The organism is Neotabrizicola sp. VNH66, assembly GCF_049445895.1.
In the GTDB taxonomy this organism is placed as follows: Bacteria; Pseudomonadota; Alphaproteobacteria; order Rhodobacterales; family Rhodobacteraceae; genus Pseudogemmobacter.
The window spans coordinates 1-55786 of the sequence record NZ_JBMSDW010000021.1; the positions used below are offsets into that span (position 1 = coordinate 1).

The following is a 55786-nucleotide window of genomic DNA, read 5'->3' on the forward strand; positions in this document are numbered from 1 at the left end:
GATCCAGATCCGCATCGCCATCATGAACAGATACAACGCCCTCGGCACCGCCGAGATCACAGCCGTTCGCTGAACGCAGAGCGGGAAAGGGTCACCTTGGCCTCCATCCGATTAACGCAACAACGCCCCGAACAGGTTCTCTGCAAGGATGATGTGGTAGAACCGCGCCATATTGGCGTCCGCATTGATGCGTTGCAGATGGGCAATAAGCATGGGGCCTCCGGAACGGAGAATCCCAAGGTTGCGGCGACAGGTCCAATGATGTTTGTGAATCCTTGGCGCCGGAACGATTCAATCCGGTGATGGGCTGATGTGCCCAGTCGCACCGCCAGCCGTGCCCGCAGACAGCGCCCGGCAGATCAGGCGGACGTGTCACGCCGATCATGTGCCGGTCGTTTATATCAATCCTCCGCCTCTGTCGGATCGGTTTCCCGGCCTGCCCGCCTGCCTTTCCCATCCTGCCAGCCGAAAGGAGGCCAGACCGCGGGTCCCGTGCTCACGGCCGTGGCACAGGCGGGCTGGCAGATTGTGTTTCCGGGAACGGGTGGCGGCGGCCATCATCCCCCTCTGCCGGCTCTCCTGAGCAAATCGCGCCCGATTGTCGCTATTTGCGGATTCCTGTCGGCGCCTATCCCAGCGACCAGTCCCACGCCATGCGGCTGGTCAGATCGGCCACCGGCGAGATCATGTCGGGGTCAAACGGCACCGGGATTTCGCCGCGCTGCACTTTTGTCGGCCAATCCGGATCTGCAATCGCGGCTTTGCCCAGCGAGATCAGGTCGGCCTCCCCGTCTGCCAGCAGTTTTTGTGCCAGATCGCCGCTTTCCAGCCGGCCATTTGCAATCACCGGATGGCCAGAATGACGGCGCGCCAGCCCGGCAAGACTAAGCCCGCTGTCAAACACCGGGGCGCAGCCCGTGTGGGAACTGATGTGCAGATACAACCCCGGCACCCGGCCCATGGCGGTGAAGATGCCCTCTGCCTCTGCCGCGCCATCCTGCCACTGTGCGCCCGCGTCATTCGCCCGCGATTGCGACAGTCGCAGCCCCAGAATGCGGCCTTCGGGCACCGCGTCGCGCGCGGCCTGCAGCACGGCCAAGGGAAAGCGCAGCCGGTTCTCCAGCGATCCGCCCCAGCCATCGCTGCGCTGGTTGCTGTCGGGTGTCAGGAACTGGTGGATCAGATAGCCGTTGGCGCCGTGAATCTCGACACCATCAAACCCCGCCTCCATCGCATTGCGCGCGGCCTGCCCGAAGGCCGCGATGATGGCGGCGATCCCGGCCTCGTCCAGCGCGGCGGGAACGGCATAGGGGCCCTTGCCGCGATAGCGCCGCGCGATCTCTCCCGCCGGGCGGATGGCCGAGGGTGCCACCGTCTGCCGCCCACGCGGATTGCCCTGCCCCAACGCGCCCGCATGCGACAGCTGCAGGATGATCCGCCCGCCCGCCGCATGGACCGCATCCGTCGCCTGCCGCCACGCCGCGACCTGCGCGGCGGTCACGATGCCGGGTTGACGGAAATAGCCTTGTGACGCGTGGTCATCGACATAGGTCGCCTCGGTCACGATCAGGCCCCATCCGCCTTCCGCATAGCGGCGGTAATAGGCGGCCATCTCGGGCGTGGCGCAGCCGTCGGGCGTGGCGCTGACCCGGGTCAGCGGCGCCACGACCAGCCGGTTCGGCAGGTCCAGCGGCCCGTGGCGGAAGGGTTCGAACAGCGGTGCGGTCATGGCGGCCTCTCCCTTTCAGTTCAGCCGCGCGTCAAGCGCCGCGGGATCATACCAGTCAAAGGGCGCACCCGAGGTGTTCACCATTACGGCCTTCGCGGTGAAATAGGCGTTGAACGCCTCCTCCCCGAATTCCCGCCCGATGCCCGACAGCTTCACCCCGCCCCAGGGCGAGGCGGCATCGACGCGGTGGTGGTCGTTGATCCAGACGATCCCGGCCTGCACATTGCGGGCAAAGCGGTGGGCGCGGGCCACATCGCCGGTATGGACCGCCGCCGCCAACCCGTAGGGCGAGTCATTGGCGATGCGCAGCGCGTCTTCCTCGGTGTCGAAGGGGATGACCACGGTGAAGGGGCCGAACACCTCTTCGCGGGCGATGGTCATCTCGGGCGTCACATCGGCAAAGACTGTGGGCCGCACGAAGAAACCGCCGGAATTGCCCAGCTCTTCGGGGATACGGCCCCCGGCGGCCAGACGCGCGCCTTCGGCCAGCCCGGTCTCAACAAAGCCCAGCACCCGTTCGCGCTGACGTGCCGAGATGACGGGGCCCATCTGGGTAGACATCTCGAAGGGGTCGCCGACGCGGATCGCTTCGGCCCTTGCGGCCAGTTTGGTGACGAATTCGTCATAGACCGGGCGCTGCACCAGATGGCGCGCGGCGCAGACGCAGGTCTGCCCGGCACCGACAAAGGCGCCGAAGGCGGCATAGCTGACCGCGCGGTCCACGTCGCAATCGGCAAAGACGGCCACCGGGGTCTTGCCGCCCAGTTCCAGTGTCTGGCTGGCAAAGTTGCGTGCGGCGGCCGAACCGGCAGCGCGGCCGGATTCGGTGCCGCCGGTCAGCACCAGCTTGTTGATGCCCGGATGTTCCGACAGCGCCTTTCCGGCCACGGCGCCATATCCGGTCACCACATTCAGCACACCCGCGGGCAGCCCGGCCTCGGCAAAAAGCTCCGCCAGCCGCAGCGTGGTCAGCGGTGTCAGTTCCGACGGCTTCACCACCGTCGTGCAGCCCGAAGCCAGCGTAGGCGCGATATTGCGGCAGGCGATCAGCAGCGGATGGTTGAAGGGGGTGACATTGGCCACCACGCCCACCGGCAGAAGGTTGGTGAAGGCGTGATAGTCGCCCTCGACCGGGATGACCGCATCCCGCCGCGCCATGGCAAGGCTGGCGTTGTAGCGGAACAGGTCCGGCACCCGGGCGATCTGGGCGCGGGTTTCGCGGATCGGGCGGCCGTTGTTCAGCGTCTCCAGCGCGAAAAGTTCCTCCAGATGCGCCTCCATCACATCGGCCAGGCGGTTGACCAGACGGCAGCGGGCGCGAAGCGCCATGCCGCCCCATTCGTCGCTTTCGAAGGCACGGCGGGCGGCGCGACTGGCGGCATCGACATCGGCGGCCTCTGCCTCGACCACTTCGGCGATCACCTCGCCGGTGGCGGGGGCGATGACCGGCATCATCCGGCGCCCCGTCGCGGGTTGCAGCGCGCCGTCGATGAACAGGCCAAAGCTGCGGGGCGCGGCGCGGTCGGCCACGAGATTGGAAAAGGCGGACATGGGGTTCCTCCCGTCTGTCTGAAGGGGATGGGGAACGGTCAGAGACCGAAAAGCGCCTGCGCCGAGCCGCCCAGAAGGGCGCGCTGCGTGGCATCGTCAAAGCCGGATTCCAGCACATGGCCGACGGGGTCGTATTCGGCCATGTCATAGGGGTAATCGGTGCCCATCATCACATGATCGGCGCCCACCAGCGCCACCAGCGCCTGAAGCTGCGGCACGGTGAAGACCACGCTGTCGAAATAGATACGCTTCAGATATTCGGTGGGGGGCAGCGGCGTCGTCTGGCAGTCCGACCGCGCACCCCAGGCGTGATCCATCCGCCCGCTGTAGGCCGCAACATAGCCGCCGCCATGTACCGCCACCAGCTTCAGCGCCGGATAGCGTTCCAGCACGCCGTCAAAGATCAGGTAATGCAGCGCGACCGTGGTGTCGAACGGGTTACCGATGGTGTTGTTGAAGTAGAACCGCGACAGCCGCGTCCCGTCGGAAAAGCCGTTGGGATGCAGCAGGATCACCGCGCCAAGCGCCTCGGCCGCGGCCCAGAACGGTTCGAACTGCGGGTCCGACAGTTCCAGCCCGTTCACGCTGGTCAGGATCTGCGCGCCGCGGAAGCCGTTCTTCATCAGCCATTGCAGTTCCGTCACCGCCGCCGCCGGATCGGCCAGCGGGACCGAGCCGAGCGCGCTGAACCGCCCCGGCGCCGCATCGCGGAACCGGCCCACCCCTTCGTTCACTGCCCGCGTCGCCTCGGCCGCCATGCCCGCATCGGGCAGGCTGTAGAAGCACTGGAACGGCGTGGGCATGATCACCTGATGGTCGATGCCATAGCGCGCCATCTCGGCCAGACGCTGTTCGACATTCACCATCAGATCGCGGCGTTCGGCGTTCTGCTTCTGGTTCAGCGTGCGGGTTTCGGGGGTCGAGAACCGCACCAGCGGCATGGTCATCGGATCGAACGCCCCGGCGACCATGGCCTGCGCCTCGGGCACGTCCACATGGCTGTGCATGTCCACGGTCAGCGCCCCCGCAGGCAGTGGCGCCCGCGGCAGGCCCGTGGGGCGTGCGGCGGTGGCGTCGTAACGGTTGGCACCCGGGGCCAGTGTGGCGGTGTGTGACATGCTGTCCTCCCTCTGCGGGCGCCGGATCACCATGACGGCGCGACTCGCATCCTTCGGAGGAAGATATGCACTGCACTGTGCAGTGAAGTCAATATGCTTTCAGCACTCTCATCCGGGGGACAGGCCCATGCGCCGGTAAACCTCTGGCATCCCGGCCAGATACATCGTCACGGCGGCATCCACCGTCAGGCTCGTGTCCTCGCTGGCCTCGACCTGGTAGATGAAGCGGCGGACCCCGTAGTAGAACAGCCCGCCATGCAGGACCCATGTCGCCTCCCGCTCCTGCGGGGTCAGCGGCAGGGCGTCGAAGCCGGGCAGGTTCAGGCTGTGGCGCAACTCCTCGCAGAAGCGGGCGATCACCCCCTTCTCGACCAAGGGATTATAGCGCTGGTTCAGCTCTAGATTGCGCAGGCCCGAATACAGATAGACCCGCATCCATTCCGAGGAATGCATGATCTGGGCATAATGGTCATAGAAATCCAGCAGCCGGTCGCGCAGCGGGCGGCTCCGGTCGCTGAGGATATGGTCGAATTCCTCGCGCCAGCGGCCGCGGAACAGTTCTTCATAAACCGCGTCGATCAGCTCTTCCTTGTTGGGAAAGTATTGGTAGATCAGCGGTTGCGTGACATTCAGATATTTGGCCAGCTGGTGGGTGGACCCGTCCAGCCCGTGTTCGGCAAAGAACTGGATTGCCCCGTCCAAAATCATCTGGCGCCGTTCGGCCGGAGAGTAGCGGCGGCGTGGCGCGGCGGGGGGTGAAACATCTGGCATCACATTCTCCATGACCGGAAAATATTGACATCCTAAATGATTATCAATCAATAAATTGAAAACAGCCCCCGGGGAGCGCGCGCAGATGACACCGATGAAAGAGCCTGAAGCCCTGGTCTGGGGACACGGCCCCGCATTGTTCGAGATCTTTCTGGAACCGACCTGTCCGTTCTCGGGCCGCGCCTTCGGCAAGCTTCCGGCGCTGATGCAGGCCGCGGGCGAAGACCGGCTGACGCTGCGGCTGTGGCTGCATGCGCAGCCGTGGCACATGTATTCCGGCGTGATCACCCGGGCCATTCTGGCGGCCGCGGCGGGGCCGGGCGGCAAAGAGGATGCCCGGCGTCTGATGGCGGCGGTCTTTGCCCGGCAACCCGAGTTCGAATTCGAGGACCACGCCCGTGGCCCGAACATGGACCGCACGCCGCGGCAGATCCTTCAGGCGCTGGAAGAGATTTCCGGCCTGTCGCTTTCCGCGGCCTTCGATGCGCGCGGGCTGCAGAAGGCGATCAAGGGCCATACCCGTTATGCCCGGCAGAACGGCATTCACGTTTCGCCCACGTTCATGGTCAACGGGCTGGTGCAGGCCGATCTGGGCAGCGGCGATGACATCGGGCGCTGGCTGTCCGCGCTGGATCTGGTCTAGGCGGCCGGGCGCCCGGCCCGGCCTGCCCCGTCTGCCGCATCAGGCGAAGTTCAGCACCGCCGTGTCGCGCATGATGGTCTGCAGGTTGTGATGCGCGGCCCAGTCGGCCTTTCCGGCCGCATCGTGGTATTGCGGCATCAGATATTCCCCCATGTAGCGGCTGCGGGCCCAGGCCTTGCGGTTCGCGGCCAGCCGGGCGCCTTCATAGGCGCGCAGCCCCTCGGCCACCGGCACGCCGCCGGGCAGGCATCGCGCCAGCGCCACGGCATCCTCGCAGGCCTTGGTCACCCCGGCGCCGATATGGGGGCGGGCGAGATACGCAGAATCCCCCGCCAGTGCGACGCAGGGGCCGATCATCGAGGGGCTGGCCAGATCATAGATCGGCGTGAAGAACAGCGCATGCGCCCGGTCCAGCATGACACTCAGGCTGGCCGGCAGCGTGCGGCGGCCATCGGCCTTCAGCCCCTCCAGAACCTCGTGGCGGATCAGCGGCGGCGGGATCGAAAGGTCATGCGTCACCCCCGCCTCATCCGTCAGCATGTCGCGCAGGCGGGCGGGATCCGCCACCCGATACCAGACGAAGTTATAGCGGCGGTGCCCGGGCCGCAGATCATTCTCCGGCCCGGCAATCGGATAGCCGATGACCTCGCCGTCGCCCTCGGGCAGGTGAAAGCCGAAATGGTCGAAGACCTGATCACGCACGGCGGCGGGCAGGTCGGCCTCATGCACCAGCCCGCGCCAGACCACATAGCCGGCATAGGCGGGCTGCACCTCGGGGAACAGGTGCTGGCGGACGGTCGAACGGAAGCCATCGGCCCCGATCAGCACATCGCCTTCGGCCGTATGGCCATTGGCAAAACGGGCCTGCACCCGGCCGTCTTCGGTTGAAAAGGACTGCAGCACATGGCCCAGATGATAGCGCGACGCCGGAACCCGGGCGCGCAGGCGGGATTGCAGACAATCCCATGAGGTCACCAGCTGCGGAAAGGCGAAGCGGGCAATTTCGGTCCCCTGCCCGTCAAATCCCACGCGATATTCGCTGATCACGCCCAGATCGCCGGTGTCCGCCCCGGCCGCCGTCAGCGCCGCCATCAGCGGCGGATGCGTCACGATCCCGGCGCCGCGGCCCGAAAGCTCTACCTCCACCCGTTCGAAGACCTCCACCTCCCATCCGGCGCGGTCCAGAAGGGCGGCTGCAGCCAGCCCCCCGATCGACCCGCCGACAATCAATGCGCGCTGCGCCATGGCATCCTCCTCTGTGCTCTCCTATAATTTATCATTCGATAATTAATGTCGAGTCAAGAGATGGCGCGGCCCCTGCCCCACGGGCAAAGGCGCGCGGGCTTTCCCCGACATAGGCCGCGAAAGAGGTGGAAAAGGACGAGCTGCTGGCAAAGCCCAGTTCCAGCGCGATATCCGTGATCGGCCGTCCGCCCCGGCGCAAGAGGTGCATCGCCCGCCGGATCCGCGCCTCGCGCTGAAAATCGCGCCAGCTTTGGCCCAGTTCCGACTGCATGCGGCGGCGCAGGCTGCGTTCTGACATTCCGGCCAGGGCGGAGGCCTCGGCCAGTGTCAGATCGGTGCCCGCCGCCTCGACCCGCGCCAGCAGACGGCGCAGTCCCGGATGGCGGGCACGGGGCGACCACATCACCCGGGGCGTGCGGAACCAGCCGGGCACCATCTCGCCCAAGGTGGTGAAGAACGCGGCGGCGCGCGGGTCTTCGCTCCGGCCCGGTCCCCATTTCAGCCCATAGGCCAAGAGGCCGCCCATCAGCCCCTCCGACCGGCGGACCCAGCACCCGTCATACGGCCACTCCACCTCACCCTTGGCAAAGCAGACATGCAGCAGATCGCCCGGCGCCAGCAGGCGCAGATGGAAGGCCCGCCCCTGCGGGATCAGCACCATATGACCCGGCGGAATGCTCCAGCTGCCGCTGTCCCCGGCCAGTTCCAGCGCGCCCGAGCGGCACAGCAGCAGGTGGTCCTGCGGCAAAGGCCGAAAGGCGCGCGACAGGTGCTGCAACGACAGCGCCGCGGCAAAGCTGCCGGTCCCGGCGCAGGGCGGACGGATCGGAAAGGTCATGTCGGTGTCCTTGAACCGCAAGCGGCAGGGGTTGGCCGCCCGGATGAAAACATTGACCGCTTGCGAAAAGCGGCCAGCGTGCGGGCATGGCAGGCTGCGCCCCGGACCGGAGCAAAAGGAGCGGACCCGCGATGACCAAGACCTTCTGGCCGGAGGACATCCGGCTTGTGATCTCGATCTCGATGCAGTTCGAGGCAGGCGGGCAGGCGCCCTATGGTGCGGGTGGTCCCTTCTCGGGCTTTATCGAGATGGACCCCGCCTACCCCGACTTTCCGACGCAAAGCTGGTATCGTTACGGCTATGTTGAGGGGCTGCAGCGGATGATGGACCTGTGGGACAAGCATAAGATCCGCGTCACCTCGCATATGGTGGGCAGCGCGGTGGACCGCTCCCCCCAGGTCGCGCGCGAAATTGTGGAGCGCGGCCACGAAGCCGCCGCTCATGGCCGGGACTGGGTGCTGCAGGTGGGTCTTCAGGCGAAGGAAGAGCGGGCCTTTATCGCCGACAATGTCGCCTCGATCCTGAAGGCCACCGGGCAGACGCCGGTAGGCTATAACGGCGCGGCGATGCGGGGCACGATCAACACGCTGAAAATCCTTCAGGATCTGGGATTCACCTATCACATCGACGATGTGAGCCGGGACGAACCTTTTCTCATCCCCGTCCGCGGCCGCGATTTCGCGGTGGTGCCCTATTCGCTGACGCTGAATGACATCGTGCAGTTCGAAGGCTACCGTTTTGACACCACGGCCTATGAACAGCAGCTGAAAGACGAATTCGACCTGCTGTATGAAGAGGCCGCGCTGCGCCGCCGGATGATGTCGATCTCGACCCATGACCGGGTGCAGGGCCGCCCGTTCCGTGTCCGCTCGCTCGACCGGTTCCTGACCTATGCGCTGTCGCATCCGGGCGTGGTCTGCCTGCGCAAGGATGAGATTGCCCGCTTTGCTCTTTCGGCCCCGGATGTGGTCCGCGATCCGAACCCCCACGATGACTGGGCGGTCTGGGAACGGGCGCAGGGACAGCAGCTGATCACTCCCATTGACTGACAAGGAAGTACGCGCGTGACAGATATTGCAGTGATAGGCGGCGGCATTGTCGGGCTGGCCACCGCGCTGAAGCTTCAGGACGAACGGCCCGGGCTGGCCGTCACCCTGCTGGAGAAAGAGGACGCCGTGGCCCGCCACCAGACGGGGCGCAATTCGGGCGTGATCCATGCCGGCATCTATTATGCGCCGGGCAGCCTGAAGGCCGAATTCTGCCGCCGCGGGTTGGAGATGACGGTGGCCTTCTGCCGCGAACACGGCCTGCCGTTCGACCAGCGCGGCAAGCTGATCGTGGCCACCTCGGCGGTGGAGATGGAGCGGATGGCGGCGCTGCACGACCGCGCGGCCCTGAACGGCCTGCCGCTGGAGCGGCTGGACCGTGCCGCGCTGGCCGAGCGGGAGCCGAACATCGCCGGTCTGGGCGCGCTTTTCAGCCCCGCCACCGGGATCGTGGATTATGCCGCGGTCTGCCGGACGATGGCGCAGCTGTTCACAGGTCGCGGTGGCGAAATCCGCTTTGGCGCGCGGGTCGCGGCGATCGAGGAGACGCCCGCCCGCGTGACCCTGCATCTGCAGGGCGGCGGATCGGTGGTCGCGCGCCATCTGGTGGTCTGCGCCGGGCTGGAGGCGGACCGGCTGGCCGCGATGTGCGGGCTGGCCGGTGATTTCCGCATCGTGCCCTTCAAGGGAGAATACTTCCGTCTGGCCGCGCGGCATGACCGGGTGGTGCATCATATGATCTATCCCGTCCCCGATCCGGCCCTGCCGTTTCTGGGGGTTCACCTGACGCCGATGATCGGCGGCTATGTCACCGTCGGGCCGAATGCGGTGCTGTCGCTGGCGCGTGAGGGCTATCGCAAGGCCGCGTTCAATGCCCGCGATATGGCCGATATGCTGGGGTTTGCCGGGTTCTGGCGGACCATGGCGGCGAACCTTCGCCCCGGCCTGCATGAGGCGCGGATGTCGTTGTTCCGCCGCAGCTATCTGAAGGCCTGCCAGCGCTATTGCCCGGGGCTGGAACTGGCGGACCTGACCCCGCATCGCCCCGGAATCCGGGCGCAGGCGGTGATGCGGGATGGGACGCTGGCGCATGATTTTCTGATCCGGCGGACGGCGCGGACGATCCATGTCTGCAACGCGCCGTCACCCGCGGCCACCTCGGCCATGCCGATTGCCGCGCATGTGGTGGCGCAGGCGGTGGAAGGCTTCGGCCTTTGAGGCGCGGCCCGGCGGCGGGTTGTGCCGTCGGGCGCAGGGTCAGGCGCGGCGCACCCCGGCCGGAATGTCCAGCGGCGGGTTGTGACTGTCCAGAAACTCGACCGTGGTGAAGATCAGCTCGGTCTCGCCCACATTCTGCAGATCGTGGATCTTGAACTCGCCGGGTCCGTAATGGTGATGCATGGTCGAACCGGCTTCATAGGCTGCTTCGACCGTGCGGCCGTCATCCATGTGAGAGATCGCCCGCCCGGGGGTCAGCGCCGTCCAGAAGTAATCCAGCACATGCTTGTGAAAGCCGATCCTTTGCCCGGGCGCCAGCCGCAGGGACCAGACACGGACCCGCTCGCTTTCCGACACAAGCGTGCTGCCGACACAGCCGTTCCGGCCGGCGGCCCGGAACTCCTGTTTCAGTGGCTCGGGCCAATCATAGTCTGAGGGATCGGGGGTGCCGTTCAACATGGGAACCTCTGGTGTTCAGGGACAGAAGGGCCGCACCCGGGAAGGCGCGGCCCGGAGGGTCATTCGATGACGTAGTCGACCGGGAAGCTGTATCCGGCCTCTTTCGCGGCATTCAGGTAGCTGCGGAAGATCGCCGCGCCGTCATAGCCTGCCTCGGTGAATTCCTTCGCCTTCGCCGCCGGCAGCCCGATCAGCCGCTCGGCCCACGCCTGCCGCTCTTCCGGGGACAGGACGGTGATCACGGCACCCGCCTCCTTCAGCTTCTCGATCCCGGCGGCCTGATCGCGGTCCAGCGCCTCTGCCGTGACCATCTCGTATTCGGCCGAAACCTCGCGGATGATCTCCACCACCTCGGGCGGCAGCTTGGCCAGCGTATTGTTGTTGATCATCAGCCCGTTCACCATCATCGCGCCCATGTCGATGATCTTGTAGTTCGGGGCCACCTCATACAGCTTCAGCCCGTAATAGCTGGAGGGGAACAGCATGTTCCCTTCGATCACGCCGGTCTGGATGTTGGTGTAGTAATCCGGGATGCCGGTCTGCACGACCGTGGTGCCCGACCCTTCCAGCCAGACCAGATTCGGCCCCGCGCCGCCCAGCTTGTGGCCGGACAGATCGGCGAACTTTTCCCATTCGAACTTGGTCCCGACGTTGTAATTGTCATAGCCCGACAGGGCCAGCAGCGTCTGGTTGTAGTTCTCCGAGAAATGGTCGGACAAAGCCGGGTTCTGGTCATAGACCTTGCGGGTGATCTGCGTCTGCAGAACGGCCGAGGGCGGCGAGAACGGGATGAAATAGTTCAGGTTCTGCGCCAGCGCCTTCGACGGCTCAAAGCAGAAGCAGACATGCCCCATGTCGAGGATGCCCTTTTCCACCGCTTCCAGCGTCTCGTCCAGCTTGGCCAGGGAACCGCCATAGGCCTCGATGAACCGCACCGTGTGGTCGGTCCGTTCGGCCACCCGCTTCTCGATCTCGGGCACCAGAAACTCGTGCGAGGTGTTCACATAGGTCACCGGCCCCTGCGCGTGGCCCGAGCCGATGCGCAGCGTGAAGGAATCCGCCACGGCGGGTCCGGTCAGCGCGATCAGCGCCATAAGCCCGCTCAGCGGGATCATCTTGAAAACTTCCATCGTCTCCTCCCGATGCAAATGGAATTCTGTTGTCGGTTTATTTATTGGATGATAAGTAAGGTCCGGAATTCATCTTTGTCAAGCCGGTTTCGCGGCGGCACCGCGACCCGGAAGGGAGGAAAAATGACAAGCAAGACAGAGGGTGCCGTATCCCTTCTGAATACGATGGCCGCACTCTGGGCCTTTGTGCTGGCCTTCGTGATTCTGGCCGACGTTCTGGGGAGGATGGTCGGCTTCTCGTTTCAGGGGACGGTGGAACTGGTGGCGAATTCCATCGTCGCCATCGTATTCCTGCAATTTCCGCTGACCGTCGTGCGTGGAAGCTTCCTGCGCTCGACCGTGATCTATGACGCGGTGTCGGACAACGGGCGCCGCGTGATCGACCTGCTGTCCTGCCTGATGGGCCTTGGCATTTTCGTGGCCATCGCCTGGGGCGGATGGTCGGACATGATTACCAGCTTCCGCATCGGTGAATTCGAGGGCGAGGGCGCGCTGCGCGTGCCGGTCTATCCCACCCGCGCCATCATCTTCGCGATGAGCGTGCTCAGCGCCCTGTGCTACATCCAGTTGATGATCCGCCTTCTGGGCGGGGCGCGGCTGTCCGATTTCGCCAAACCCCACGAACAGGAGGTCTGAGATGGACCCGACCCTTCTGACCCTTGTCAGCCTTGGCGCGCTGATCGCCATGATCCTCGTCGGCGTGCCGATCGGCGTGTCTCTGGGCGCCGTGTCGCTGGCCGGTCTGTGGCTGCTGTTCGACAGCTGGGACATTGCCCGTGGCACTGCAGGCAGTGTCGCTTTCAGCATGCTGCGCGAATATACCTTCGGCACCATCCCGCTGTTCATCATCATGGGGAACTTCATCGCCGCCTCGGGCGCGGCGCGGGATCTTTACACCATGACCAACCGCGGCCTGCGGCGGATTCCCGCGCGGCTGGCGGTGGCCACGGTGATCGGCAACACGATCTTTGCCGCCATCTCGGGTGTCAGCGTGGCGGCCGCGGCCACCTTCTCGCGCATCGCTTATCCGCAGATGCGGCGCTACAACTATGACCGGCCGATGTCTTTGGGCGTCATCGCGGGCAGCGCCATGCTGGGCATGCTGATCCCTCCCTCGATCCTGCTGATCTTCTGGGGCGTACTGACCGAAATCTCCATCGGCAAGCTGTTCATGGCGGGCATCCTGCCCGGCTTTCTGGTGGCGGGCCTGTTCATCCTTTATCTGGTGATCACCGCGATCAGGCACCCCGAAAAAGCCCCCTATCATGTGGGCGAGGGCGAGCCGAGCATCGCCGCCGAACCTCTGGGCTGGCCGGTCCTGCTGTCCGGCGGTCTGATCCTTGCGTTGGTGTTTCTGGTGATCGGCGGCATCTGGGGCGGGCTTTTCACCCCGACCGAGGCGGCGGGCGTCGGCGCCTTGGGCGCGCTGCTGATTGCGCTGTTGAAAGGCGTCACCTGGCGCGGGATTCTGGATGGCATCATCTCGGCCGGGGTCACCACGGCGCCGATCATGTTCCTGCTTCTGATGGCCGGGCTTTACTCGCGCTTTCTGGTCACCAGCGGATCGCTGGATCTGCTGACCGATTGGATCGTCAACGCGGGTTTCGGGCCGGTCAGCCTGCTGATTGCCATGACGATCGTCTGGCTGGCGATGGGGACGCTTCTGGATTCCTCCTCGATCATCCTGCTGACCGTGCCGATCTTCGCCCCGATCGCGCAAAGCTTCGGCTATGACCCGCTGGTCTTTGCGATCTACGGCATCCTGATCATCGAGGCCGGTTTGCTGACACCGCCCTTCGGCATCCTTGTCTTCGTGGTCAAGGGATCGGTGCCCGAGAACGTGCCCCTGTCCGAGGTGTTCCGTGGCGCCGTGCCCTATTGGCTGCTGATCTGCCTTGCGGGGGTGCTGCTGATCCTGATGCCGGGTCTGGTCACCTATCTGCCCAACAACATGTAAGCACGGAGAGAACCGATGGAAAAATCCATGACGCGCCGTCGCGCGGTGATCGTCGGCGGTTCGATGGGCGGGCTGTTCGCCGGGCTGCATCTGTTGCGCCGGGGGTGGGAGGTGACGATCCACGAACGCGTGCCGGTGCCCCTGTCGGGGCGCGGCGCCGGGATTGTCACCCATGCCGAACTGTTCGAAGCGCTGGCCACTGCCGGGCTTACCGCGGGGGACGACATCGGTGTGCCGACGCCGGGCCGGGTGGTGCTGGCCCGCGACGGTTCGGTCGCCGCCCGCCGCGACCTGCCGCAGATCCTGACCTCCTGGGGCCGGATGTATGAGCTTCTGGGGGAGGCGTTTCCTGACCGGCTGTATCTGCGCGGCCAGAACTTCCTGCGGTATGACGAGGATGCCGCGGGTGTCACCGCCCATTTCGAAACCGGCGCGCCGGTCCGCTGTGACCTGCTGATCGGGGCCGACGGGTTCCGGTCGGCCGTGCGGGCGCAGTTCGACCCGGCCGCGCAGCCGCTTTATGCAGGCTATATCGCCTGGCGCGGCATGGTCGAAGAGGCGGCGCTGTCCGACCGCGCCCGGGCCGAGATGTTCCCCTATTTCGCCTTCTGCCTGCCCGAGGGCGAGCAGATGCTGGGCTATCCGGTGGCGGGCGAAGGCAATGACGTGCGGCCGGGGAAGCGGCGCTACAACTTCGTCTGGTATCGTCCGGCGGACGCGGCGACCGAACTGCCCCGGCTGCTGACCGACCGCAACGGTGTGGTGAACGAGGTGTCGATTGCACCGAACCTGATCCGCGACGAGGTGATCGCCGAAATGCGGGACGCGGCCCAGAGCCTTCTGTCGCCGCAATTCGCCGAACTGGTGGCCAAGACCGCGCAGCCCTTCATCCAGCCGATCTATGATCTGACGGTCGGGCGGATGGCGCGGGGCCGGGTCGCGCTTCTGGGCGATGCGGCCTTTGTCGGGCGGCCGCATTGCGGGATGGGCGTCACCAAGGCGGCGCAGGATGCCGCGGCGCTGGACGCGGCGCTGGACGGGACGGACACGGTTCCCGCCGCGCTGGAGCGGTTCAACACCCTGCGCTGTGCGGTGAACCGGCAGGTTGTGGACCATGCCCGCGCGCTTGGCGCCTATATGCAGGCGCAGCTCCTGTCTGCCGAGGAGCGGCGCAATGCCGAACGTCACCGCTCGGCCGAGGCGGTGATGCGCGAAACCGCCACGGCGGATTTCCTGCGCGACGCTGCCGCCTGATCAGCGGGCGGAGCCGTCTCCGGACGGCTTCGCCTCCTCCTCCAGCGGATAGCGCAGGAAGAAGATCTGCACAGCCTCTTCCACGACCTTACGGATATGCGCCTCCGGATGAGTTTCCGGCTGGCCCAGAATCTGGAGGAAGACCAGCGGCTCATTGATCAGACCGATGAACTGCCGGGCGGCCAGCCCCGCATCATCGGTCCGGATCCGCCCCGCGGCCACCAGTGTCTCGACATAGCGGATGATCGCCTGTGTCACCGGCCGCTTGCCCTGATCCAGATAATGCAGGCTGCTTTCCGGCAGGATAAAGCTTTCGCGGATCGCCATGCGCGCAATGGCAATGGCGTCGCCCTCCAGCCAGAAGGCGGTGATCGCCTTGCCGATGCGGGTCATCGTGGCGCGCGGATCGGCGGCGGCATCCAGTGTGCCGGTGATCTCGGCAATGCCGATCCGGGTCCAGACCCGGGCGAGCGCCTGTTCGACCAGCGCCTCCTTGCTGGCGAACTGGTTGAATACGGTGCGGCGCGACACGCCCGCCTCGGCCGCGATATCGCCCATGCTGATCCCGTCCGAGGACCGGCGCAGCAGAAGCCGGATCGCCGCCGCCATGATCGCCTCTTGCGTGGGCGTCACCTGCGGTCCGGCGCCCGTGGTGGGCTGGTCCCCTTCATGGACGGTCTGCGCCATCTCTCCCCCGCTCTGCACTTCCGTATGTTTCCTTGTCTCTGATTGCATTGGGGTGTGCAAGTCATCTGCGACGGGTTGACGTCGCCTGTCCTGCCCTTTATTGATCATGTGATTATTTAATGCGTGAGCCGGAAGCGCCCGATGCCCCCCACCTTCGTAATGATGATCATGGCGGGTGCCGCCCTTCCGCTGCAATTCGCGCTGAATGCGCTTTTGGCGCGGACGGCGGGCGTCTCGGCCATCTGGGCGGCGATGGTGTCGCTGTTTGTCAGCTTCGCCTGCATGGCCGGGGTCGTGTTGCTGACCCGGCAAGAGTTGCCATCGTGGCAGGTGCTGCGGACGGTTCCGGCAATCTACTGGTTCGGCGGACTGGGCGGGGCGATCTTTGTCACGACATCGACCTTTGCCCTGCCGCGGCTTGGCGCCGCCACTTGTGTGGGGCTGGCCCTGCTCGGGCAGCTCATCATGTCGGCGGTGGTGGATCACTTTGGCCTGTTCGGCCTGCCACAGAAGGCGGTTGATCTGCAGCGGATGGGCGGGATCGCGCTTGTCCTTGCCGGGGCCTTTGTGCTGGCTGACGCATAGGCGGCGTCGCCTGTATCCGCGCGGGAGGTTGCCGCATATCACTTCCTGATGCGCAGGCGGTTTGCGGCAAAGCGGATCATCCGATGTCTGCCTGCTTTCCTTGAGCCCTGCCTTGATCCTTTCCCTTGGCACCAGCCGTCGCTGAGCAAGTGTGCAGGTGCTGCCACGGGGCCGATCTGGCTGTCATTCCGCGGGCACTGATTGCGGCTGCCCCGCTGGCCGGCCGGTTTCCCGTTCGCCGTGGTGCTGATCCGCTTGGCCTTCGGGACCGACCGGGGCACTGGCGCCTTCATGGGGGCTGCGGCCCTGCGGATCGTGGTCAAGACCTGACCATCGGTGACCCGGATGCAGGCTCCGATCCCATGGGCGTTTGATGCTACGGCTTTATGATGTCATCCTTTGCCTGAAATGGAGGGATGTCCTATGGGACGAATGCGTCATGGCAATACGGCAACGTTCCACCGGCCTGTCTGCCGCCGGAAAGAGCACACCCGCGCGACGGGCTGCTTCCGTTGGACGGCTGGCTTTGGTCCCCGATCCCTTGCTTGGACCGCACCGGCGCCCGCGGTGCTGTGCCCCGAGATGACGCAGGTCCATCACTTCCGGGGGTATCGGCGGAACTTCCGGTGCAGTTCGGCGTCAGCCCCCAGTCCCCTGATGGAACATCCCCGGTGACCACTTTGGCCAGATCCTGCACCACCTTCGGGGACAGCATATTCAGCCATGCGAAAGGTCGAGCGGATGGAAGGTGAAATCATTGATCAGATCTATGAATCGGCCTTCAATACAGATATCTGGCCAAACTCCCTTGAGGGTGTGCTGGACCGTATCGGTGCGGCGAGCGGCGAGCTCATCATCTTTGAAAAGCAGGATGTCCCCCCGCGCTGGCGTTCTACCCCCCACAGCCGCGAGGCGCTGACAGCCTGGGTCACCAGCGGCGACTGGCAGCGCAGCCTCATGAACAGAATGCTGCGGCAGGCAACGCGAACGGGCTTTCTCGTGACCTACGACATCGTGACGCCAGAGGATCTCGCGAGCGATCCTTCCCCCAAATACCACCACAGAATCGGCCTGCATCAGCAGTTGTTCACTCCCGTGCCGTTGCCGACCGGAGAGGTTGCCTATTTCAGTTTCGAACGTCTGAAGCGGGACGGCCGGTTTCCGGATACTGCGCCGGATTTCCTGAATCACCTGCTGCCGCATTTTTCCCGTGCGGCGCTGATTTCGGCCCGGCTGGGCCTGCAACGGGCGCAGGCTGCAACGGATGCGCTGGAAGCCCTTGGCCTGCCTGCCGCTGTGATGAGTGCGGGGGGGCGTGTGCGCTCGACCAATACGCATTTCTCCCGTTACCGCGATATCTTTCTGGAGGTTGCTTTCGGCGGCCTCGCAATCTCCGACCCGGCCGCGAACACATTGTTTCAGAACGCGCTTGTCGAGCAGGCCGCAAGCAGCGCCGCCATCCGTTCCATCCCGGTCTCCAGACGGGAGGGCCGCGCGCCGCTGGTCATTCACATCGTGCCGCTGAAACGCTCGGCGCAGGATATTTTCGCCAGCGCCGACCTTCTCATCGCCGCCACAGAAGCGGGAGGCCGGGATGTGGCGCCGGACCAGACGTTGCTTTGCGCTTTGTTCGACCTGACGCCTGCCGAAGCGCGGTTTGCCGCACTTCTGGCCGCCGGACATAATGTCGCCGGGATCGCCGCCTTGCTTGGCATCACGCAAAAGACGGGTCGCACCTATCTTGAACGGATCTTCAGCAAGACGGGACGCCACCGGCAGGCCGAGCTTGTGGCGCTGCTGAGGGACATCGGACGCACACCGGTGTGACCCCGCATGGGCGAAAGGCCGGGGCGCAGGACAGTCTTTGCGCCTGTCGGCTTGGGGTCAGACGGGCAGTGCTTGCAAGACGCTGAAGGTGCCAAGGCCGATCAGAAGGATACCGATCACCGGCACCAGTCCCATCCGGAGGCCCAGGTTCGCCTTCGTAAAAAGCCGGCTGCTCAGGCCGAGCGCGACGCAGGACAGCCAGCAGCCCGCGATCAGGAATACCGAAAGGACGAGCCCGGGCGCAGCGGCCCTGATCTGCGCAGGCTCTGCCCCGGATGTGTAGGTCAGGATCAGAAGGGCGGTGTAGGGGTTCAGCAAGGCAACGATCATGGCCTGACAGAACCCGGCACGGCTGCTTTGTCTGTCGGGACGGTTTCCCCGGTTGCCCAGGCAGCTTACCCCCATCCAGATCACCAGAAGCCCGTATAGCGCGCCGAAGCTTCGGGAATCGATCGACGGGCGCGGCACGTGAACGGCTGCCGTAATGACGCAGACCGTCAGCGCCGCTGCCCCGAGTGCGACACCGGCCGCGGCCATCAGCGCCCTGCGCCGCCCGTGCCGGAGGCTTGCCTGCGCAACAACGGCCATATTCGGCCCGGGTGTCATAGCAACAAGGACATATGCGGCGATGAAGCTTGTGAGACTCATGACAAAAAGACCTGCTGGAAATGTGCCCACACCTTGCCGCGGCCTTTGAGGCGTGGCAGTCGGCAAATGCCGATGGTGCAGCAAACATTCTGCCGACCGGATTTGCCTGGGCGCCGTGCAGGATCGTCACCCCGGCGGGCCGCCTGCCCCGCCGCTGCGCAAGGGCGGCTGGCGAGGTCTCAGCTCCGCTTTCGCCGGATGATGATGAAGCGGTGCCCCATCCGCCCTGGCAGAAATGAGGCTGGCGCGAATGGGTAAGGTCCCGCCGGGAGGATCAGCCCGCAGCGTGCTGGCCGAGGCCCGGCCAGAGCAATCGCCGGTGACCGCGGAGGCGCCCACGCCGTTCCCCTTGGCCACCGCGTCAAACGGCGGGTTCGCGCCTTATGGTGCCGCGGTTGCGGGCGCTTCTGGCACCCCCGGGGTCAATAGCGGGTCAGCGAGGTCACGTCGGAGGTCTTTTCCAGCCCGGCAATCGCCGATCCGAAGTTGCGCACCGCATAAAGCGAATAGAGCACGTCGATGATTTGCAGCTGTGCGATCTTCGATACCATGGATTCATGGTAATCCGCGGGCCCGATCACGCCCGTTACCGTGGGGGTGAACAGCCGGATATCGGCATGGCGCACCAGCGGGCTGTCGGGGAAAGAGGTGATGCACATGGTCACCGCGCCCTGTGCCTTGGCCTCTTTCAGGCTGTCCACGGTCGATATGGTGCGGCCCGAATTGCTGATCCCGATCGCCAGCGACTTCGGCCCGAGGGTCGAGGTGGAAATCTGCCGGATGCCCAGATCGCGGAAGAACTGACAGGGTTTGCCCACCCGCATGAAGCGGAGCAGCGCATTCTCGACGCAGATGAGCGAGGCGCCCATGGCAAAGAAGGCCAGCATATCGGCCTGTTCGATGGCCGAAACCGCACGCTCCAGCTCGTCCGAGGACAGGCCCGCGCGGGTGTCGGCGATGGTCATGGCATAGCGTGCCGCCACCTTGGACAGGACCGAGGCGGTGTCGTCATTCTCATTGATATCCTCATAGACATGGCGGTCGGTCACCACCGGCGGCACGCCGGTGCCCTGTGACAGCTCTTCGGCAATCAGGATCTTGAACTGCTGGAAGCTGGTCACCTCGATCTCGCGCACGAAGCGGGTGACGGTGGATTCCGACACCTCGCATTGCATGGCCAGATCCTTGATCGAGATCGACTTGATATCCTCGGGCGCCCGCAGCACCCGTTCGGCAATACGGCGCAGCGCCGGGTTCATATAGGCCGACATCCAGCGGATGCGCGCCAGAAGGCCCTGCTTCGGTTCAACGGCGACATTCATGGCTAACCTGTCCTGCTATGGCCTCTGCAATTTTATAGCTTGCAGAGGCGAGGAAAGGGAATTCCTTCCTTACCAGACGTTCAGCGCTGCCTGCGCATCGGCATGAGCCCGCCGCATCACCTCCAGCGCGGTGCGCGCAGCGGCAGCCGGCTCTGCCCAGGCCTGACGCCACAGCCGCAGCCCGCCCGCCAGATCGGCGCCCAAAGGCACGGGCGAAAAGCTTTCGACGGTGTAGTCCCCGGTATAGCCCGCCGCGGCCAGCGCCCGGAAAAACGCCTTGAGGTCGAACGTGCCGGAGCCGAGAAGCCCGCGGTGATTGTCGGCCAGATGGGCATAGCCCAGATGGGCCGCGTTGCGGTGGATCGCGCCCGGAATGTCGCCCTCTTCGATGTTCATATGGAACGTGTCCAGATGCAGGAACAGGTTCCGGCCCCCGCTCTGGCGGATCAGATCGGCGCCCTGATCCAGCGTGTTCACCATATAGGATTCGTAACGGTTCACCGGCTCGATCCCCAGCCGGATGCCCAGTTCGCCTGCCCGCCGGTCCAGACGCGCCAGCGCCGCGGCCACCTGCGCGCGCTGCGCCACGGTCGGGGCGGCGGTATAGCCATTGAACGCCGCATAGATGATGCCGCTGACCGCGGGGGCGCCCAGTTCGGCGGCAATCTCCATGCAGCGTGTCACCATCGCCTCGCCGCGGGCAGCAATCTCGGGGTCGGGCGAGGAAATGTCCGTTGCAGGGCCCAAGGCCATGCCAAGGCGCAGGCCGATCCCGGCTTCGCGCGCGGCGCGGGCGGTCATTTCGCTATCCATCGTCGCAGGATCGAAGATCAGCACCTCGACCAGATCATAGCCGATCTCCGCCGCCGTCCGGCAGGCGGCAGGCGCCGTAGCCGCGTTCCAGTCGCTGGTGAAGACCAGCGCGTGCACTCCGAATTTCGTGGTCATCGCGGCCCCCTCAGATGATGCTGCGGATCGTGCCGCCATCGGCCCGGTGGGTGACGCCGTTCATCGCCGCATTGGTGGCCAGCTGCACCACGCCCCGCCCGTGCAGCGCCGGGTCGATCAGCTTCTGCACCAGATTTCCAGGCTGCACATCGCGGTAGAAGTCGCGCAGCGCCTCGTCCACGGTCTTGCCCTGATCGCGGGCCAATCCTTCGAAATAGCCCTGCACCGACTCGGTCGCGGTGGTGCCGGGCATGTAGCTGGTCACCCGCACATTCGTGCCCCGCGTCAGTTCGGCCAGCGACCGGGCAAGGCCCAGCATGGCGGTTTTTGTCGTGGAATAGGGCACCATATTGCCGATCGACCGGATCGCCGCCTCGGATGAAATGAAGACGACGCTGCCGGAATTGCGGTCCAGCATCAGCCGCATCAGGCGGCGGGTGATGCGGATGGCCGTCATCAGATTGTGCTGGAAATATTCGGTCCAGCGGTCGTCCGACACCTCGAAGAAATCGCAGACATCGAAGACGCCGATGTTGTTCACCAGCACCTCCACCGGGCCAAGCGCCTCGGCGAAGCCGGCCAGCGTATCGGCCCCCTCTGCCGTCAGAAGGTCGGCCACCACGCCATGTGCGCGCGGCCCGATCTTCGCGCAGGCCGCGTCCAGCCGGCCCTTGTCGCGGCCGTTGATCACCACCACGGCGCCTTCGTCGTGGAAGGCCTTGGCAATGGCAAAGCCGATGCCGGTGCCGCCCCCCGTGACCACGACCACCTTGTCCGTCAGTCCGAAATCCATGTTCTTCTCCCAGAAAGATCAGGCGCGTTGCGCGCCGGTCAGCCGCCCTAGCCCGCGCCCGATGCGTGCGCGCCAGACATCAAGGCCGACCGCGATGAGGATGATCAGCCCGATGGTCAGGCTTTGCATCGAAGTGGTCACGGCGTTCAGGTTCAGCCCGTTCTGCACCACCACGATGATGAGGGAGCCGATGAGGGTGGACACCACCCTGCCCCGACCGCCCGCCAGCGACGCCCCACCCACTACCGCGGCGGCAATGGCCTGCAATTCGATCCCCGATCCGTAATTGGGCGAGCCGGAGTTCAGCCGCGCCGCAAGGAGCACCGCGCCAAAGGCCGCGCAGGCCCCAGCAAAACCAAAGGCGGTCAGCCGCACCTTCGCCACGTCGATGCCGGACAGGCGGGCCGCGCTTTCATTGCCGCCCACGGCATAGATCTCACGCCCCAGACGGGTGTGCTCCATGATGACGGTGAACAGAAGATAGCTGCCGACGACATAGAAGAACGGCAAAGGCAGCCCAAGGAAGGTGCCATAGAACACCTGCCCCAACTCCTCGGACAGCGAGAATGCAGGCGTGCCGCCGTTCAGCGTCAGCGCCAGCCCCTGAAAGGCCGACAGGCCCGCCAGCGTGACGATGAAGGCCGGAATGCCGATATAGGCCACCAGCACGCCGTTGGTGATGCCAAGCGCGCAGCCGATCAGCAGCGTCAGCGCGATGGCGGGGGCCAGGTCCATGCCCTGGTTCTTGACGAAGACCGCAAGGCACATGGTCAGGAACGCGATCATCGACCCCGGCGACAGGTCGATCCCGCCGGTGATGATCACGATGGTGGACCCGATGGCCACGATGGACAGGATCGACACCTGCAGCGCGATGTTGCGGAAATTCTGCAGATCCAGAAAGGCCGGGGTGGTGGCCGCCACGATCACGACGATCAGCAGCAGCGCCAGCGCAGGCCCGAAGAATTCCTGTCCCGCCAGACGTCTGAAGGCAGAGGGTTTGGTCATGATGTTCCTCTCAGGCAGCGGTCCGCGCAGCTTCGGCGGCCGAGGCCTGCACCAGATGCGCATGGGTGACTTCGGCGGCGGGCAGCGTGCCCACGATGGTGCCGCCGCGGACAATGCCGATCCGGTCCGACATGGCGATCAGCTCGTTATGGTCGGAACTGATCAGGATCACGGCACAGCCCCGCGCCGTCAGATCGTTGATCAGCCGGTAGACCGCCAGCTTGGCCCCGATGTCGATGCCCTGCGTGGGTTCGTCCAGGATCAACACCTGCGATTGTGCGAAGAGCCAGCGCGCGATGATCAGCTTCTGCTGGTTGCCGCCCGACAGCAGGTTGACGAATTTCGTGGCCGCCGCGGGCGAGATTTCCAGATCGCGGATGTAATCCGCGGTCACCTGCCCCTCCTGCCCCTTGTCCAGCAGGAACAGCCGCCGGATGCGGCCAAGGGCGGCCGAGGTGACATTCGGCCCGCCGTGGAAATTGAAGAACAGCCCGTCGAACTTGCGGTTTTCCGGCACCAGCGCCAGCCCCGCCCTGATGGCCTGCCTCGGGTTTCGGATGCGGACGGGACGCCCGCCGATGCGGATGCGGCCCGCCGTCACCCGGTCGGCCCCGAAGAGCGCGCGGGCAATCTCGGTCCGGCCAGAGCCGATGACCCCGCCCAGACCGAAGACCTCGCCCCGGCGGATGGAAAAGCTGGCGTTGCAGGCACCCGCGGCCGAGCTTAGCCCCTCCACCTCGATCAGGGTTTCGTTGCGGGCGTTGTGTTCCTTGGGGTAATGCTCTTCGACCGAAGAGCCGATCATCGCGGTCACGATCGACGGGATATCCAGCCGGGTCGTCTCTGCACAAGAGGCCACGCGCCCCTCTTTCAGCACCGTCGCGCGGTCCACCAGCTCCACCACCTCATCCAGCCGGTGCGAGATGTAAAGGATCGCCACGCCCCGGCTTTTCATCCGCCGCAACAGCCTGTGCAGCACCACGATTTCCTGCGCGCCAAGTGCGGTGGTCGGCTCATCCAGGATCAGCAGCGTGGCATCGACCGAGATCGCCTTGGCAATCTCGACCAATTGCTGTTCGGCCACTGACAACGCGCCGACCAGCCGGTCCGGGTCAATGTCGATATCGAGGGAGGCCAGCACCGCCGCCGCCTCGCGCCGCATCCGCGGCCAGTCGACCAGCGGGCCGCGTCGGGGATAGCGGCCAAGGAAGATATTCTCGGCCACCGTCAGCGTCGGCGCCAGAGAGAATTCCTGAAACACCGTCGCCACGCCCTTGGCGCGGGCACCGATGGGGCCGCCCAAGGTGACAGGCGCACCGTTCAGCCGGATTTCGCCGCTGTCGGGCGCATGAACGCCGGACAGGATCTTGATCAGCGTCGATTTCCCGCAGCCGTTTTCGCCCAGCAGCCCGTGAATCTCTCCGGCGTTCAGCCGGATTGAGATGCCGTCATTGGCCCGGACGCCGGGAAAGGTCTTGGTGATGGTCACAAGTTCCCAGAGCGGGGGCGCCATGGTCATCTCCTTTCGGGAAAAAGGCGGGGACACACCGGCCCCCGCCAGGCCGGGAGGGTCAGTAGGCCTTGGAAGGCTTGGGGAAGAGGTCTTCGGGATGCTGCAGCACCTCGACCGCGTTCTCGGCGCTGACGATGCGGGTCGGGGTGTTGACATAGCCGCCCGCGGTCTTGCCTTCGATCAGGTCGATGGCGAAACAGGCCGCCTTGCGGCCCATGATGACGGGCGAGGTGTCCGAGGTGGCATCCATGCCCCCCGCGGCAATATCCTCCAGCGCGCCGGTGTCGCCGTCATAGCCAAGGATGGTCAGGTCGTCGCGGCCCAGCGTCTTGGCCGCCAGCGCCGCGCCAAGCGCCATATAGTCGTTGGAGGCATAGATCACCTGAAGGTCCGGGTTGGCCTGCAAGAGGTCCATCGCCGCGGTGTTGCCTTTCTCGACGCTCCAGCCGCCGTTGATGCGGGCCTTGACCGTCCAGTTGCTGCCCTCGATCCCATCGGTAAAGCCGCCCGCGCGTTCGGTGGCCAGATAGCCTGGCTCACCGTCCAGAATGCCGACCACACGTGCCTCGCCGCCCGCCTTTTCGCGTGCCCATTCCGCCAGCGCCTTGTTCACCGTGCGCTGGTTCACCCCCACCACGCCATGCACCGGGGTGGGAAAGTTCGGAATGTCCGAGTTGACGATGATCACCGCCTTGCCCGCGTTCACCGCCTCTTTCACCAAAGGCGCGAGTGCGGCTTCGTCAAAGGAAATCAGGATGATGGCATCGACATCTGCCCGGGCGGTCACGTCCTGCAGCATGCCCATCTGGCCCGCAAGATCAGACCCGGAATAGGGTGAGAGCAGGAACATATCCACGTCGTCACGGGCATCGGCGACCTGCTTGATCCCCTCGCCCAGGGCGACGTGATAGTTGAATTCGGTGCCCATCGGCAGGAAGGCGATATTGATGCCGTCCACACCGTTCGAGATCGTGGCCGGGTCGGCCTGCGCGCCCTCGGCCAGCGGGGTGGGCGCGTTATAGCCGCAAAGATCCTGTGCCAGCGCTGCGGAAGCAAAGGCTCCGGCCGCGACGCTCATCATCAGCAGTCGTGCGAGTTTCATGGTGTCCTCCCGTGTTGTGACAGGCCGGGGCTCCTCTTCCACCGAGTCTGTCGTTGCTTCGAATTTATTTCGATGACTGCCAGAAGTAAAGGAAATTCATTCCTGATCTTTTGGATCAAATCGAATTCTGCGCAATCCGCGCGACGGCCTGTTCCAGCTGGCGGAAAACGCAGTCAAACGCGTCACTTCCGAATTCATAAGGGTCCTGAATGTCTTGTGGATTTTCCAGATCCACCAGATCGCCCGCCGCCACGATCCGCGCCCGCGCACCCTTCGGGCGCAACGCCGAAAGTGCCGCCACATTGGTCGCATCCATCGCCAGGATCAGGTCGAAGTCGTGGAAATCACTTTCACGGATCTGCCGTGCCACCTGCGCTGAAATGTCCAGCCCATGTTCCGCCGCCACGGCCACCGACCGCGGATCGGGCGCGCGGCCGATGTTCCAGTCCACCAGCGCGGCGCTGTCGATCTGCACCGGACGACCGGCAAAGGCGCGACGCAGCAGACCCTCGGCCAGAGGGGAGCGGCAGATGTTGCCCAGACAGGCCGCCAGCACCGCCAGCGGCGGCTTCGGACGCGGTGCGAGGTGATAGGCCGTCCCCCGCGTGACCAGCGCCACCTGCCCTTCGGGCGCCAATGCGGCCAGCTGATGGCGCCCCGCCTCGGGGTCCAGCGTGTTGAAGTCAAAAAGGCCGAAGTGATGGCCCAGCATCCCGCCCGCGCCGATGGCCTGCGTCAGCGCCACCGCCTCTTCCAGCGTCAGGTTGCCCGGCACGCCATTCGCCGCCCGCTCCGCATCGCGGCCATTCACCGGCAGAAGGGCAAGGTCCACCCGATGCGGCGCCACGATCCCCGGCAGCGCGGGGAAGGGCACCGTATCGCCGGAATGCCAGAGGGTGACACCGCCGCCCTTCAGCACATAGCCCAGATAGGGATAGCCCTCTGCCCCCTGCGCCAGTATCTCATGCGCCGAAGGTGTGGCGGTGACCTGCACCCCGCCAAGGTCCAGCGTCTCACCGGCGTCGATCAGCACCAGCCGATCGGGCGGCACGCCGCGGGCCAAGGCGGTCTGGCGGCTGGCGCGCGGGGCCAGCACCCGGCAGGCCGGATTGGCGGCCAGCAGCGCCGGAATGGTGCCGGGGTCCATATGGTCGGTATGGGCATGGGTGCAAAGGAGCCAGTCCACCCCGTGCAGATCGCCCGGCGCCACGGGCGGCGGCATCATCCGCCGATGCGGAAACCGGGTGCCGCGATACTTTTCCGCCAGCGAATCCGACAGATAGGCGTCGATCACCAGCGTCAGCCCGCCCTGCCGGATCAGGAACCCGGCTTGCCCCAGCCACCACAGCACCGCGCCCGGCCGCGCCGGCAGATCCTCCGGCCCGGCAGCGGGGGTTTCGGTCCAAAGCGTCATCCTTCCAGCACCTTCAGGATGTTCTCCACCGCCGTCCGGGTGGCGCGATCCACGCTTTCCTCGGTAAACCCCCCGGCATGGGGGGTCAGGATCACCCGGTCATGCGCGAGCAACGCCGAAGGCGCGGGCGGCTCGGCGTGAAAGACATCGGTGGCCAGAACGCCCACCTGCCCGCTGTCGAGCGCGGCCAGCATGGCGGTATCCTCGACCAGTTCGGCCCGGGCGGTGTTGATCACCGTCACCCCGCGCTTCATCGTGGCAAGACTGGCGGCGTTCAGGATCGGCTCCGCCCCCGGCGGGCAATGCAGCGTCACCGCATCGGCCACAGCCAGCACCTCGGCCAGCGGGGCATAGCGGAAGCCGTCCGGCGCAAAGCCAGCCAGCGGAAAGGGGTCGTAACCCACCACCTTCATGCCCAAAGCCAGCGCGATCTCCGCCACCTGCCGCCCGATGGCACCGCAGCCGACGATGCCCAGCGTCCGCCCCTCCGCCTCGATCCCGAGACGGCGCTGCCAGTCGCCGCCATGCAGCCGGGCGTCCGACCATGGCACATGGCGAAAGGCCGACAGCATCAGCGTCACCGCCAGTTCGGCCACGCCGCGGGCATTGGCGCCCATGGCGCGCTCCACCCGCACACCCTGCGCCGCGGCGACAGGCAGGTCGATGTTATCCACGCCCACGCCGTTGCGGCTGATCACCCGCAACCCTTCGGAGGCGCGCAGGACGCGGGCGCCGATCGGCTCCACCCCGGCCAGCCAGCCGACACAGCCCGGCACGGCGCGCAAAAGATCGTCTTCGGAAGGGGTCTTGCCCGGCGCGGGAAAGACCAGTTCATAGCCGCGCTTGGTCAGCAAAGACAGCGCGGGGTGGCCCGCGCCCGAAAGCGAGCGCGGGGTGACAGCGATTTTCCCGGTCATCGGTCTGGCGGCGTCAGCCGTTCCAGCGCGGATTGTCGATCATGACGGGCTTGCCGTCGCGTTCGACCATCAGCTTGCGGAACCCCTTGGTGGCGATGGTGCCGTAATCATGGCCCGCATGGCCGGGGAAGGCGAAGAACATCACGAAATTCTCGGTGGCCGAGATGTTGATGGAGCGGTGCGCCCAACGGCCCGGCACATAGACCGCATCGCCCTGCCGCATCTCACGCCATTCGACCTTGCCCTCAGGCGTTTCCATCATCATGCCGCCATGGCCGGACAGGCAGTAATAGACTTCCGCCGTGTCCAGCACGGTGTGGAAATGGCCCTTGGTCATGAAATATTCGTCACCGATCTTGCCCGGCTTGATCGAGGTGGTGCCATAGGCCACGTTGCCATCGGTCTCAGGCACACCCATGTCGAAATATTCGTAAACCAGCGGATCGCCCGCAGCCAAAGCGGCGTCAAAAGCGGCGGTGTCGTGGAAATAGCCCTTCAGCGTGGACAGGGGCCGCGCGATCGGCTTGGCTGTCTTGGACAGGCCGGTGACGGTGTTGAAGTCGAACTTGGTCGGGGTCATGTCGGACATATCTTTCTCCTTTCAGGAGGTTGCGTCGCGGGCGATGCGGCCAAGCTGATCAAAGGCCGGGCCCGCCATGGGGATGTCGATGTCGAAAACCTCGGCAATCACGCGGGTCCAGCCGTGGATGAAATAGACCCAGCCGTCGTGGACCGTCAGACCGCGTGAGGCTGCTGCGGCGCGGGCCTGATCCAGAAAGACCAGATCGCCGCGATAGTTGAATTCCCAGACGATCCCGCCTTCGGGGAACTGCACCGCGTCCGACAGGGGTGAACCCGGCCCGTCCTTGCCAAGGCCGGTTGCGTTGACCACCATCGAGCCGGGCGGCAGTTCGGCCACGACCGCATCGGCATCAACCTGCGTGGGGGCCAGCCGGTAGTCCACCGGGATCGTCAGGCCGATCTGGGAATGGACATGGCGCATCTCGGCAAGGCTCGCCTCGCGCCGGGCGGTCACGACAATGCGCTGCGGGACATCACCGCCTGCCCGCTTCTTGTTGTGCAGATAGAGCGTCAGCGCCAGCGACGACCCGCCCGCCCCAAGGATGCACAGCGCGGCAGCCGTCTCAGCCCAGTAACCGGGCGGAACGATGGCCTCAAGGCTGACGCCCACGGTGATCGGGTCCTTCGCATGGCCCACCAGCCGCCCGCCGCGTTTCGAGATCGAGCTGATCTCGTGTAGCGTCTGCGCATAGGGGTCCAGCTCGCCGAACAGATCGCGGGAGGCTTTCAGCAGGTTCACCTTATGCGTGGTCACCAGCGCGCCCAGCGACAGCGGATCGCCCTTGATGAACCCGACCGCCGCCCGATAGGCCGCCGGATGGGCATTCGGGGCAAAGTCGATGCCCTTCAGCACGGCGTCGATGCCCAGATGTTTCGCCCATGCGGGAAACACCTTCATGATCGAGGATTTCGCGGTGGTGACACCGATGAAATACATCGTCGGGCGGGTGGCGGGGTCATAGCTCATGGCATCAATCCTGATCGTGGGCGGCCCAGTCCCGGGCGCGGTCCACCGCGCGGGTCCAGCCGCGGTAAAGCGCATCGGCGCCGTCCCGGTCGTCTGAGGGGGCAAAGGCGCGGTCCAAAGTGAAGGCGGTGGTCAGATCCTCACGGTCCTTCCAGTAGCCCACGGCCAGCCCTGCCAGAAACGCGGCGCCCCGGGCCGTGGTGTCGATAATCGTGGGCCGCAGCACCGAAACACCCAGTTGATCGGCCTGAAACTGCAGCACGAAATTGTTCATCGCGGCGCCGCCGTCCACCTTCAGCTCGGCCAGAGCGATGCCGGAATCCGCCTCCATCGCGCCGATCACGTCGCGGATCTGATAGGCCATGCTTTCCAGCGAGGCGCGGATCAGATGGTTGCGGTTGGCGCCGCGGGTGATGCCCACGATGGTGCCGCGGGCATATTGGTCCCAGAACGGCGCGGACAGGCCGGTGAAGGCGGGCACCACATAGACACCGTTGGTATCGGCCACCTCCAGCGCGGCGGGTTCCGTCTCAGCTGCGGAATGGATCAGCTTCAGCTCGTCCCGCAGCCATTGCACCACGGTGCCGACCGAAAAGAGCGTGCCTTCCAGCGCATATTCCAGCCGACCGCCCAACCGCCACGCCACCGTGGTCAGAAGCCCGTTGTCAGACCCGACCGGCACCGTCCCGGTGTTCATCAGAAGCGTGCCGCCGGTGCCATAGGTTGCCTTCACCTGCCCCGCGCCAAAGCAGGACTGGCCGAACAGCGCGCCCTGCTGATCGCCGATGGAGGAGGCCACCGGAATCTCCGCCCCGAACAGGTCGGGGTCGGTCACGCCGTAGATTTCGGAACTGTCGCGCACCTGAGGCAATATGCTGCGCGGCACGTTCAGCTCGGCCAGCAGACGGTCGTCCCAATCCCCCGTGCGGATGTTGAACAACAGCGTGCGCGAGGCGTTGGAGGCATCGGTCACATGCGCCCGCCCGCCGGTCAGGTTCCAGATCAGCCAACTGTCGATGGTGCCCGCCGCCAGCTCTCCCCGCTCGGCCCGGTCACGCGCGCCCGGCACATGGTCCAGCATCCATGCCAGTTTGGTGCCCGAGAAATAGGCGTCGATCACCAGTCCTGTCGTGTCTTTCACATAGGCTTCCAGCCCGCGCGCCTTCAGCGCATCGCAGGTGCCCGAGGTGCGGCGGTCCTGCCAGACCAGCGCATTGTGGATGGGCTGGCCGGTGCGGCGGTCCCAGATCACGCAGGTTTCCCGCTGATTGGTGATGCCGATGGCGGCCACCTGTTCGGGGGTGATCCCGGCCTTGTGGATCGCCTCGCGCGCCACCGAAAGCTGGGTCGCCCAGATCTCTTCGGCGTCATGTTCCACCCAGCCGGGCTTCGGATAGATCTGCCGGAATTCCCGCTGCCCGATGGCGACGATACTGCCGCCGCGGTCGAACAGGATGGCCCGCGCGCTTGAGGTGCCCTCATCCAGCGCCATCACATATTGGGTCATGGTTTCCTCCCCCCTGCCCCGCCTGTCAGCCCTGCGGCGTGAACAGGATCTTGTGGTATGGGCCGAAGGTCCGGGCCTTCAGCGCCTTGAAGATCGCGGGCGCCTCCTCCAGCGCGGCGCGATGCGTGATCATCGGGCCGACCTTCAGCCGCCCCTCTGCCAGCAGGGCGATGATGTCGAACCATTCCTTCCCCGGAAACGGCAGGGAATAGGAGTTCCACGACCCCACAACTTCAAGCTCTTCGCGCACCATCCGCGCGAAAGCCTTTTCCGCAAAGGTCACATCGCCATAAGCGGTGCCGTAAAGCATCACCTTGCCCTGCTTGGCGGTCACAAGGATCGACAGATCGCGCCCGGGGGCCGAGCCCGCGCATTCCAGCGCAATGGCCACGCCACGCCCGCCGGTTGCGGCGCGCACGGCGGCCACCGCATCCTCTTTCGCGGGGTTGATGCAGAGATCGGCGCCCACCTGCCGCGCCAGCGCCAGCTTGTCTTCGTCCACGTCGATGGCGATCAGAGGATAAGCACCCGACAGCTTGGCGAATTGCAGGGCGAAATAGCCCAGTGCCCCGCAGCCGACCACCGCCACGGCATCGCCCAGCCGCAGGTTCAGCTTGTGGATGCCGTGCAGGATGATGGCGGCGGGTTCGATGGTGGCTGCCTCTTCGAACGAAACGCTGTCCGGCACCTTCAGCACGTTGCGCGCGGGGGCCTTCAGATAATCCGCAAAGGCGCCGTCGCTGCGCGAACCCATGAAATCATAGGTATCGCAGAGCGAGAATTTTCCCGCCGCGCACCATTCGCAGGCGCCGCAGGGCATCAGCGGCGCCACCGCCACCTTGTCGCCCGGGGCGAGATGGGCAACGCCGTCGCCCACCGCCGCCACCTCACCCGCGAATTCATGGCCCGGGATGGTGGGGAAGGCATAGGTCCCCGTCACCATCACCCGGCCGATATCCGACCCGCAGATGCCTGCCGCCTGGACGCGCACCAGCACTTCACCCGGGCCGATTTCCGGCACCGGCACCTCTTCGACCCGCAGGTCGCCCGGCGCATGCAGAACCGCCGCTTTCATGAAAGCCTCTCTTCCTGCGGAAAGATCACCGTTTTCATGCCCTGCCCGGACAGGGCATGGGCAAAGGCGGCCTCGGCCTCGGCCATGCCGAAGCGATGGGTCACCACCCGGCCCACCTGCACCTGCCCCGTCTCAACCAGCCGCAGGGCGCGGGCGTAATCCTGCACGCTCGACCCGGTGGAGCCGAGGAGCTTCAGCCCCCAATAATGCACCTTGTTGGTGTCGATCTCGACCCGGCTGCCCTTGGTCAGGCCGGAGAAGAAATTCATCCGCCCCAGCCGGGCCAGACAGGCCATGGCCTGCTGCTGCAACTCCGGCGCAGGCGCACAGGTCAGCGCCACGTCGGCGCCATGGCCGCCGGTCAGGCGCAGCACCTCATCCACCACGTCGGCGCGGCTGCTGTCCACCGTATCGGTGGCGCCCAAAGGGGCGATCTCCTCCAGCCGTTCGGCACGGCGGCCGACCACGATCACCTGCCGCGCGCCATAGGCCCGGGCCAGCATCAGGAACAGTCCCGCAATCGGTCCGGTGCCAAGGATCAGCACCCGGTCTTCGGGCGTGACGGCCAGATCCTTCCACGCGTTGAAACAGCAGGACAGCGGTTCCACCAGCGAGGCGTCTTCATAGCTCATCCCGTCGGGGATGCCGATCAGGTTGCCCCCCGCCAGCGCCGCGGCGGTGACGATCATATATTGCTGAAACCCGCCATCGATGTTGATGCCGAAGGCGTCGTAATCGGGGCACATGTTGTTCAGCCCGCGGCGGCACATGTCGCAATGGCCGCAGCCGATGTTCGGCACCACCGACACGCGCTGCCCCACCCGCCAGCCGCGGATATTGGCGCCCGTCTCGACGATGTCCCCGGCCAGCTCATGGCCAAGGACGCGGGTTTCGTCCGGGCCGACCCGGAAATGGCCGCCGCGGATGATCTTGGTATCCGTGCCGCAGATGGATGCGGCCTGCACCCGGACCAGAAGCTCATCCGGGCCGGGCACCGGGCGGGGACGCTCCAGCAGCGCCACGCCGCCGCGTCCCTGATAGACGGCGGCCTTCACGGATCAGACCTCCATCCCGTAGCGGTGCGCCTTGTGGGTGGGATACAGCGCGATGGTCGGGATGGTGACATCGGGGGTGCGGGTGGCGACGTAAAGCGCCAGCCAGGCGACGTTGTCGACCTCGATGCAGGAAGCGTGGATGCCTTCCTGCATCTCTTTTTCATCCAGCCAGCCGTCGGTATAGGCCTCCAGATTGCCGTCATAGAGCCCTTTGTCGATGATCTCGGTCATCGGCGTCTTGACGTGGCTGGGGTTCAGAACGGTCACGCCGATCTTCTTTTCCTTGCCTTCCAGCAGGATGTTCTTCGAGAAGCCCAGCATGCCGTGCTTGGACGCGCGATAGGGGCTGTGCCCGGGTCCCGAGGCGACGCGGGTCGAGGACGAGCCCATGTTGATGATGCGCCCGCCATTCGCCTGCTTTTCCATGTAAACGAAGGCTTCGCGGCAGCACAGGAACACTGCCGTCAGGTTCGGGCCGATGGTCTTGTTCCATTCCTCCAGTGTCACCTGCGTGACCGGCGGGGCAAGGCTGTCGCGCCCGGCGGAATTCACCACCACGTCGATGGAGCCAAAGGCATCATGCGTCTGCTTGAAGAAGGCGCGGACCGTCTCTTCCTCGGTCACATCGGCGAAGATCGGCAGGATGCTGCCGCCCTCGGCCTTGATCTCGGCAGAGATGCGGTCCAGCCGCTCGCGGTCGAAATCCACCATCGCCACATTGGCGCCGTTCGCGGCATAGATGCGGGCCACCGCCTCGCCGATGCCGGATGCGGCGCCGGTGACGATGCAGGTTTTGCCATGCAGGGACAGCCCTGCCGACAGGGTATTGGTCGCCATGTTTTCCTCCGATGGGCCCCGCTGGGCCGATTTTGGGTTGGGGATCAGGCCGCGCGGGCCAGTGCCACGGCCTCGGCCGTCAGTTCGGTGATGCGGTCGAACCGCCCGGCACGGATCAGCGCCGGATCGACCATCCATGAGCCGCCGCAGGCGAGCACCGCCTTCAGCGCCAGATATTCCTGCAGATTGGCGGCCGAAATGCCGCCGGTGGGCACATAGCGCATTCCCGCATAGGGCCCCATCAGCGCCTTGAGGAAGGGCACGCCGCCCGAAGGACCGGCCGGAAAGAACTTGACCAGCGACAGGCCCGCCGCCATCGCGGTTTCCACCCCGGTCGGATTGTTCACCCCCGGCACGATGGGCAGGCCCGCCGCCTGCGCCGCGGCGACCACGGCGGGATTGTAGCCGGGCGTTACCAAAAACTGTGCACCCGCCTTCCGCGCCTCGGCCACCTGTGCGGTGGTCAGAACGGTGCCCGCGCCGATCAGCATGTCGGGCACCTCGGCGGCAATCCGGGCGATGCTTTCAGCAGCGGCATCCGAGCGGAAGGTCACCTCCGCCACATCCAGCCCGCCAGCTAGCAACGCCCGCGCCAGCGGCACCGCATCTTCGGCGCGTTCGAGAACCACGACCGGAAGCAGCCGAGCTGCCCCGATCCTGTCGATGACCGACATCTCTCTCTCCCTTTTCCGCAAGTTCCGCGCAGGTGTGGCGGAAACTTCCTTCCCTGCGACTCGATATAAAAGTTATTTCCTTTGATTGCAAGAGGAGAGAAATGAATTTCACGCCGCATAGGGGTGCAGAAAATCTACACCACCGAACGCACCATCCCGCCATCCACCCGCAGCGCCGCGCCATTCACCGCGCTGGCCCGGGCCGAGGCGATGAAACAGACGAAATCGCCGATCTCCTCGGGCCGGGTCAGCCGCTGGATCAGCGAGGTCGGGCGGTTCTCGCGCATGAATTTGCGGTGCGCCTCTTCCCGCGGCAGCTCAGGAAACAGATCGGCGATGAACGTGCCCACGCCGTCGGTGTTCACCGGGCCGGGCAGAATGGCGTTTACCGTCACATCGGTGCCCTTGGTCAGTTCGGCCAGATTGCGCGAGACGGAAATCTGCATGGTCTTGGTGGCCGAATAATGCGCCATCTCGGGCGCGGGGTTCAGGCCGGATTCGCTGGCCATGAAGATCACCCGGCCGGTGCCGCGCGTGATCATGCCCTTCAGGAAGTGGCGGGCCAGCCGCACCCCGCTCATCACATTCACTTCGATCAATCGCTGCCATTGGGCATCGGTCGCATCGAAGAAATCCACCGGTTCATAGATGCCAAGGTTGTTGACCAGAATATCCAGCGCATCGGCGGGCAGCTCTGCCGCGGCCTTGCTGCAGCCTTCGGCCGTGCCAAGATCAGCCACCAGCCCGAATACCACCGCGCCCGGCACTGCTGCCCGAAGGCGTCCGATTGCCGCCTCAACCGATTCGACGCTGCGACCGTTGAGGATGACTTCGGCCCCCTCCTGCGCCAGAGACAGCGCCACCGCTTCGCCAATGCCACCGGAAGACCCTGAAATCAGGGCCTTCTTTCCTGCCAATCCCAGATCCATTTGCCGCCTCTCTTCCCTCTTGAAGTGCCGTCAGAGAATTTTATTTGATATATCTTGACACGCAAGCAAATTGTTTCCCTATAGTTGTCCGCACATGAAATCCACTTCGACGGGGAGGGAAGCGGAGATGGCCACGCTGCAGATCGAGCATCTGGTGCGCCGGTTCGGCCAGGCTGCACCGGCGCTTGACGGGCTGAGCCTCAGTGTTGCCGAACAAGAGTTCGTCTTCCTTCTGGGCCCGTCCGGTGCGGGTAAGACCACCACGCTGCGGCTGACGGCCGGGCTGGATCAGCCCGACAGCGGGCGCATCTTGCTGGGCGGGCGCGACATGGCCGGGATCGCCCCGCGCGACCGCAATGTGGCGATGGTCTATGACAAGAACTCGCTCTATCCGCATCTGAACGTGTTCGAGAACATGGCCTATCCGCTGCGCCTGCGCCGGATGACCGACAGTGACATACGCAGCCGCATCGGGCGCACGGCCGAGATTCTGGGCATCGGACATCTCTTGGACCGGCGGCCGGGGCAACTGTCGGGCGGCCAGCAGCAGCGTGTGGCCATCGGGCGGGCGCTGGTGCGCGATGCCTCGATCTACCTGATGGACGAGCCGATCAGTCATCTGGACGCCAAACTGCGCGCCCATATGCGGGTGGAATTCAAGAAGCTGCAGCGCGAGTTTGCCGCAACCATCCTGTATGTCAGCCATGACCAGCTGGAGGCGATGACGATGGGCGACCGGATCGTCGTCATCGACAAGGGCCGGGTGCAGCAGGTCGGCACGCCGCGGCAGATCTTCGACACGCCCGCCAACCGCTTTGTCGCGGAGTTCGTGGGGGAACCCGCGATGAACACGCTGGACTGCGCACTGGTGCAGGACGGCGGCGACTGGCGGGCCGAGGCCCCGGGCGTTTCCCTGCATCTGAATGCCGGATGGGTGACCCGCCACGGGCTGCAGAACCGCCGGGCCGGAGGTGTGGTGCTGGGCATGCGGCCGCAGCACCTGACGCTGGCCGCGCCCGGGGATGCCGGGCAGCCCAATGTCGAAACCGGCCGGGTCTATGCGGTGGAAACGCTCGGCTCCGAAACCGTCTACGATGTCGAGTCCGGCGGCCGCATCCTGCGGATCTGGTCACGCCGGGCGCCGGACGGCCGGGCGCTGCCCGCGATTGGCGCGCCCATATCTTTCCGCGTCGATCCCGGCGCGCTGCATCTCTTCGATTCCGGGACGGGCCAGGCACTGGCCCACCCCGATCCGGGCCCGCGCCGCGCGGCCTGAACCCCGCGGGAGGAGGCCCGCGGCCATCACAGAGGAGGAAGACATGAACCTGACCCGTCGCAGGATGGGGCTGCTTTTGGGCAGTTCCCTGCTGTTCACACCCGCCATCCTTCGGGCCGAAGCCGCCCGGATGAAGGCGTTCGAGGGCACCACCCTGAACCTTCTGGCCGTCCAGTTCGGCAGCCATGCGGCCCTGTGGGCGCAGGTGCCGGAATTCGAAGAGGCCACCGGCATCAAGGTGAACATCGAATATGCGCCGTTTGAGAACACCCGCGAGAAGACGCTGCTGGACATGTCGTCAAAGACCGGGCGTTTTGACCTCTTCACCGTCGATATCATGTGGCTGGCCGAATATGCCGCTGCCGGCTATCTGGAGCCGGTATCGAAATATCTGGCCGATCCGGAGCTGACGGCCGAAGATTACGATCCGAACGATTTTATCGCGCGGGTCTATTCCGGCACCGGCGTCTACAACGACACGATGTATAACGTGCCCTTCGATTGCGGCACGGTGGGCAACATGTTCCGCGCCGACTGGATCGAGGCGGCCGGGATCGCGGTTCCGGGCCGGTTCGACGGCACCTTCACCACCGACAAGATGACCGAAATCTGCGCCGCGCTGACCGATGCGGGCAAGGGGCAGGCGGGCTATGTCACCGGGCCGCAGCGCTGGTTCTGGGGCTGGATGTTCACGCCGCTGATGTATGCCTTCCAGGACCCGGCGAAGGCGGGGAATGAATTCGTCAACGAGGCGTGGGAAGTCACCGTCAACAACGAAGACAATCTGGCGGCGCTGAACTTCTACCTTGGCCTGAAGCAATTCACGCCGAAGGATGATCTGAACTACGGCTATGGTGAGCAGCTGGCCGTCTATCAGCAGGGCAAGGCGGGCGGCTCGATCACCTATTCCGGCTTTATCGTCGAGCATTACGAAGGCCCCGGGCTGGACATCAAGGGCAAGAACGTGGCGCTGCACTCTCCCATCGGACCGAAAGGGCGGACCGATCCGTTCTTCGGATCGTGGGGCCTGTCGATTTCGGTGGATTCCAAGAACAAGGAGGCGGCCTGGCTGTTCGTCCAGTGGATCACCCACAAGGAACGGCTGCGCAAAGCCTGCATCGGCGGTAATCCCGCCGTGCGCCATTCCACCTTTCAGGATCCGGAGTTTCAGGCGGCCCAGCCCTGGGGTGCGGCGCTTTATGATTACATGGTCAAGACCGCGAACCCGGATGAGCGTATCCGGGTGCCGGAATGGGCCGAAATCTCGGAAATCATGGGGCTGCACGGCAACCGCGCCTGGGGTGGAGAGATCACGGCAGAACAGGCGCTGGCCGCCATGCAGGACGACATGACCGCGGCCTTCAAGCGGGGCGGCTACTATCGCAGCGGGGCGAAGAACCCGCGGCAGCTGTGGCGCGACCTGTCCTATTACGACCGCAACCCGGCCGACTGGGGCTGATGCGACCCGGGGCGCCGTCACCCGCGCGGCGCCCCCTTTTCCCGATGAGGCCCAAGATGCCCGACCCCCGCACCGCCGCCGCCGCGCCCCGCGTGGCGATCCAGAACCGCCGCTGGTTCCCATGGCTCCTGATGGGGCCGACGCTGATCATCCTGTTCGTCGTGGGGATCTTCCCCTTCGGCTATTCGCTCTATCTCGCCTCGACCAACATCATCCTGTCGAAACCCTATCTGGAGACGTGGTTCGTCGGGCTGGAGCAATATCAGGCGCTGGTGCAGGATCCGGGCTTCTTCAATGCGCTGAAGCTGACGCTGATCTTCACCGTCTCGGCGGTGTTTCTGGAATTCTGGGCCGGACTTGGCCTTGCGCTGCTGTTCCGCCGCCGCATCCGGGGCAAGGCGCTGTACCGGCTGGCGATCCTCTTGCCGATGGTGGTGCCGCCCCTGGTGGTGGGGCTGATCTGGAAATACATGCTGTTCCCGAATTCGGGGCTGATCTCCTATTACGCCAATGCCTTGGCCGGGATGATCGACATGGCGCCGCCCACCTTCCTGAACGACCCCGGCTCGGCCCTGCGGACGCTGATCTTCATCGACGTCTGGCAATGGACGCCGTTCATGTTCCTGATCCTGCACGCCGGGCTGGCCGCAATCCCGCCCGAACCCTATGAGGCGGCCGAGATCGACGGCGCGGGCGCATGGCGGGTGTTCTGGACCATCACCATGCCGATGCTGAAACCGGCCATCCTGATTGCGGTGGTGATCCGCACAATGGACGCCTTCCGCACCTATGACCAGATCGCCGTCCTGACCTCGGGCGGGCCCGGCAATTCGACCGAGACGCTGAACATCTGGCTGACCAATCTGGCCTTCCGCTTCTTTGATGTGTCGAAGGCCGCCGCGCTGTCATTGATCATCTTCGTGCTGATCCTGGCCATGAGCACGCTTTTCATCCGCATCCTCAGCCGCACCCGCATTGAAGAGGGGAAACAAGATGAGCCGTGACCTCTCCGCCGTCCTTTCGCCCGATGCGCCCGAACAGGAGCGGAACTGGTGGGTGCATCTGATCCTGATCGTGGTCTGCGTGATCGCCATGCTGCCGGTGGTCTGGATGGTGATGACCGCCTTCATGCCGCGCGACGTGGCCCGGGCCGTCCCGCCGCAATGGGTGTTCACCCCGACGCTGGATGCCTTCCGCGTGCTGATCGTGGACAAGGGGATGCTGGGCTTTCTGAAGAACAGCCTGATCGTCTCGGTCTCGTCCACGGTGCTGTCGGTGACGCTGGGCATGTTCTGTGCCTATGCGCTGGCCCGGTTCGATTTCGCGGGCAAGGACGACGTGTCCTTCTGGATCCTGACCAACCGGATGATGCCCGCCGTGGCGGTGATCCTGCCGATGTTCCTGATCTTCAAGACGCTCGACCTCTTGGACACCTATCTTGGCCTGATCACGCTTTACACCGCGATGCAGCTGCCCTTCGTCGTCTGGATGCTGAAGGGCTATTTCGAGGATGTGCCCCGCCAGCTGGAGGAAATCGCGCTGGTCGATGGCGACACGTGGTTCGGCGCCTTCCGCCGGGTGGTGCTGCCGATGATGGCCCCCGCCATCACGGCGACCGCGATCTTCGTGCTGATCCTGTCCTGGAATGAATATGCCTTCGCGCTGTTCCTGTCCGGCTCCTCCACCAAGACGCTGCCGCCTGCCGTCGTGACCTTCGCCGTCAATGCCGAGGTCAGCTGGGACGTGCTCGGCGCCGCATGCCTGATCATCACCGCACCGATCATGGTCTTCGTGATCGCCGTGCAGAAGCAATTCATCCGCGGCCTGTCGATGGGCATGGTGCGCTAAGGGGGAACCATGGCCGAAGTCCGGGTCGAACGGCTGCATCGCAGCTTTGGGCAGTTCACCGCCGTGGGCGATCTGTCCTTTACCATCGCGGATGGGGAATTCGTGTTCTTCCTCGGCCCCTCGGGCTGCGGCAAGACCACCACCCTGCGGATGATCGCGGGGCTCCTGATGCCGACATCGGGCCGGATCGAGCTGGGGGGGCGCAACGTCACCTTCCTGAAGCCGCGCTACCGGAACGTGGGCATGGTGTTCCAGTCGAACGTCCTCTACCACCACCTCTCGGTCTACGAAAACCTGGCCTATCCGCTGAAGGTGCGGGGCTGGTCCGCCGCCGACATCCGCCGCAAGGTGCATGAGGTGGCCGAGCTTCTTCAGATCACCGGCGTGCTGCACCGCGGGACCGAGGGGCTTTCGGGCGGGCAGGCACAGCGGGTGGCCATCGGGCGGATGCTGGTGCGCGACGCTGATGTGTTCCTGATGGACGAGCCGATCAGCCATCTGGACGCCAAGTTGCGCGCCCATATGCGGGCCGAGCTGCGGCATCTGCAAAAGGAACTGGGTCGCACCACCCTGTTCGTCAGCCATGACCAGCTGGAAGCCATGTCGATGGCCGACCGGATCGCGGTGATGAACGGGGGCGAACTTCTGCAACTCGCCCCGCCGCAGGAGGTGTTCGACCGCCCCGCCAATGCCTTTGTCGCTGGCTTTGTGGGAGAGCCGCAGATGAACATCCTGGAGGTGACACTGGACGACGGGCAGCTGCAGGCCGCGGGCTTCACCGCGACGGCGCCCTCCGGCTGGCTGGCGCAGCACCGCATCGCCCCCGGCCCCATGCGCCTTGGCATCCGGCCCGAGCATGTGGAGACCGCGCCCGCTCCGCTGCCCGGCGGCTTTGCCGCGCGGCTGGAGGCGATGGAGCCGATGGGGGCAGAGAACCTCATGACCTTCGATCTTGGCGGCCAGCCCTTCAAGGTGCGTCAGACCACCGGCCAAAGCGATGATTTTGCCCCCGGCGACACGGTGCATCTGCGCCCGCGCCCCGACCATCTGTATCTCTTCGACCTCGCCAGTGGCCGCACTCTGGCGCAGGCCGCCTTTACCGACAGGAGCCGCGCATGACCGCCGCCCGTTCCCGCTGGCTGACGCTTCTCTTGATCATGGGCGGCCTTGCGGGGGGCTGCACCGCCATGGCGGGGGATCTGACGCACTGGCCCGCCACCCTGCCCGCTCTGGCGCTGATGGTCGCGGGCAAGCTGGCCAATGACCGGCTGCGGCTGCTGAAATGGCCGATGGAATTCCTGTTCTGGGCGGCGATCCTTCTGATCGTGGCAAACCTGACATGGCTTTACCTCAAGGACCGTTAGGCGGTGCTGCTCGCCCTCGACATCGGCACCGGATCGGTCCGCGCCGGTCTGGTGGATGGCCGCGGCCGGGTCTTGGCCCGCGCGGCCCGGTCCCATGCCACCCACCTGCCCCGGCATGGCTGGGTGGAACAGGCCCCGGCGGACTGGTGGGCTGGCACGGTTGCCGTGGTGCGGCAGGTGCTGGCCGAAACGGGCCGCACGGTTTCCGCTGTGGTGGCCTGCGGCCAGATGCATGCGCCCGTCCTGCTGGACCGCAGCGGCGCGGTGGTGCAGGCGCGGGTGCCGCTCTGGAATGACAAGCGCGCCGCGGCCGAGGTGGCCGCGCTTCAGGCGCAACCGCTGCCCGGCGCGGTGAACCCGCCCACCACCGCCTGGCCGGGGATCAAGCTGAACTGGCTGGCGCGCCACGATCCGGCGGCGCTGGCCCGGGCGGCGACGCTGCTGATGCCCAAGGATTACATCAACTTCCGCCTCACGGGCGCGCGTGCGATGGATTGGAGCGAGGCGGGATCAAGCTTTCTGTCCGATCCCGCGGCGCGCAACTGGTCCCCGGTCATGGCCGCCCGGCTTCAGGTGCCCGAGGCGCTGCTGCCGCCGCTTCTGCGATCAGACCTGGTGCTGGGGCCGGTCACCGATGCGGCGGCGGCCGAAACCGGGCTGCCGGCCGGAACGCCGGTTCTGGTCGGCGCGGGGGATTTCCCCTGCGCCTTGCTGGGGGCGGGCCTGTCGGAGCCGGGAGAGGTCTGCGATGTCACCGGCACCTCATTCCTGCTGACCCGCGTAGTGGCAGAGCCGGTGCGGCACCCGCAGGTGATGAACGTGGCCCTGCCCCTGCGGCACTGGGGCGCCTTTGCGGTGGTGGATGCGGCGGGTGATGCCGTCCGCTGGGCCGCCCGCAGCCTTGACCGCGACCGCAGCGGTCTTGAGGCGCTGACCGCCGAAGCCACCGCCGTGGCGCCGGGGTCGGACGGGTTGATGTTCCTGCCCTATCTGACCGGCGAAAGGTTGGGCGCCGGGGTGGCCAGCAAGGCCGGCTTCGTCGGGCTGACCGCGGGGCATGGCCCGGCCCACCTGCAGCGCGCGGTGCTGGAAGGTGTGGTTCTGGCCATGGCCGAGGCCTTTGCCCCGGTCATCGCCGCCACCGGCCCGCCTGATCGCATCATCGCCACGGCGGGCGGCGCAAGATCGGCGGTCTGGCTGCAGATCAAGGCCGATGTCTTCGGCGTGCCCGTCATCCCCACCGAAGAGGCGGAATGCGGCCTGATCGGCGCGGCGGTGCTTGGCCATGCCGCGCTTGGCCGCTTTGCCAGCCCCGAAGAGGCCGCCCGCGCCATGGTCCGCCATCGCCCGCCGGTGCTGCCCCGCCCCGAACACCGCCCCCGGCACGAGGCCCTTGTGGCCCGCTTTGCCCGGATCCGCCGCCTGATGGCCGCGGTCAACCAGACCCTTTCGGAGACTTTGCCATGACGTTTGATGCCGTACTCTGGGACATGGACGGCACCCTTGTCGACAGCGAGCATTTTGCCGTATCGGCGCTGCGCGATGCCCTGCTCTCCGAAGGATTGCCGGTGCCCGATGACCTTTATGACACCGTAGTCGGCCGGGCGGCGGATGCGCTTTATGAAAGGTTTGTCCGTGAACTGGGCCTGGCCCTGTCGCCGGTCGACTGGGAGGAGCGGAAGCTGCGGGGCTATCTGGCCTGTCTGCCGCAGCTGCAGGGCTTTGCCCCGGCCATCGCCGCCTTTCACCGCTATGCCGCGGCAGGCCGGGCGCAGGCGGTTGTGTCAAACAGCGACCGGATGATCATGGATGCCAACCTGTCCACTGTCGGGCTGGCGCGGCCGGGGCTGGTGACGGTCAGCCGCAACGACCTGCGCCGCGGCAAGCCCGACCCGGAGGGCTATCTGCGCGCGCTTTGGCTGCTGGAGTGCCCGCCCGCCCGCGCGCTGGTGGTCGAAGACAGTCTGGCCGGGGCCGAGGCCGGGCTGGCGGCAGGGCTCAGCACCGTCTTCGTGCCCCATGCCACCGTGGCACCGCCGCCCGGGGTCCGGGCGCTGGCCGATATGGATGAACTGGACCGGCTGGTTCTGGGCTGAACGGCAGGCGGGTCGCGCCGTCACAAGGTGACGACGCGGTTCCCCGGATTGGGCCCGGCCTTCAGCCGCGCCAGCGCCTCGGGGAGCGTGTCGAAAGGCGCCACCTCAAGGATCTGCGGATCGAACCGGCCGGTTGCCATATCGGCGGCCATTGTGGCTCCGGCGGCCATCAGCCGCCCCCATTGCGCATCGGTGCCATGGGCATGCAGTGCGTTCAGCCCCACTTCGTGCAGCGAAATCGTGGTGCTGAACGCGGGCAGCGGCGCCGTCTCCTGCCGGTCCTGAATGCAGACCAGATGACCATTCGCCGCCAGAAGCGGTGCAAGGCTGGCGGCATGCGCGCCGCTGACCATGTCGATGACCGCCTCCAGCGGCTGATCGGAGATCCGCTTTGCCCAATCCTCACGCCAGCCGTCGCGGTGATAATCGGTGACGCTGGCCGCCCCCAGCCGGAGCACCCGCCCCGCCTGCGCCGATGAAGCAACGGCATGGACCACCCAGCCCCTCGCCCGGGCCAGTTGCAGAACGGCGCCCCCCACGGCGCCCGAAGCCCCCGTCACCATCACATGCGCGCCGGGCGGCAGCGGCAGCTTTTCCACCGCCTGCAGAGCCGTCAGGCCCGGACAGGGCAAGGCCGCTGCGGCGGCAAAGGACAGCGCATCAGGCAAGGGGATCGCCGCGCGGGCCGGGATCACCGTGTATTGCGCGAAAGAACCGGGCCGCAGCAGGTCATTGTGATAGGCCACCCGCGCACCGGGGCGCAGGTGATGCACACCCTCTCCCACAGCCTCTACCTCGCCCGCGCCGTCGACGCCGGGGATATGCGGCCAGTCCCAGGCCGGATGGCCCCAGAGGATGAACTTCCAGTCCACCGGGTTCAGCCCCACCGCGCGGTTGCGGATCAGAATCTCTCCCCTTCCGGGCACGGGTTTGGGCCGGTCTTCCAGCCGCAGAACCTCGGGCCCGCCGGTTTCGTGATGCACCCAGGCTTTCATGCTTTTCTCCCTCAGCACACCGAATAGCCGCCGTCTACCGGGATCATTGCCCCGGTCACATAGCCCGCATCCTGCGACAGCAGGAACCGGACCACCGTTGCCACCTCTTCCGGGCGGGCCCAGCGACCCATGGGGATGCGCTGGCCTATCCGCTCGGCCCGGGTGGCATCGGTGCGGGCCTTTTCGGAAATCCGCGTCTCGACCCAGCCCGGCGCGACCGAGTTCACCCGCACCCCCCGCGCGGCCCAGGCCACCGCCTGCGCCCGCGTGACAGCCGCCACCGCGCCCTTGCTGGCGGTGTAGGCCGGCGCCCCCGGAGAGCCGAAGATCGCCCACATCGAGGCGACGTTGACCACCGCCCCCCCCGCTGCCGCCAGCCGGTCCAAGAGCGCATTGGCCAGTGCAAAACCTGCGGTGACATTCACCCGCATCACCTGCTCAAAAGGGCCGGTCTCCCATTCCTGCGCATGGCGCAGCATTCCGGCGCAATTCACCAGCGCGGCCACCGGCCCGGACGGCAGCACCGCCAGCACCGCCGCCGTATCGGTGACATCGGCGCGGGCAAAGTCCACCACTGCAGGCAGGTCTTCGTCCCGGTCCAGCCCGATCGCCTGACAGCGATAGCCCGATGCCGCCAGCAACTCGGCCACCGCGCGGCCGATGCCGGTGCCGCCCCCGGTGATCACGGCCAGCGGGGGCAGATTATCCTCAATCATTCTTCTCTCCTCATCCGGCGCGGCGCGTGTCGCGCGCAGCCTCGGTTCCGGCGGCCTCGACGGTTTCGATGGCCGCAATCAGTTGCGGCAGGTCCAATGGCCGCGGAAAATTCAGCATGTGGCGAACGGGCAGAGAGGCCTCGGCCAGTGCCCGGATCTGCGCGGGCGCCACCGTTTGGCCGGTCAGCGCGGCCAGCGTGCGGGGCAGGCCCGCCGCGGTGTAAAGCGCCGACAGATCGGCGGGCAGCGGCTGGTCCAGAAGCCGGTGATGCACCACAAGTCCCCATGCCACCTGAAAACCGTGCGGCGCCGTGGCCCCGCCGGGCAACAGCGGCACCCCCCGGGTCAAAGCATGGGGCACCGACAGGCCACCGCTTTCAAAGCCAAGGCCCGCCATCAGGATCATCGCCTCCACCGCCGCCTCAAAGGCCGGGGTGGGCTGGCCGGTGCCTGCTGCGGCCAAGGCAGCCACACCATGCTCCAGAAGGACGGCATGGCATTCCGCCGCGATGACCGTAGCCAGCCGCGGCGGGCGGGACAGGAACATCGTCGTCCCCCGGCCCGCGGCGCAAGCCTCCGCCTCGGCCTTCTTGGACAGGGCATCGCCCAGCCCGGCGGCAAACATCGCCCGTGGCGCGGTGGCCAGAAGTGCGGTGTCGACCACCACGAAATCCGGGCTGCGGCGCAGATGGCGGACCTCGGCCAGATGTCCCGCCTCGTCATACAGCACATAGTTCTTTGACGTCGGCGCGTCGTTCGAGGCGACGGTGGGCAGCGTGATCAGGGCAAGGCCACGCCGGTCGGCCAAGGCCTTGCCCGCGTCGATGGCCCGCCCGCCGCCTGCGGCGATCACCACCTGCGGCGCACGGGCACCAAGCTGGGCATCCAGCTCTGCCGCCGCGCTGGGCAACAACTTGCCCGCGAAGGGAAGTACCTCCAGCACCAGACCCGCCGCCGTGCAACTGGCGGCAATCCGGGGGCCGATCAGCGGCAGGATCACTGCATCGGCCAGCAGCACCGCGGACCGGCCCAGTTGCGCGGCAAAGGCCCCGGTGCGGTCCAGCACGCCCTGCCCCTGCACATAGCGGCCTGGCCCTCCGAACACCGTCATCCCGGCATCGAACACATCCAGCGGGTGGGTCATCATCATCGTCCTTCCATAAGATATATGATATATGTTATTGCTCGTCCCGCAAGTTCGTTCTTTCTGGACCGCAGAGGAAAGCCATGATCACCGGAACCACCCGATTCACCCCGATACTGGCGCATCCCTGCCGCCATGTGCGCACGCCCGGGGTCTTCAATGCCGAATGCGCCGCGCGCGGGATCGACATGGTCATGGTCCCGCTGGACGTGCCGCCCGCGGGGCTGGCCGCCACGGTGCAGGCGCTGCGTGGCGTGGCGAACCTTGCGGGCATGGTGGTGACCATCCCGCACAAGGGCGCTGTTGCCGCGCTCTGCGACCGGCTGACCGGCGCGGCGGAAATGCTGGGGGTCTGCAACATCATCCGGCGCGAGGCGGACGGCAGCCTGACCGGCGCCATGTTCGACGGCGAAGGCTTTGTCGCGGGGCTGAGGCAGGAAGGGTATGAGCCTGCGGGGAAGTCCGTGCTGCTGGCGGGCGCGGGCGGCGCGGCTGCGGGGCTCGCCCATGCGCTGGCCGCGGCGAGGGTAGACCGGCTGACCCTCACCAACCGCTCACCCGACAAGGCCGAGGCGCTGGCTTCTGACCTGCGCGCGGCCTTTCCGGGTGTCAGCATCGGCGCGGGTCCGGCTGATCCGGCGGGATATGATTTGGCGGTCAACGGAACCTCGCTGGGAATGCATGAGGGGGACGCGCTGCCCTTCGATCCGGCCCGGCTGTCGCCCGGAACGCTGGTGGCAGAGGTGGTGATGCAGCCGGATGTGACGCCCCTGCTGACCGCCGCCGCCGCGCGGGGCTGCAAGGTGCACAAGGGGGTTCATATGATCACCGCGCAGGTGCGGCTGCTGGTCGATTTTCTGGCCTGACCGGAGGGGCCCGCGCCACGCGGGCCCGCCTCCCTCAGACCCGGTGCTTGGCGCGGGCGCCCATACCCTGCAACAGGACTGCCAGAATGATGATCACGCCCTTGATGATCTGCTGGGGATAGGCCGGAACGCTCATCAGGTTCATGATGTTGCCGATCAGGCCCAGGATCAGCACGCCGATCATGGTCTGCACCACCGTGCCCTTGCCGCCCGACAAAAGTGCCCCGCCGATCACGCAGGCGGCAATCGCATCCAGCTCCAGCCCCACCCCGGTCACCGGAGTGCCGACCGAGGTGCGCGCCGTCACCATCACGCCTGCCAGCGCCGACAGCCCGCCACAGATCGTATAGGCCAAGAGCTTGTAGCGCCCGACCGGCAGCCCGGCCAGCCGCACCGCGGTTTCGTTGCTGCCCGTGGCCACCGTCAGCCGACCCCAGCTGGTGCGGCGCAAGAGGACGACGAACAGCACCACCACGGCCAGCGCCGCCACCACAGGCCAGGGCGTGCCCAAACCCGGCACCCCCTTGGCGCCAAAGGCGGTCAGGATCTGCGCCGTCGGCAATTCGCGCGGGAAGCGCACCGGCTGACCGTTGGACAGCATATAGGCGATGCCGCGCGCCATGGTCATCATCGCCAGCGTGGCGACGAAGCTGGCCATGCCGAAGCCCGCCACAAGGATACCGTTCACCGCGCCCAGCAACGTGCCGCAGCCTATGGCGGCCAGCACACAAAGGATCAGCGCCGCGCCGCCTTCCACCGGCAGGGCGGGCATCGACATGGCCACCACCATGCCGCCGATGGCCGCGACCGAGCCGACCGACAGGTCGATCCCCCCGGTCAGGATCACCAGCAGCATCCCGATCGACACCAGCGCCAGCGGTGCCAGCTGGCGCAGCAGGTTGTAGATGTTCTGCATCGTCAGGAAATGTTCCGACAGCATGGCCGAGGCGACGATCAGCGCCGCCAGCATGATGTAGATGTTCCAGTCGATCAGCAGCGCCAGCAGGCCCCGCCGCGCCGGGCTGCGGCGCTGCACCGCGCCCATGGTCTGTGTTTCAGTGGACATTGTCCCGCCCCATTGCCAGTTCGATGATGCCTTCCTCGGTCAGCGCCGGGCCGGACAGCTCCCCTGCCACCCGGCCCGCGCGCATGACCAGCACGCGGTCGCACATGCCGATCAGCTCCAGCATTTCCGAAGATACCATCACCACGGCCGCCCCTGCGACGGCCAATTCATTGATAACACGGTAGATTTCTACCTTTGCCCCCACATCGACGCCGCGGGTGGGTTCGTCCAGCAGCAGGATCTCACAGCGTGAGACCAGCGATTTCATCAGCGCCACCTTCTGCTGATTGCCGCCGGAAAGCGTGCCCGCCTCGGCCTCAAGGCTGGCCGCCTTCAGCCGCAGCCCCTCGCGCAGCGCTTGTGCCGCCTTGCGCTCTCGTCCGCCGCGCAGAAAGCCGAAAGCGCCCAGATGCGGGTTGACAGGGGTCAACATCGCATTGGTCAGGATCGGCAGGTCGAGGAGAACGCCCTGCTGCTTGCGGTCTTCGGGCACCAGACCGATGCCCGCGCGCACGGCATCACCGGGGCTGCGGATCACCTGCGCCCGGCCCTTCAGCAGGATTTCCCCGCTGGCCGGATCGGCGCCGAAGATCGCCCGCAGAACCTCGGTCCGGCCCGCGCCGACAAGGCCGCCGATGCCCAGCACCTCGCCCCGGCGGACCGAGAAGCTGATGTCGCGGACCTGCGGCGTGGTCAGGCCCCGTACCTCCAGCGCGACCGGACCAAGGTCCACCTGCCGCGGCGGAAAGAAATCCGACAGCTCGCGCCCGATCATCAGCCGGGTCAGACTGTCATGGTCCAGCGTGGCGGTCTCCCACGTCCCCACCGTCGCGCCATCCTTCAGCACGGTCACCCGGTCACAGAGCGCGAAGATCTCATCCAGCCGATGCGAGATATAGATGACGCAGACCCCGCGGTCGCGCAGCCGCCGCACCAGCGCGAACAGCTTTTCCGTCTCATGCGCGGTCAGCACCGCCGTCGGCTCATCCAGCACAAGGATCGAACACTCCCGCGACAGCGCCTTGCAGATTTCCACCACCTGCTGCATCGCCACCGGCAGATCGCCTGCCTGCGCGCGGGGGTTCACTTCGGGAAAGCCCATATCGGCAAGAAGTTCCGCCGCCCGCCGCTCCATCCCGCGCCGGTCCAGCCAGAAATCGCGGCCGAGACGTTCCAGCAGGATATTCTCGGCCACGCTCAGATGCCGGGCCAGCGAGAATTCCTGATAGATCACCGACACCCCCCGGCGCAGTGCATCCTGCGGGCTGTGGATGTCGGCGGGGGTGCCATCAATGCGGATTTCGCCGCCCTGATGGTCATAGGCCCCGGCCAGAATTTTCATCAGCGTCGATTTCCCGGCGCCGTTCTCGCCCATCAGGGCGTGAACCTCGCCCGCGCGGGCGCTGAAAGCCGCGCCGCGAAGGGCTGCGATCCCGCCGAATTCCTTTGCGATGCCGTGCATCTGCAGGCGTTCCATGGCGCCCTCCCCTGCTCAACGATGCCCGGGCAGCGCGCCGCCCGGGCCTTCGGACCTCAGCCCCGCAGCTCTTCGATGGTTTTCACCGGCGGCACGGTGTATTTGAAGAAAGGGTTGGCCGGATCGGCGTCATAGACGCTGTCCACCGTGTCCTTCGTCACGATCTCGGACGGGAAATACGACCCCAGCGGCAGGTTGTTCGCGTCCAGCCCCTTGTCGAAGATCTGATGGATCAGCTCCACCGCCGCCTCGCCCGTCATCGAACCGGCGTTCAGGCCCGTCACCAGCATGTCGCCCGATTTCACCAGATCCAGCGCCACGCGGAAACCGTCGGCCGCGCAGGCGACCTGAACTTTGCCCGTCAGCCCGGCATTTTCCAGCGCAGTCAGCGCGCCGATGCCCATGAAGTCGTTCTCGGCCAGGATCAGGTTCAGATCGCGGCCATGTGCGGTCAGGATATCCTCGGCCGCGTCCAGCCCGCCCTCTTCGGTCCAGAAGCCCACGCCCATGGCGCGCACGTCGAACTTTGTCTCGGGATAGGTGAAGGAGCCACCGGTCTTCAGCTCCTGAAACTTGTTGAATCCCGCCAGCATGGCGTCTTCCCTGCTCATCCCCAGCCCAAGCTGTTCGGAGCGTTCGTAGATGATCCCGGTGATCATCCCGTTCACCCGGCTTTCCGAGGTGGAATTGCCCACGGTGCCAAGGATCGCTGCTGCCGTGATCTGGGCATCGGCGCCCATGGTCTGCGCCACATAGCGCCCGGCCTCGAACCCGTTGCCATAGGGATTGGCCAGAACGGTCGTGACCAGCGGGCTGTCATCGGGCACGGTGCCCAAAGCGATGACGGGGATCCCGGCATCCACCGCGCGCTGCGCATCCGTGGCGGCGGCGGCAAGGTCGGTCGGGTCCAGCACGATCACATCCACGCCCTTGGCGATGAAAGCGTCGATCTGGGCGCTGGTCTTGGCCGGGTCGCCATCGGCGACCTGCACGTCCAGCTCGTAGCCATATTCCGCGGCCTTGGCCTTTGCCGTATCGACCACCGCCACGAACCACGGGTTGCCCAGCGTGATTTCAGTCCAGCCGATCACCAGCTTGTCGGCCGGATCGCGCGGGGCGGTGGGCAGCGCCTTCGCAATGTCGCTGCGATCCGCCATCGTGGGGTCGATCACCCCCGACAGGGCCGAATTCGGCAAGAGGGTATAGATTTCATGCTTGTCCTGCGCCGTGGCGGGCAGGGCCAGCAGCAGCGCAGCCGAAGACAGCAGCGCAAGCGCCGTTCTGGTATGGAACATCTCTCTCTCCCTTGTGATGGCACGGGGTTGGTCCCGTGCCCTTATCCGCCCGCGCCCTCCCGGCGCGGGGAAGCTCAGCCGATGGTCTCTCGGACCACCGCCTCGATCCCGGCCTCATCCAGCCGGTAATGCGCATAAAGATGGCTGGGCGGCGCGATCAGCGCGTATTCGTCGCGGATACCGTGGCGGCGCAGCTTGCAGGGCCCGCCCTCTTCGGCCAGCACCTCGGCCACGGCGGCGCCAAGACCGCCAATGATGTTGTGTTCCTCGATGGTCAGGATGAATTTCGACCGGGCCGCGGCCTCAAGGATGGCGTCGCGGTCGATGGGCTTGACCGTCGCCATGTCGAGGACACCCACGCTGCGCCCCTCAGCCGCCAGCTTGCGCGCCACTTGGACCGAGGGATGCACCGGCAGGCCGCAGGCGATGATCGTCACCTCTTCGCCGCGGGCATGTTCAATGGCTTTGCCAAAGGTGAAGGGCTTACCCGCGTCGTAAAGGTCAGGCTCCCTCCCCCGTCCGGTGCGGAAATAGATCGGGCGGTCATGGTCGGCGCTGGCGCGGATCGCCGCTTCAAGCTGCGGCCCGTCGGCGGGGGAAACCACCGTCAGATCGGCGATGGAGCGCATGGTGCCGATATCCTCGGTCGCATGGTGCGAGGTGCCGTAAAAGCCCATCGAAATCCCGGTATGGTGCCCGATCAGCCGCACCGGCAGCGCGCAATAGGCCACATCCATGCGGATCTGTTCGCAGGTCAGAAGACCAAGGAACGAGGCGAAGGTGGCGACATAGGGCATCATCCCCGTGGTCGCCAATCCCGCCGCCGCCGAGACCATGTTCTGCTCGGAAATACCAAATCCGATATAGCGGTCGGGGTAACGTTCTGCGAAACGGTTCAGCCCGTTGGAATATTGCAGATCGGCAGACCCGGCCACCACCGGATGCCCGGCCTCGGCCAGCGCGATCAGCCCGTTCGACAGGTGGTCCAGCCCGGGGTTCTTCCTGTTCAGCTCGCGGTAGTGCCACGAGTTCGGCGATTGCGGGCGGCTTTGGATATTCATGTCAGATCACCTTGGACAGGATTTCTTGCCGCGCCGCCTCGGCGTCGGTCGGGTCGAGATAGCCAAGGTGCCAGCCCGGCTCGGTCTCCATGTAGCCGACGCCCTTGCCCTTCAGGGTGCGGGCGATGATGCAGCAGGGTTTCTGCCGCGACACATCCGCCTTGACCCGCCGCAGGGTGGTGGTCAGGGCGGCAATGTCGTGGCCGTCCACCACATGCACCTCCCAGCCGAAGGCGCGCCATTTCTCGTCCAGCGGCTCGATTCCCATCACGTCATCGACCGCGCCGTCGAGTTGGAATCCGTTGCGGTCCACGATGGCGACAAGGCGGTTAAGCTTGTGGTGGGCGGCCCCGATGGCGGCCTCCCAGACCTGACCTTCCTGCATCTCGCCATCGCCCAGCATGACGAAGGTGGTGAAGTCGCGGCCCTGCATCTGCGCGCCCAAGGCCATGCCCAGCCCGTTCGACAGTGCATGCCCGATGGAGCCGGAGGAGAAATCCACCCCCGGCACCTTGCGCATGTCGGGATGGTCGCCCAGCGGATTGCCCAGCCTTGTATAGCCGTTCAGCACCTCGACCGGGATATAGCCCTTTTCGGCCAGGATCGGGAAAAGCCCCACCGCCGCATGCCCCTTGCCCATCAGGAAGCGGTCACGGTCGGGATGCTTCGGATCCTCCTCCAGCCGCATCACGTCGTAGTAGAGCGCGGCAAAGATCTCGGCGGCGGAAAACACGCTGGTGTAATGGCCGACCTTGGCAATCTCGATCAGGCGGATGGTTTCCAGCCGGATGAACTGCGCGCGGTCGCGCAGGTGGGCCACCTCGGCCTCGGTCGGTCGAAAGTCGTTTCTGAGCGGTGCGGTCACACCCTTGTCCTCCCTCGGGCGCCACGTGGGACACGCGGCAACGAATCCTTGTCCTTTGGCGATTTAACATCATATATGATATATGTCACCGGGAAAATTCGGGAGGAAGAGGATGACACTTTCACTGACACGGGCCGAGATCGCCATGATCCGCGCCGGGCTGCGCCCCAAGGGGCAGGCTTTCATCGACGGCCGCTTCGCGGATGCCGCCTCGGGCCAGACCTTCGACAACATCTCGCCCCGCGACGGATCGGTGATCGCGCAGGTGGCGGCTTGTGATACGCCGGATGTGGACCGCGCCGTCCGAGCCGCCCGCCGCGCGTTCGAGGCCGGGGTCTGGCGTGACCAGAGCCCGAAGGCTCGCAAGAAGGTACTGCAACGCTTTGCCGCCCTGTTCGAGGCGCATATGGATGAGCTGGCCATCCTTGAAACGCTGGATATGGGCAAGCCCATCACCGAAAGCCGCACGATCGACGTGAATGTCGTGCTGGACACGCTGGTCTGGTATGCCGAATGTCCCGACAAGCTTTACGATGAGATCGCCCCCACTGGCCCCGGCCAGCTGGGCATGATCACCCGCGAACCCGTGGGCGTGGTGGCCGCCGTGGTGCCGTGGAATTTCCCGATGCTGATGGCGGCGTGGAAGCTGGCCCCGGCGCTGGCCATGGGCAATTCGGTGATCCTGAAACCGGCCGAACAATCGCCGCTGACCGCGATCCGCATGGCCGAACTGGCGGCTGAGGCGGGGATTCCTGAAGGCGTCTTCAACGTCCTGCCGGGCTTTGGCCCCACGGCGGGCAAGTCGCTGGGCCTGCATATGGATGTGGATTGCCTTGCCTTCACCGGCTCGGGCGAGGTGGGCAAGCTGTTCCTGCAATATTCCGGCCAGTCGAATATGAAGCGGGTTTATCTGGAATGCGGCGGCAAATCCCCGAACATCATTCTGGACGATGTGCCGGACCTGCGGCTGGCCGCCGAACGCGCCGCCACCGCGATCTGCTTCAATCAGGGCGAGGTCTGTGTGGCGCCGTCGCGTCTGATCCTGGCTGAAAAGATTCAGGATCAGTTTCTGGATATCGTGGTGGAAACCGCCCGCGACATCCGCCCCGGCGATCCGCTGGACCCCGATACCAAGCTGGGCGCGCTGGTCGAATCCGGGCACCGGGACCGGGTGGAGGGCTATATCGCCAAGGGCCAGGCCGAGGGCGCGCGGCTGGTGCTGGGCGGCGACCGGCCCGAGACCAATCTGAACGGGTTCTATGTGAATCCGACGATCTTTGCCGATGTGAAGAATTCCATGGCCATCGCGCAGGAGGAAATCTTCGGCCCGGTTCTGTCTACCATCACCGTCAGGGACGAGGACGAGGCGGTCCGGGTGGCCAATGACACCTCCTACGGTCTTGCCGCCGCGGTCTGGACCCGAGATCTCAGCCGGGCGCACCGGGTGTCACGCAAGCTGCGGGCGGGCACCGTCTGGGTGAATTGCTACGACCATGGCGATGTGACCGTGCCCTTCGGCGGGTTCAAGCAATCGGGCAACGGGCGCGACAAGTCGCTGCACGCGCTGGACAAATACACCGAACTGAAGACGACCTGGATCGAGCTTTAGGGGCCTGCGGGGGCGGGTTCGCCTGCCCCCTTCGCCTCCAGCCAGGCGACCATCACCCAGCCCACGCCGATATCGGCCTGAATACCCGCCCGCGCCCCCGCGGCATCGCCCGCGGCCAGCGCCCGCAGCACCGGATAATGGCCGTGGTCGCCGCTGACCAGAACCCGCGTCGGCGTATGCTGGTGATACAGATGGATCAGCGGCCCCATCTGCGCCCACATGGATTCGATGGTGGCATAAAGCAGCGGCATCTCTGCCGCCTCGGCCAGCCGGAAGTGGAATTCGCGGTTCACGCGGCTGGCCTCCAGCGGATCGCTGGCCGCGGCGCGGGCAAAGGCCTCCTGCAGATCCTCCAGCCGCTTCAGCGCGGCTCGGCTGATCTTCTGTGCAGCCTGTGCGGCGGCCTCCCCCTCCAGATGGTGGCGGATGATCTGGATTTCACGCAATTCCGCCGCGGTCAGGCGGCGGACATGGATCGAGGTGGCCGCCCGCATCTCCAGCGCCCGTTCCGAGACGAGGCGAAAGATCGCCTCGCGCACCGGGGTGATCGACACGCCCAGCTGTTCGGCCAGCGCGGCGATGGTCAGCCGTTCGCCGGGTTCATAGCGGCCGTCCATCAGCGAGGCGCGGATCGTCGCATAGACCTGCTCGGACAGGTTGCCTTTGGCGATCTTCGGCAGCTGCGACATGGACGACCCCACCCTTTCCCCCGTGTTTCGCATTCCCGCCCGGTGCGGGCAAGCCTCAGGCGTTGGACGGCGGCAGGGGCGGCAATCCGCGGATGATGTCGGATGCCTTTTCACCGATCATGATGGCGGGTGCATTGGTGTTGCCCGAAATCAGCGCGGGCATGATCGAATTGTCCACCACCCGCAGATTGCGCAGGCCGCGCACCCGCAGATCGGGATCGACCACGGCCCTGTCATCGGTGCCCATCCGGCAGGTGCCGACGGGATGATAGACCGTCTTGCCCCGCGCGCGGATATAGGCCTGCAACGCCGCTTCATCCTGCAAACCGGCGCCGGGAAACGCCTCCTGCGGTTCGACAAAGGGGGCAAAGGCGGGTTGCGACAGGATACGGCGCGCCAGGTTCAGCGCCTTGACCGACAGCCGCATATCCTCGGGTGCGGACAGATAACGCGGGTCGATCACCGGATTTTCCGCCGGATCGGCGCTGCGGAGGCGGATTTCGCCGCGGCTTTCGGGGCGCAGGACGCAGGGGTTCACCGTGGCGCCCGCACGTTTCACCGGCTGCTCGTCGCCCTCCATGAAGACGATGGGCACGAAATGCATCTGGATG

55 protein-coding genes (1 of these 55 cut by a window edge) are annotated in these 55786 nt (G+C 65.9%); 19 read left to right on the plus strand and 36 right to left on the minus strand.

From position 1 onward, the window contains the following. Positions 1-628 precede the first annotated feature (628 nt). From ACO2Q5_RS20725 to ACO2Q5_RS20740, 4 genes are all read right to left on the minus strand, one after another. On the minus strand, positions 629-1729 hold the full coding sequence (locus ACO2Q5_RS20725) for an alkene reductase (protein WP_423294595.1): 1101 nt from the start codon (positions 1727-1729) through the stop codon (positions 629-631). 15 nt (positions 1730-1744) lie between these two features. Next, on the minus strand, positions 1745-3280 hold the full coding sequence (locus tag ACO2Q5_RS20730) for an aldehyde dehydrogenase family protein (RefSeq protein ID WP_423294597.1): 1536 nt from the start codon (positions 3278-3280) through the stop codon (positions 1745-1747). A 38-nt stretch (positions 3281-3318) separates the two neighbouring features. Further along, the gene (locus ACO2Q5_RS20735; RefSeq protein WP_423294599.1) at positions 3319-4398 is read right to left on the minus strand and encodes an amidohydrolase family protein; all 1080 of its coding nucleotides are present in this window, start codon (positions 4396-4398) and stop codon (positions 3319-3321) included. Positions 4399-4506: 108 nt separating this feature from the next. Next, positions 4507-5169, minus strand: coding sequence for a TetR/AcrR family transcriptional regulator (locus tag ACO2Q5_RS20740; protein ID WP_423294601.1), 663 nt, complete (start codon positions 5167-5169; stop codon positions 4507-4509). An 85-nt stretch (positions 5170-5254) separates the two neighbouring features. On the opposite strand from ACO2Q5_RS20740, the gene ACO2Q5_RS20745 reads away from it, so the two are divergent. Further along, a complete protein-coding gene (locus tag ACO2Q5_RS20745) occupies positions 5255-5812 on the plus strand; it encodes a DsbA family protein (protein ID WP_423294603.1) in 558 nt (185 codons plus the stop codon). Positions 5813-5851: 39 nt separating this feature from the next. Here the strand turns inward: ACO2Q5_RS20745 and ACO2Q5_RS20750 are convergent, their stop codons facing one another. Both ACO2Q5_RS20750 and ACO2Q5_RS20755 read right to left on the minus strand, forming a co-directional pair. Continuing rightward, positions 5852-7057, minus strand: a complete 1206-nt coding sequence (locus tag ACO2Q5_RS20750) for an FAD-dependent monooxygenase (protein WP_423294605.1) — start codon at positions 7055-7057, stop codon at positions 5852-5854. A gap of 31 nt (positions 7058-7088) precedes the next feature. After that, positions 7089-7895 carry a helix-turn-helix domain-containing protein gene (locus tag ACO2Q5_RS20755; protein WP_423294607.1) on the minus strand — a complete coding sequence of 269 codons (807 nt, stop codon included), beginning with the start codon at positions 7893-7895 and terminating at the stop codon, positions 7089-7091. A 131-nt stretch (positions 7896-8026) separates the two neighbouring features. Between ACO2Q5_RS20755 and ACO2Q5_RS20760 the strand changes: the two genes are divergently transcribed. Both ACO2Q5_RS20760 and lhgO read left to right on the plus strand, forming a co-directional pair. Beyond that, positions 8027-8944, plus strand: a complete 918-nt coding sequence (locus ACO2Q5_RS20760) for a polysaccharide deacetylase family protein (protein WP_423294609.1) — start codon at positions 8027-8029, stop codon at positions 8942-8944. Between the two features lie 15 nt (positions 8945-8959). Next, on the plus strand, positions 8960-10159 hold the full coding sequence (gene lhgO, locus ACO2Q5_RS20765; protein WP_423294611.1) for an L-2-hydroxyglutarate oxidase: 1200 nt from the start codon (positions 8960-8962) through the stop codon (positions 10157-10159). Positions 10160-10198: 39 nt separating this feature from the next. Here the strand turns inward: lhgO and ACO2Q5_RS20770 are convergent, their stop codons facing one another. Then, the gene (locus tag ACO2Q5_RS20770) at positions 10199-10618 is read right to left on the minus strand and encodes a hypothetical protein (RefSeq protein WP_423294613.1); all 420 of its coding nucleotides are present in this window, start codon (positions 10616-10618) and stop codon (positions 10199-10201) included. Positions 10619-10677: 59 nt separating this feature from the next. Then, positions 10678-11748 carry a C4-dicarboxylate TRAP transporter substrate-binding protein gene (locus tag ACO2Q5_RS20775; RefSeq protein WP_423294615.1) on the minus strand — a complete coding sequence of 357 codons (1071 nt, stop codon included), beginning with the start codon at positions 11746-11748 and terminating at the stop codon, positions 10678-10680. Positions 11749-11871: 123 nt separating this feature from the next. On the opposite strand from ACO2Q5_RS20775, the gene ACO2Q5_RS20780 reads away from it, so the two are divergent. The 3 genes from ACO2Q5_RS20780 to ACO2Q5_RS20790 are packed head-to-tail and all read left to right on the plus strand — an operon-like array spanning position 11872 to position 14959. Next, positions 11872-12384: a TRAP transporter small permease subunit gene (locus ACO2Q5_RS20780; RefSeq protein ID WP_423294617.1), complete on the plus strand. Its 513-nt coding sequence runs from the start codon at positions 11872-11874 to the stop codon at positions 12382-12384. A gap of 1 nt (position 12385) precedes the next feature. After that, positions 12386-13705, plus strand: coding sequence for a TRAP transporter large permease (locus ACO2Q5_RS20785; RefSeq protein ID WP_423294619.1), 1320 nt, complete (start codon positions 12386-12388; stop codon positions 13703-13705). A gap of 27 nt (positions 13706-13732) precedes the next feature. Continuing rightward, positions 13733-14959, plus strand: coding sequence for an FAD binding domain-containing protein (locus ACO2Q5_RS20790; protein WP_423294621.1), 1227 nt, complete (start codon positions 13733-13735; stop codon positions 14957-14959). Here the strand turns inward: ACO2Q5_RS20790 and ACO2Q5_RS20795 are convergent, their stop codons facing one another. Further along, positions 14960-15646, minus strand: coding sequence for a TetR/AcrR family transcriptional regulator (locus ACO2Q5_RS20795; RefSeq protein ID WP_423294623.1), 687 nt, complete (start codon positions 15644-15646; stop codon positions 14960-14962). 141 nt (positions 15647-15787) lie between these two features. On the opposite strand from ACO2Q5_RS20795, the gene ACO2Q5_RS20800 reads away from it, so the two are divergent. From ACO2Q5_RS20800 to ACO2Q5_RS20810, 3 genes are all read left to right on the plus strand, one after another. Then, positions 15788-16231, plus strand: a complete 444-nt coding sequence (locus ACO2Q5_RS20800) for a DMT family transporter (protein WP_423294625.1) — start codon at positions 15788-15790, stop codon at positions 16229-16231. A gap of 201 nt (positions 16232-16432) precedes the next feature. Then, complete coding sequence (locus ACO2Q5_RS20805; protein WP_423294627.1) at positions 16433-16561, plus strand: hypothetical protein; 129 nt, start codon at positions 16433-16435, stop codon at positions 16559-16561. A gap of 393 nt (positions 16562-16954) precedes the next feature. After that, positions 16955-18058: a helix-turn-helix transcriptional regulator gene (locus tag ACO2Q5_RS20810; protein ID WP_423294629.1), complete on the plus strand. Its 1104-nt coding sequence runs from the start codon at positions 16955-16957 to the stop codon at positions 18056-18058. 57 nt (positions 18059-18115) lie between these two features. Here the strand turns inward: ACO2Q5_RS20810 and ACO2Q5_RS20815 are convergent, their stop codons facing one another. The 17 genes from ACO2Q5_RS20815 to ACO2Q5_RS20895 form a co-directional block, all read right to left on the minus strand. Further along, entirely contained in the window at positions 18116-18706 is a 591-nt protein-coding gene (locus ACO2Q5_RS20815; RefSeq protein WP_423294704.1) for a LysE family translocator, read from the minus strand. 422 nt (positions 18707-19128) lie between these two features. After that, positions 19129-20028, minus strand: coding sequence for a MurR/RpiR family transcriptional regulator (locus ACO2Q5_RS20820; RefSeq protein WP_423294631.1), 900 nt, complete (start codon positions 20026-20028; stop codon positions 19129-19131). 69 nt (positions 20029-20097) lie between these two features. Continuing rightward, positions 20098-20976: a sugar phosphate isomerase/epimerase family protein gene (locus tag ACO2Q5_RS20825; RefSeq protein ID WP_423294633.1), complete on the minus strand. Its 879-nt coding sequence runs from the start codon at positions 20974-20976 to the stop codon at positions 20098-20100. A gap of 10 nt (positions 20977-20986) precedes the next feature. Continuing rightward, positions 20987-21769, minus strand: a complete 783-nt coding sequence (locus ACO2Q5_RS20830) for an SDR family NAD(P)-dependent oxidoreductase (RefSeq protein WP_423294635.1) — start codon at positions 21767-21769, stop codon at positions 20987-20989. A gap of 18 nt (positions 21770-21787) precedes the next feature. After that, positions 21788-22777, minus strand: coding sequence for an ABC transporter permease (locus ACO2Q5_RS20835; RefSeq protein WP_423294637.1), 990 nt, complete (start codon positions 22775-22777; stop codon positions 21788-21790). Positions 22778-22787: 10 nt separating this feature from the next. After that, a complete protein-coding gene (locus ACO2Q5_RS20840) occupies positions 22788-24290 on the minus strand; it encodes a sugar ABC transporter ATP-binding protein (protein WP_423294639.1) in 1503 nt (500 codons plus the stop codon). A gap of 58 nt (positions 24291-24348) precedes the next feature. Continuing rightward, positions 24349-25392, minus strand: coding sequence for a sugar ABC transporter substrate-binding protein (locus ACO2Q5_RS20845; RefSeq protein WP_423294641.1), 1044 nt, complete (start codon positions 25390-25392; stop codon positions 24349-24351). 115 nt (positions 25393-25507) lie between these two features. Then, the gene (locus tag ACO2Q5_RS20850; RefSeq protein WP_423294643.1) at positions 25508-26806 is read right to left on the minus strand and encodes an MBL fold metallo-hydrolase; all 1299 of its coding nucleotides are present in this window, start codon (positions 26804-26806) and stop codon (positions 25508-25510) included. Then, positions 26803-27723 carry a phosphoglycerate dehydrogenase gene (locus tag ACO2Q5_RS20855; protein WP_423294645.1) on the minus strand — a complete coding sequence of 307 codons (921 nt, stop codon included), beginning with the start codon at positions 27721-27723 and terminating at the stop codon, positions 26803-26805. Before ACO2Q5_RS20855 ends, ACO2Q5_RS20850 begins: the two co-directional genes overlap by 4 nt. A gap of 13 nt (positions 27724-27736) precedes the next feature. Then, the gene (locus tag ACO2Q5_RS20860; RefSeq protein WP_423294647.1) at positions 27737-28312 is read right to left on the minus strand and encodes a glucose-6-phosphate isomerase family protein; all 576 of its coding nucleotides are present in this window, start codon (positions 28310-28312) and stop codon (positions 27737-27739) included. 12 nt (positions 28313-28324) lie between these two features. After that, positions 28325-29272 (minus strand): shikimate dehydrogenase family protein, encoded by a 948-nt coding sequence (locus ACO2Q5_RS20865; protein WP_423294649.1) that lies wholly within the window; start codon positions 29270-29272, stop codon positions 28325-28327. A gap of 4 nt (positions 29273-29276) precedes the next feature. Next, entirely contained in the window at positions 29277-30779 is a 1503-nt protein-coding gene (gene glpK / locus ACO2Q5_RS20870; RefSeq protein ID WP_423294651.1) for a glycerol kinase GlpK, read from the minus strand. Between the two features lie 25 nt (positions 30780-30804). Next, on the minus strand, positions 30805-31854 hold the full coding sequence (locus ACO2Q5_RS20875) for a galactitol-1-phosphate 5-dehydrogenase (RefSeq protein ID WP_423294653.1): 1050 nt from the start codon (positions 31852-31854) through the stop codon (positions 30805-30807). Beyond that, positions 31851-32909 carry a zinc-dependent dehydrogenase gene (locus tag ACO2Q5_RS20880; RefSeq protein ID WP_423294655.1) on the minus strand — a complete coding sequence of 353 codons (1059 nt, stop codon included), beginning with the start codon at positions 32907-32909 and terminating at the stop codon, positions 31851-31853. The genes ACO2Q5_RS20875 and ACO2Q5_RS20880 overlap by 4 nt, the downstream gene beginning before the upstream one ends. Before the next feature lie 3 nt (positions 32910-32912). Next, complete coding sequence (locus tag ACO2Q5_RS20885; RefSeq protein ID WP_423294657.1) at positions 32913-33746, minus strand: SDR family oxidoreductase; 834 nt, start codon at positions 33744-33746, stop codon at positions 32913-32915. 44 nt (positions 33747-33790) lie between these two features. Beyond that, a complete protein-coding gene (gene eda, locus ACO2Q5_RS20890) occupies positions 33791-34420 on the minus strand; it encodes a bifunctional 4-hydroxy-2-oxoglutarate aldolase/2-dehydro-3-deoxy-phosphogluconate aldolase (protein ID WP_423294659.1) in 630 nt (209 codons plus the stop codon). A 134-nt stretch (positions 34421-34554) separates the two neighbouring features. Then, positions 34555-35349, minus strand: coding sequence for an SDR family NAD(P)-dependent oxidoreductase (locus ACO2Q5_RS20895; RefSeq protein WP_423294661.1), 795 nt, complete (start codon positions 35347-35349; stop codon positions 34555-34557). Between the two features lie 127 nt (positions 35350-35476). On the opposite strand from ACO2Q5_RS20895, the gene ACO2Q5_RS20900 reads away from it, so the two are divergent. From ACO2Q5_RS20900 to ACO2Q5_RS20935, 8 genes are read left to right on the plus strand one after another with little or no spacing between them, the layout of a single operon-like run. Then, positions 35477-36625, plus strand: a complete 1149-nt coding sequence (locus tag ACO2Q5_RS20900; protein ID WP_423294663.1) for an ABC transporter ATP-binding protein — start codon at positions 35477-35479, stop codon at positions 36623-36625. Positions 36626-36668: 43 nt separating this feature from the next. Beyond that, on the plus strand, positions 36669-38084 hold the full coding sequence (locus tag ACO2Q5_RS20905; protein ID WP_423294665.1) for an ABC transporter substrate-binding protein: 1416 nt from the start codon (positions 36669-36671) through the stop codon (positions 38082-38084). Between the two features lie 56 nt (positions 38085-38140). Further along, entirely contained in the window at positions 38141-39088 is a 948-nt protein-coding gene (locus ACO2Q5_RS20910) for a carbohydrate ABC transporter permease (RefSeq protein WP_423294667.1), read from the plus strand. Continuing rightward, on the plus strand, positions 39078-39932 hold the full coding sequence (locus tag ACO2Q5_RS20915) for a carbohydrate ABC transporter permease (RefSeq protein ID WP_423294669.1): 855 nt from the start codon (positions 39078-39080) through the stop codon (positions 39930-39932). Before ACO2Q5_RS20910 ends, ACO2Q5_RS20915 begins: the two co-directional genes overlap by 11 nt. A gap of 9 nt (positions 39933-39941) precedes the next feature. Further along, positions 39942-41051 carry an ABC transporter ATP-binding protein gene (locus ACO2Q5_RS20920; RefSeq protein ID WP_423294671.1) on the plus strand — a complete coding sequence of 370 codons (1110 nt, stop codon included), beginning with the start codon at positions 39942-39944 and terminating at the stop codon, positions 41049-41051. Then, positions 41048-41296, plus strand: coding sequence for a hypothetical protein (locus ACO2Q5_RS20925; RefSeq protein ID WP_423294673.1), 249 nt, complete (start codon positions 41048-41050; stop codon positions 41294-41296). Before ACO2Q5_RS20920 ends, ACO2Q5_RS20925 begins: the two co-directional genes overlap by 4 nt. Before the next feature lie 3 nt (positions 41297-41299). After that, positions 41300-42763, plus strand: coding sequence for a xylulokinase (locus tag ACO2Q5_RS20930; protein WP_423294675.1), 1464 nt, complete (start codon positions 41300-41302; stop codon positions 42761-42763). Then, positions 42760-43392 carry an HAD family hydrolase gene (locus tag ACO2Q5_RS20935; protein WP_423294677.1) on the plus strand — a complete coding sequence of 211 codons (633 nt, stop codon included), beginning with the start codon at positions 42760-42762 and terminating at the stop codon, positions 43390-43392. Before ACO2Q5_RS20930 ends, ACO2Q5_RS20935 begins: the two co-directional genes overlap by 4 nt. A 20-nt stretch (positions 43393-43412) precedes the next feature. Here ACO2Q5_RS20935 and ACO2Q5_RS20940 read toward each other — a convergent pair whose 3' ends face one another. The 3 genes from ACO2Q5_RS20940 to ACO2Q5_RS20950 are packed head-to-tail and all read right to left on the minus strand — an operon-like array spanning position 43413 to position 46247. Beyond that, a complete protein-coding gene (locus ACO2Q5_RS20940) occupies positions 43413-44387 on the minus strand; it encodes a zinc-binding dehydrogenase (RefSeq protein WP_423294679.1) in 975 nt (324 codons plus the stop codon). Between the two features lie 11 nt (positions 44388-44398). Continuing rightward, complete coding sequence (locus ACO2Q5_RS20945) at positions 44399-45103, minus strand: SDR family NAD(P)-dependent oxidoreductase (RefSeq protein ID WP_423294681.1); 705 nt, start codon at positions 45101-45103, stop codon at positions 44399-44401. A 10-nt stretch (positions 45104-45113) separates the two neighbouring features. Continuing rightward, a complete protein-coding gene (locus ACO2Q5_RS20950; RefSeq protein ID WP_423294683.1) occupies positions 45114-46247 on the minus strand; it encodes an iron-containing alcohol dehydrogenase in 1134 nt (377 codons plus the stop codon). 83 nt (positions 46248-46330) lie between these two features. On the opposite strand from ACO2Q5_RS20950, the gene ACO2Q5_RS20955 reads away from it, so the two are divergent. Continuing rightward, positions 46331-47113, plus strand: a complete 783-nt coding sequence (locus ACO2Q5_RS20955) for a shikimate dehydrogenase family protein (protein ID WP_423294685.1) — start codon at positions 46331-46333, stop codon at positions 47111-47113. A 34-nt stretch (positions 47114-47147) separates the two neighbouring features. Here ACO2Q5_RS20955 and ACO2Q5_RS20960 read toward each other — a convergent pair whose 3' ends face one another. The 5 genes from ACO2Q5_RS20960 to ACO2Q5_RS20980 all read right to left on the minus strand — a co-directional run bounded on the left by ACO2Q5_RS20960 (position 47148) and on the right by ACO2Q5_RS20980 (position 52877). Beyond that, positions 47148-48179, minus strand: a complete 1032-nt coding sequence (locus ACO2Q5_RS20960; RefSeq protein WP_423294687.1) for an ABC transporter permease — start codon at positions 48177-48179, stop codon at positions 47148-47150. Then, on the minus strand, positions 48169-49656 hold the full coding sequence (locus ACO2Q5_RS20965) for a sugar ABC transporter ATP-binding protein (RefSeq protein WP_423294689.1): 1488 nt from the start codon (positions 49654-49656) through the stop codon (positions 48169-48171). Before ACO2Q5_RS20965 ends, ACO2Q5_RS20960 begins: the two co-directional genes overlap by 11 nt. A 56-nt stretch (positions 49657-49712) precedes the next feature. Further along, complete coding sequence (locus ACO2Q5_RS20970; RefSeq protein ID WP_423294690.1) at positions 49713-50951, minus strand: sugar ABC transporter substrate-binding protein; 1239 nt, start codon at positions 50949-50951, stop codon at positions 49713-49715. Between the two features lie 74 nt (positions 50952-51025). Then, entirely contained in the window at positions 51026-52012 is a 987-nt protein-coding gene (locus ACO2Q5_RS20975) for a transketolase family protein (protein ID WP_423294692.1), read from the minus strand. 1 nt (position 52013) lies between these two features. Then, complete coding sequence (locus tag ACO2Q5_RS20980) at positions 52014-52877, minus strand: transketolase (RefSeq protein ID WP_423294694.1); 864 nt, start codon at positions 52875-52877, stop codon at positions 52014-52016. 145 nt (positions 52878-53022) lie between these two features. Here ACO2Q5_RS20980 and ACO2Q5_RS20985 point away from each other — a divergent pair, with 145 nt between their 5' ends. Next, a complete protein-coding gene (locus ACO2Q5_RS20985; RefSeq protein ID WP_423294706.1) occupies positions 53023-54486 on the plus strand; it encodes an aldehyde dehydrogenase in 1464 nt (487 codons plus the stop codon). Here ACO2Q5_RS20985 and ACO2Q5_RS20990 read toward each other — a convergent pair. Together ACO2Q5_RS20990 and ACO2Q5_RS20995 are read right to left on the minus strand one after the other, a co-directional pair. Beyond that, positions 54483-55175, minus strand: coding sequence for a GntR family transcriptional regulator (locus ACO2Q5_RS20990; RefSeq protein WP_423294696.1), 693 nt, complete (start codon positions 55173-55175; stop codon positions 54483-54485). The genes ACO2Q5_RS20985 and ACO2Q5_RS20990 overlap by 4 nt on opposite strands. 55 nt (positions 55176-55230) lie before the next feature. Then, a protein-coding gene (locus ACO2Q5_RS20995; protein ID WP_423294698.1) for a GMC family oxidoreductase crosses the window boundary here: on the minus strand, positions 55231-55786 show its 3' end. 1046 nt of this gene lie beyond the right edge of the window; the window shows 556 of its 1602 coding nt (coding positions 1047-1602); its start codon lies beyond the right edge, outside the window; the stop codon is at positions 55231-55233.

Coding starts and splice junctions, on each gene's coding strand:
- ACO2Q5_RS20725 (WP_423294595.1), bottom strand. CDS start 1,729: ATGACCGCACCGCTGTTCGAACCCTTCCGCCACGGGCCGCTGGACCTG.
- ACO2Q5_RS20730 (WP_423294597.1), bottom strand. CDS start 3,280: ATGTCCGCCTTTTCCAATCTCGTGGCCGACCGCGCCGCGCCCCGCAGC.
- ACO2Q5_RS20735 (WP_423294599.1), bottom strand. CDS start 4,398: ATGTCACACACCGCCACACTGGCCCCGGGTGCCAACCGTTACGACGCC.
- ACO2Q5_RS20740 (WP_423294601.1), bottom strand. CDS start 5,169: ATGCCAGATGTTTCACCCCCCGCCGCGCCACGCCGCCGCTACTCTCCG.
- ACO2Q5_RS20745 (WP_423294603.1), top strand. CDS start 5,255: ATGACACCGATGAAAGAGCCTGAAGCCCTGGTCTGGGGACACGGCCCC.
- ACO2Q5_RS20750 (WP_423294605.1), bottom strand. CDS start 7,057: ATGGCGCAGCGCGCATTGATTGTCGGCGGGTCGATCGGGGGGCTGGCT.
- ACO2Q5_RS20755 (WP_423294607.1), bottom strand. CDS start 7,895: ATGACCTTTCCGATCCGTCCGCCCTGCGCCGGGACCGGCAGCTTTGCC.
- ACO2Q5_RS20760 (WP_423294609.1), top strand. CDS start 8,027: ATGACCAAGACCTTCTGGCCGGAGGACATCCGGCTTGTGATCTCGATC.
- ACO2Q5_RS20770 (WP_423294613.1), bottom strand. CDS start 10,618: ATGTTGAACGGCACCCCCGATCCCTCAGACTATGATTGGCCCGAGCCA.
- ACO2Q5_RS20775 (WP_423294615.1), bottom strand. CDS start 11,748: ATGGAAGTTTTCAAGATGATCCCGCTGAGCGGGCTTATGGCGCTGATC.
- ACO2Q5_RS20780 (WP_423294617.1), top strand. CDS start 11,872: ATGACAAGCAAGACAGAGGGTGCCGTATCCCTTCTGAATACGATGGCC.
- ACO2Q5_RS20785 (WP_423294619.1), top strand. CDS start 12,386: ATGGACCCGACCCTTCTGACCCTTGTCAGCCTTGGCGCGCTGATCGCC.
- ACO2Q5_RS20790 (WP_423294621.1), top strand. CDS start 13,733: ATGACGCGCCGTCGCGCGGTGATCGTCGGCGGTTCGATGGGCGGGCTG.
- ACO2Q5_RS20795 (WP_423294623.1), bottom strand. CDS start 15,646: ATGGCGCAGACCGTCCATGAAGGGGACCAGCCCACCACGGGCGCCGGA.
- ACO2Q5_RS20800 (WP_423294625.1), top strand. CDS start 15,788: ATGCCCCCCACCTTCGTAATGATGATCATGGCGGGTGCCGCCCTTCCG.
- ACO2Q5_RS20810 (WP_423294629.1), top strand. CDS start 16,955: ATGCGAAAGGTCGAGCGGATGGAAGGTGAAATCATTGATCAGATCTAT.
- ACO2Q5_RS20815 (WP_423294704.1), bottom strand. CDS start 18,706: ATGAGTCTCACAAGCTTCATCGCCGCATATGTCCTTGTTGCTATGACA.
- ACO2Q5_RS20820 (WP_423294631.1), bottom strand. CDS start 20,028: ATGAATGTCGCCGTTGAACCGAAGCAGGGCCTTCTGGCGCGCATCCGC.
- ACO2Q5_RS20825 (WP_423294633.1), bottom strand. CDS start 20,976: ATGACCACGAAATTCGGAGTGCACGCGCTGGTCTTCACCAGCGACTGG.
- ACO2Q5_RS20830 (WP_423294635.1), bottom strand. CDS start 21,769: ATGGATTTCGGACTGACGGACAAGGTGGTCGTGGTCACGGGGGGCGGC.
- ACO2Q5_RS20835 (WP_423294637.1), bottom strand. CDS start 22,777: ATGACCAAACCCTCTGCCTTCAGACGTCTGGCGGGACAGGAATTCTTC.
- ACO2Q5_RS20840 (WP_423294639.1), bottom strand. CDS start 24,290: ATGGCGCCCCCGCTCTGGGAACTTGTGACCATCACCAAGACCTTTCCC.
- ACO2Q5_RS20845 (WP_423294641.1), bottom strand. CDS start 25,392: ATGAAACTCGCACGACTGCTGATGATGAGCGTCGCGGCCGGAGCCTTT.
- ACO2Q5_RS20850 (WP_423294643.1), bottom strand. CDS start 26,806: ATGACGCTTTGGACCGAAACCCCCGCTGCCGGGCCGGAGGATCTGCCG.
- ACO2Q5_RS20855 (WP_423294645.1), bottom strand. CDS start 27,723: ATGACCGGGAAAATCGCTGTCACCCCGCGCTCGCTTTCGGGCGCGGGC.
- ACO2Q5_RS20860 (WP_423294647.1), bottom strand. CDS start 28,312: ATGTCCGACATGACCCCGACCAAGTTCGACTTCAACACCGTCACCGGC.
- ACO2Q5_RS20865 (WP_423294649.1), bottom strand. CDS start 29,272: ATGAGCTATGACCCCGCCACCCGCCCGACGATGTATTTCATCGGTGTC.
- glpK (WP_423294651.1), bottom strand. CDS start 30,779: ATGACCCAATATGTGATGGCGCTGGATGAGGGCACCTCAAGCGCGCGG.
- ACO2Q5_RS20875 (WP_423294653.1), bottom strand. CDS start 31,854: ATGAAAGCGGCGGTTCTGCATGCGCCGGGCGACCTGCGGGTCGAAGAG.
- ACO2Q5_RS20885 (WP_423294657.1), bottom strand. CDS start 33,746: ATGGCGACCAATACCCTGTCGGCAGGGCTGTCCCTGCATGGCAAAACC.
- eda (WP_423294659.1), bottom strand. CDS start 34,420: ATGTCGGTCATCGACAGGATCGGGGCAGCTCGGCTGCTTCCGGTCGTG.
- ACO2Q5_RS20895 (WP_423294661.1), bottom strand. CDS start 35,349: ATGGATCTGGGATTGGCAGGAAAGAAGGCCCTGATTTCAGGGTCTTCC.
- ACO2Q5_RS20900 (WP_423294663.1), top strand. CDS start 35,477: ATGGCCACGCTGCAGATCGAGCATCTGGTGCGCCGGTTCGGCCAGGCT.
- ACO2Q5_RS20905 (WP_423294665.1), top strand. CDS start 36,669: ATGAACCTGACCCGTCGCAGGATGGGGCTGCTTTTGGGCAGTTCCCTG.
- ACO2Q5_RS20910 (WP_423294667.1), top strand. CDS start 38,141: ATGCCCGACCCCCGCACCGCCGCCGCCGCGCCCCGCGTGGCGATCCAG.
- ACO2Q5_RS20915 (WP_423294669.1), top strand. CDS start 39,078: ATGAGCCGTGACCTCTCCGCCGTCCTTTCGCCCGATGCGCCCGAACAG.
- ACO2Q5_RS20920 (WP_423294671.1), top strand. CDS start 39,942: ATGGCCGAAGTCCGGGTCGAACGGCTGCATCGCAGCTTTGGGCAGTTC.
- ACO2Q5_RS20925 (WP_423294673.1), top strand. CDS start 41,048: ATGACCGCCGCCCGTTCCCGCTGGCTGACGCTTCTCTTGATCATGGGC.
- ACO2Q5_RS20935 (WP_423294677.1), top strand. CDS start 42,760: ATGACGTTTGATGCCGTACTCTGGGACATGGACGGCACCCTTGTCGAC.
- ACO2Q5_RS20940 (WP_423294679.1), bottom strand. CDS start 44,387: ATGAAAGCCTGGGTGCATCACGAAACCGGCGGGCCCGAGGTTCTGCGG.
- ACO2Q5_RS20945 (WP_423294681.1), bottom strand. CDS start 45,103: ATGATTGAGGATAATCTGCCCCCGCTGGCCGTGATCACCGGGGGCGGC.
- ACO2Q5_RS20950 (WP_423294683.1), bottom strand. CDS start 46,247: ATGACCCACCCGCTGGATGTGTTCGATGCCGGGATGACGGTGTTCGGA.
- ACO2Q5_RS20955 (WP_423294685.1), top strand. CDS start 46,331: ATGATCACCGGAACCACCCGATTCACCCCGATACTGGCGCATCCCTGC.
- ACO2Q5_RS20960 (WP_423294687.1), bottom strand. CDS start 48,179: ATGTCCACTGAAACACAGACCATGGGCGCGGTGCAGCGCCGCAGCCCG.
- ACO2Q5_RS20965 (WP_423294689.1), bottom strand. CDS start 49,656: ATGGAACGCCTGCAGATGCACGGCATCGCAAAGGAATTCGGCGGGATC.
- ACO2Q5_RS20970 (WP_423294690.1), bottom strand. CDS start 50,951: ATGTTCCATACCAGAACGGCGCTTGCGCTGCTGTCTTCGGCTGCGCTG.
- ACO2Q5_RS20975 (WP_423294692.1), bottom strand. CDS start 52,012: ATGAATATCCAAAGCCGCCCGCAATCGCCGAACTCGTGGCACTACCGC.
- ACO2Q5_RS20985 (WP_423294706.1), top strand. CDS start 53,023: ATGATCCGCGCCGGGCTGCGCCCCAAGGGGCAGGCTTTCATCGACGGC.
- ACO2Q5_RS20990 (WP_423294696.1), bottom strand. CDS start 55,175: ATGTCGCAGCTGCCGAAGATCGCCAAAGGCAACCTGTCCGAGCAGGTC.